The organism is Streptomyces sp. NBC_00090 (assembly GCF_045160815.1).
GTDB lineage: Bacteria > Actinomycetota > Actinomycetes > Streptomycetales > Streptomycetaceae > Streptomyces.
On the sequence record NZ_CP108224.1, the window covers coordinates 7,361,735 to 7,417,666 of the forward strand.

The window sequence follows — 55,932 nt, forward strand, 5'->3', positions numbered from 1 at the left end:
GTACGGGCTCCACGTCGAGCACGACGAGCGCTACGAACTCAGCGCCGAGTACTGGTCGATCGTCAAACGGCTCACGGCGGGGGAGGTCTTCGACCACAAGGGCCGCTTCTACGACCTCAAGGACGCGGGCGCCTCCTTCCGGGAACTGAGGCCCGTCCAGGAACCGCACGTCCCGCTGTGGTTCGGCGGCTCCTCGGCGCCCGGCATCGAGATGGCCGCCGAGCACGTCGACGTCTACCTCACCTGGGGCGAGCCGCCGCACCTCCTGAAGGAGAAGCTCGACCACGTACGGGCACGGGCCGCGGCCCACGGCCGTACCCTCCGGATCGGGCTTCGGCTGCACCTCATCGTCCGCGACACCGAGGACGAGGCCTGGGCGGCGGCCGACCGGCTGCTCGACGTGACCAGCCAGGCGACGTACGCGCGGCAGCTCGGCGAGCGGGCGGGTGAGGACGGCGTCGGGTGGCAGCGCCAGTTCCGCCAGCACGGCGGCAGGGTCCCCGCGAGGGCGCGCGAACTGGAGGCGTACCCGAACCTCTGGCCCGGCATGAGCCTGTTCCGGCCGGGCCCGGGCACCGCGGTCGTCGGTTCCGCGGCCCAGGTCGTGGAGCGGCTCCAGGAGTACCGGGAGCTGGGCGTGGACACGTTCATCCTGTCCGGGAACCCGCTCCTGGAGGAGGCGTACCGGGTGGCGGAGACGGTTCTCCCGGCGCTGGGTATCCGCCATTGATCGAACGTTGATGGCGTGTTTACGTCGGAGAGGCAACGTGTCCGTCATGCAGACGGATACCGACGTGCTGACCGCTCCCGACTTCTCCTGGCGTGAGAACGCCCTGTGTGCCCAGGCGGGCCCGGAGTTCTTCTTCCCGGCCCCCGGCTCGTCGACGCGCGAGGCCAAGCAGCTGTGCGGGGCGTGCGAGGGGCGCGTGGCGTGCCTGGAGTACGCGCTGACCCACGACGAACGGTTCGGGGTGTGGGGCGGGCTCTCCGAGAAGGAGCGCGGGCGGCTCAAGCGGCAGCAGGGCCGCGGCTGAGCCGCACGGGCTCCCGGGGACCGGAACCGCGCCCAGGCCCGGAGAGTCCCAGGACCCCGGGCCCCGAGAGCCCCGGGCGTCCAGAGCCCCAGGCGCCCAGAGCCGCGGGACCCCGGAGCCCCAGGCCGCGATTGGTCAGGGCCCGGGCCCTCTGTGGTGCGGCGGCGGGTGGCTCGGAGTGGTGCGGCGGCGGGTGGCTCAGCCGGCCGCGCGGGCCGCCATGCGGGCCTTGCGGGCCGCGAGCTTCTCGTCGAACTTGCTGGCCTCGCTGTCCAGGCCGCTCATGTAGAGGCCCAGCTCGTCCTGGGCGCGCAGGCCCTCCGGCCCGAGGCCCTCGATCTGGAGGACCTTGAGGAAGCGCAGGACCGGCTGGAGGACGTCGTCGTGGTGGATGCGCATGTTGTAGATCTCGCCGATCGCCATCTGCGCCGCCGCCCGCTCGAAGCCCGGCATGCCGTGTCCGGGCATCCGGAAGTTCACGACCACGTCCCGCACGGCCATCATGGTCAGGTCGGGGGCGAGCTCGAAGGCCGCGCCCAGCAGGTTCCGGTAGAAGACCATGTGCAGGTTCTCGTCGGTGGCGATGCGGGCGAGCATCCGGTCGCAGACCGGGTCGCCGGACTGGTGGCCGGTGTTCCGGTGCGAGATGCGGGTGGCGAGCTCCTGGAAGGCGACGTACGCCACGGAGTGCAGCATCGAGTGCCGGTTGTCGGACTCGAAGCCCTCGCTCATGTGCGACATCCGGAACTGCTCCAGCTTGTCCGGGTCGACGGCGCGCGAGGCGAGGAGGTAGTCGCGCATCACGATGCCGTGCCGGCCCTCCTCGGCGGTCCAGCGGTGCACCCAGGTGCCCCAGGCGCCGTCGCGGCCGAAGAGGCTGGCGATCTCGTGGTGGTAGCTAGGGAGGTTGTCCTCGGTGAGCAGGTTCACCACGAGGGCGATCTTGCCGATGTCGGTGACCTTGGACTGCGCCGGGTCCCAGGCCTCGCCGTCCTCGAAGAACCCGGGGAAGTTCCGGCCGTCGGACCAGGGCACGTACTCGTGCGGCATCCAGTCCTTGGTGACCTTCAGGTGCCGGTTGAGCTCCTGCTCCACTACCTCTTCCAGCGCGTAGAGCAGGCGCGCGTCGGTCCACTCCGCCGAGCTGCCGAGGTGGGGAGAGGTGAGCGTCACGGGAACTCCTGGGGACGGGAGAGAAGGGCATACGGGCTTACCTACGTATTCGTAGGTTACGAGACCGTAGGTTAAGGCTCCGTAAGGCGTCGGCCAAGCCCGTCCGGGCGATGTCCGGTTACGTTCCGTTATGTACGCTGCTCCTGTGGGGTGCTGGAGACGCAGGTCACTGTCCTGGTCGCTCGATGGCGGGCGACCGGTCGGCTACTCAGAGCAGATGGTCGGCGGCGCCGGCCTTGACCGCGGAGATCAGTGCGCGGAGCGCCTCCACCGAGTCGCTCACGTACTCACCGGGGGTGAGGGTCGAGCCGATGTAGGCGCGGCCGGGGTCGTCGAGGCCGAACCGGAAGCAGTTGGCGCCTTCGCTGCAGAAGGCCTCGTTCCAGTCGATCTCGGCTCCGGCTCCGGCTCCGGCGTCGGTCCGGTTGGCCGCGAGGGTGGTCTCGGTCGTGACGTTCATGGCGGGGCGGTCCTTCACGGATCCTGGGCGATGGTGCGTATGAACGCGCGTGATTCGTTCGTGGACAGGGCGAGCCGCCGCAGCCGCAGCATGTGGCTGCTGGCCGCGGCGGTCGACGCGCACGGCGGTGACGGGGGCCTCGCCCCCGTCCTGACGCCGGGCGGCGGCACCAAATCCTGGGCGTTACTCCACCGTTAGTACCCTGTCGTCACTTCCCTAGCGCTTCGAGGTCACTCCCCGGACCTCCTCCGCCGTCGTCGGCCGCAGCTCACCGTCGAGCAGCAGCCAGCGCGTGATGCCGATCGACTCCAGGAACGCCACGTCGTGACTGGCCACGATCAGCGCCCCCTCGTACGCGTCGAGGGCCGCCGTCAGCTTCCGGACCGACCCCATGTCCAGGTTGTTCGTCGGCTCGTCCAGCATCAGCAACTGCGGAGCCGGTTCCGCGAGGAGCAACGCCGCGAGCGTCGCCCGGAACCGCTCCCCACCCGAGAGAGTGCCCACGGGCTGATCCGCCCGCGCTCCCCGGAAGAGGAACCTCGCCAGCCTGGCCCTGATCGCGTTCCCCGTCGCCGTGGGCGCGAAGCGGGCCACGTTCTCCACCACGCTCAGTCCGTCGTCGAGCACGTCGAGCCGCTGTGGCAGGAACCGGAGCGGCACCCGCGCCTCCGCCTCGCCCGACAGCGGCTCCAACTCTCCCGCGATCGTCCGGAGCAGCGTCGTCTTGCCCGCGCCGTTCCGGCCGACGAGCGCGATCCGCTCCGGCCCGCGCAGCGCGAACTCGCCGCCGACCCTGGCCCCGTAGCGCAGTTCGAGCTCGCGGAGGAAGAGGACCTCGCGCCCCGGCGGTACCGAGGTGCGGGGCAGCTCGACGCGGATCTCGTCGTCGTCGCGCACCGCCTCCACCGCGGCGTCGAGCCGCTCCCGGGCCTCGGAGAGCCGCTCGGTGTGCAGGGTGCGGTGCTTGCCGGCCGCCACCTGCGCGTCGCTCTTGCGGCCGTTCGCCACGATCTTCGGGACGACCTTGTTCTCGAAGCTCTTCTGTGCGTACCGCTTGCGCCGCGCCAACTTGACCTGTGCGTCGCTGAGTTCGCGCTTCTGGCGCTGCACGTCGGCCTCGGCGACGCGCACCATCCGCTCCGCCGCCTCCTGTTCGGCGGCGAGTGCGGTCTCGTACGCGGACCAGGATCCGCCGTACCAGGTGACCTCGCCCTCCCGCAGGTCGGCGATCTGGTCGACGAGCTCCAGGAGTTCACGGTCGTGGCTGACCACGACGAGGACCCCGGACCAGTTCTCCACCGCCTCGTACAGGCGGGCGCGGGCGTGCCGGTCCAGGTTGTTCGTCGGCTCGTCGAGGAGCAGGACGTCGGGCCGGGCGAGCAGCAGCGCCGCGAGGCGCAGCAGGACGGACTCGCCGCCCGAGACCTCGCCGACGGTCCGGTCGAGGCCGACACCGTCGAGTCCGAGCTGGTCGAGGGTGGCGCGGGCCCGCTCCTCGACGTCCCAGTCGTCGGCGAGAGCGGTGAAGTGCTCCTCGGCGGGGTCGCCGCCCTCGATGGCGTGCAGAGCGGCGCGCTTCGCCGCGATGCCGAGGATCTCGTCGACCCGCCGCGAGGTGTCCAGGACCAGGTTCTGCGGCAGGTATCCGAGCTCCCCGGTGACCCGGACCGTGCCGGCGGTCGGGGTCAGCTCGCCGGCGACGAGCTTCAGGAGGGTCGACTTGCCGGAGCCGTTGAGTCCGACGAGACCGGTGCGGCCGGGGCCGACCGCAAGCCGGAAGTCGTCGAGGACCTCGGTGCCGTCGGGCCAGGAGAAGGAGAGCGAGGAACAGGTGATGAAGGTGGGGTGATGCGCCATAGGGGCCTCCCGGATGCGCGAGCGCGAGCGTGACATGGGACGACGCGTGAGACACCGGGGCGCGGGCAGTGTGGAGAACGGCTCGTACGCCGAGGTCGAGAACGGCACACGCGGCACAGGGGGCACGCGCGGCACGGTGTCTCGCAACCTCAGACGAGCAACGTCCTTCTCCGATCGGGTGACGACAAGTTCAGACTCGACGGTACGGCCCGCGTCGGGAGGCGGCAAACGATTTACGGGGGCCGTTCGACACGAGGACCAGGGCGACCAGGACCAGGACCAGGACAAGGGCGAGGACCAGGACGAGGGCAAGGGCGAGGATCAGGATCAGGCACGGTCGCGGAGCAGCTCCGCCAGATCCTCGTCCCAGTCCAGGTACTGGTGCTCGCGCCCGGCCGGTACCAGGTGCTCCGAACGCTCCAGGAAGCGGCGCAGCTCCGAGGTCCGGACGTGGACCATCGCCACCCCTTCCGGGGCGTGGAACTCGACCACCGTACGGTCGTATCCGTACGGGCGCAGGCGGACGTCCCCGACCCCCGCCGGGCGCTCCACCCCCTGGACGAGCAGCTCGCGGGCGAAGGCCCAGGAGACCTCGACGCCCTCCAGGGTCGCCGGTGGCGGAAAGGCCATGCTCACGGCGTACGGGTCCTCGCGGTCGTACCGCAGGGTGGCGGGGACCGTCTCCATCCGGGGAGCGGACGCGACCAGTCGGGCCTGGACGGATTGTTCGATGACGGCGGACAAGGCCGGCTCCTCTCACACGGACTGCGGGTCCTGTGCGTCTCCCCGACACCAGGGCACCTCACACCAGGGAAGACGAGCGGAGCGGCCGGAACGTGCATTCGGGGACCACGTGAGCTGCGTCACCGACGATCGGCGGCGTCGTCGTCCGGCTCCGCGCAGGGGCCCGAGTGGTCGCAGTACGGCTGGTTCCCGGAGGCCCCGCAGCCGCACAGCATCACCCGTGTCTCGTGCCGCTCCCCGTGCGGGCCCGTCACGAGCAGGTCCCCGCGCAGTACGAGCTGGCCGGAGGGGGTGCGGCGCACGGTGGTGGGGGAGTCCGGAGGCTCGGCCGCGGCCTCCGGCGGGTGGTGGTGGTACTGGAGCGCCCCCGAGGGGCAGCGGCGGACCACCTCGGCGACCAGGCCGGGCTCGGCGGCGTCGGGCAGCACCCACGGGCTCCGGGAGAGGTCGAAGACCTCGGGCAGACCGTGCACGCACTCGGCCGCGTGCAGACAGCGCCGTGGCTCGAAAGTGACGGTGATGCCCTCACCCTCGTACTCCTTGAGCTTCGGCTTCTCCTCGGTCGGCGCATGCTCGCCCGTACGGTCGCTCATGCGACTCAGCCTAGGAACGCCCGGCGCGGGACGCACCCTGGACGGGAACCGCCCCGGGGCACTAGCTTCCGGCGCCATGACGTCCATGGGGAAGACGAGACGAATGATGTCGGTGGGGCTGATCGGGGCGGCGCTCGCGCTGAGCCTGGCGGCCCCGGCGCGTGCCGGGGAGACCCCCACGGCCGCGGCCGGCTGGCAGCTGACACCGACCGGCACCGACGCCCGCTTCCGCGGGCTCGCGGCGGTCGACCACAGGACCGCCTGGGCCGCGGGCTCCCGGGGCACGGTGCTGCGCACCACCGACGGCGGCCGGAGCTGGCGGAACGTATCACCGCCCGGTGCGGAGGAGCTGGAGTTCCGCGACGTGGAGGCCTTCGACGCCCGCCGGGCCGTCGTCCTCGCCATCGGGGAGGGCGAGGCCTCCCGCCTGCTGCGCACCGAGGACGGCGGCGCGACCTGGACGGAGTCCTTCCGGAACACCGATCCGCGCGCCTTCTACGACTGCGTCACCTTCTTCGACCGGCGGCACGGACTCGCCATGAGCGACCCCGTCGACGGGAAGTACCGCATCCTCTCCACCAGCGACGGAGGGCGCTCCTGGCAGGTGCTGCCGAGCGCCGGGATGCCGGACGCCCTGCCCGGCGAGGCCGGATTCGCGGCGAGCGGCCAGTGCCTCGTGTCGTCCGGGCCCCGGGACGTCTGGCTCGCGACGGGGGGCGGGGCCACGGCCCGCGTGCTCCACTCCGCCGACCGCGGGCTGACCTGGACCGCCACCGCCACACCCGTCCCCGCCGGGGACCCGGCGCGGGGAGTCTTCGGACTCGCCTTCCGCGACCGCCACCACGGCATCGCCGTCGGCGGCGACTACCGCAAGGACCAGCCGTCCCCGAGCGCGGGGGCGGTCACCGAGGACGGCGGCCGGACCTGGCGCCCCTCGGACACGCCCCCGCCCGCCTACCGCTCCGGCGTCGCCTGGCTCCCGCACAGCAGGACGGCCGCTCTCGCCGTCGGCCCGACCGGCACGGACCTGACGACCGACGGCGGCCGCACCTGGCGCACGGTCGACACCGGCTCGTACGACACGGTGGACTGCACGCCGGACGGCGCGTGCTGGGCCTCGGGGGAGAAGGGCCGCATCGCCCACCTCGGACGCCGCTGAGGCGCCGCCGGGAGGCCCGCCATACCGCGCGGGCATCCCTCAGGAGGGCAACTGCTCCCGGAACGAAGCGAGTTCCTCGGCCGTCTTGGTCGCGTAGAACTCCGTGATCCGGTACGCGCACACGCCCTCGACGCTGAACGGGTCGGCCGCCGCGATCGCCTCGATCTCCGCGCGGCCGACCCCGGCGGCCAGGATCACCCCGCCGTCCCGCGGGTTCTTCCGGCCGGAGGCGATGAACACCCCGGCGGCGTACTGCGCGTCCAGCCACTCGACGTGCGCGCCGAGGAGCGCGTCCGCGCGCTCGACGGGCGCGGTGTAGGTCAATTCCAGTACGAACATGATCGCCAGGCTACCGGGCGCGCTCCGGACGCCGCCGGGGCGTTCCAGCCCTCGGAACCCGGGTCGTAGGGTGACACGCACTATGACGATCATCGGGATTCCGGCGGGCTGGCCCGCCGACGAGGACGCCGCACGGGCCGTCCAGCAGGAGCTCCGCGGGCGCATCGTGCTCGACGAGGAGGGGCCGGCGGTCGGCGAGGGCCACGTCACGGGGCTCGACGTGGCCTACGACGACGAGCGCGATCTCGTCGCCGCCGCGGCCGTCGTCCTCGACGCCCGGACGCTCGACGTGGTCGAGGAGGCCACGGCCGTCGGCCGCGTCTCCTTCCCGTACGTCCCCGGACTCCTCGCCTTCCGGGAGATCCCGACCGTGCTCGCCGCGCTCGGCTCCCTGACCGCCGACCCCGGCCTCCTCGTCTGCGACGGCTACGGTCTCGCCCACCCCCGCCGCTTCGGGCTCGCGAGCCATCTCGGGGTGCTCACGGGGCGGCCGTCCATCGGCGTCGCCAAGAACCCCTTCACCTTCACCTACGAACAACCCGGCACGGAGCGCGGCGAGTTCAGCGCCCTGCTCGCCGACGGCGAGGAGGTGGGCCGGGCCCTGCGGACCCAGGCGAGGGTGAAACCCGTCTTCGTCTCCGTCGGCCACCGGGTCTCCCTCGACCGCGCCGCCGCCCACACCCTCCACCTCGCCCCGCGCTACCGCATCCCCGAGACCACCCGCCACGCCGACTCCCTCTGCCGCAGGGCGCTCAAGGAAGCACTCGGGAGTACCTGAGTACGCGTACGGATACCGCGTCACGTTCCCGCCCGGCAGAGTGGTGCCCATGACAACACCCCTTTCCGTTCCGCCGCGTTCCGCGGGTCGCGGCCTGACCCTGACCCTCGCCACCGCCGGACTCGTCGTCCTGGCCTGGGTCTGCGCCATGCTCTACGTCGTCGCCGCCTGGGTCCTCGCGTGATCGGGCGACTGCGGTGCCTCGTGCTCGACTGCCCCGACGCACGGGAACTGGCGCTGTTCTACCAGCGGTTGATCGGTGGCGAGGTCGAGAGCCCCGATCCCCGGTGGGCCGTCGGCGAGGGGTCCGCCGTCCTGCGCGGAGGCGGCGGCCCGGCCCTCGCCTTCCAGGACGTGGCCGACCACCGCCCGCCCGTCTGGGGCGCGCCCGAGCAGCAGTTCCACCTCGACGTACGCGTCGACGACCTGGCCGCCGCGCACGAAGCCGTGCTCGCGCTCGGGGCCACCCCGCTCGACGGAGGGGGCGCCGACCCGGCCTGGCGCGTCTACGCCGACCCGGCAGGCCACCCCTTCCGCCTCGTACGCCTCTGATCCGCCGGGCGGATCAGCCCCGGTGCGCCACCCGGAAGCGGATGCCCGCCGCCCGGAGCCGCTCGATCAGCGCGTCGCCCATCGCCACCGCCGTCGTCACCTGGCCGGCCGTCTTCGGCAGCGGGTCGAAGGCGAGACAGAGCGCCGACTCGGCGAGCATCCTGGCCGTCTCGTCGTACCCCGGGTCGCCGCCCGAGACCTCGGTGAAGACCCGGCGTCCACCGCCCTCGCCGACGAACCGCACCGAGAACCAGCTGCGGGCGCGCCGCTCCGCGGACGGGCCCTGCCCCGGCTGGTAACGCTCCATCAGCCAGCGTCGCACCGGGGGGATTTGGGCTGCGACCACGCCCGCGCCGACCGCCGCCACGCCACCGAGGGCCATCGGGAGCGTCTTCGCGGAGGCGTAGTGCCGGTAGCGGAAGTCCGGCCCGTACCGGTCGAGGGCGGCGGCCGAGCGGGCCACCACCTGCGGATCGAGCGTCGGCAGCGGCAGCGCCCAGGTGCCCGTCTCCCCGCTGAACCGGGGGCCGCCCAGCGGTGCGTGGGCCCGGCGCCCCACCAACCGCGGTGTATGCAGGCGCCGTTCGCGCGCGGCTCCCAGGACCTGTCGGCCCCGGCCGAGCGCGGTCAGCGCCGAGGCGAAGGTGCCGCCGGAGAAGGTGGCCCCGACCCGGACGAAACCGTCGACGCGGAGCGGTACGCCCTCCGGGAGCTGCCGTACGGTGAAGTACGCGCCCAGGTCGTGCGGGACGGAGTCGAAGCCGCAGGCGTGCACGATGCGGGCCCCGGTCTCGCGGGCACGCGCGTCGTGGCGCACGTACATCCGGTCCACGAACTCGGCCTCCCCGGTGAGGTCCACGTAGTCCGTACCGGCCTCCGCGCAGGCGGCGACCAGCCCCTCCCCGTACCAGACGTAGGGACCGACCGTCGTCGCCACCACCCGGGCGGACCCGGCGAGCGCGCGCAGCGAATCCGGGTCGCCGGCGTCGGCGACGAGCAGCGGCAGATCCGCGCAGTGGGGCCACCGGGCGGCGAGCCGTTCGCGCAGGGCCGTGAGCCCGGCCCGGTTGCGGCCCGCGAGCGCCCAGCGGCACTCCGCGGGGGCGTGCTCGGCCAGATACTCCGCGGTGAGCCCGCCCACGAACCCGGTGGCCCCGAAGAGAACGACGTCGTACGGCCGCACGCCGGCCCCGGCCCCCGCTTCGGCCTCGGGCCGCGTTTCGGCCTCGGACTGTGCGTGGGCCCCGGCGCCCGCTTCGGCCCCGGACCGCGCCCCGGCCTCGTACCGTCCATCGGCCCCCGACCGCGCTCCGTCGCCCTCCGGTCCCGCTCCGGCCCCGCGCCCCGCGCCCGCCCCTGTCTCCATCCAGCCCCTCATTTCGGCCGTACCGCGACTCCGCCGCGCGGTTGTCGTCGGCGGAGGATAGCGGAAGTCCGCGCCGCCGTGATTTCCAAGCGCTTGCTCGGCCGGGGGGCTTGTGCCGAGTGGAACACGTTCCTAGCATCTCCGGTGTTACATCATTGGTGTCACACACTCCTGGGGGCTCGATGAGCACGACGCACACCGCCCGGAACGGCCCCCTCTCCGGGGTGCGCGTGGTCGAGCTCGCCGGCATCGGCCCGGGCCCCTTCGCCACCATGCTCCTCGCCGACCTCGGCGCCGACGTCGTCCGCGTCGACCGCCCCGGCGGCCCCGGCCTCGGCATCGACCCGACCCGGGACCTCACCAACCGCAACAAGCGCTCCGTCCTCGTCGACCTCAAGGCCGAGGACGGCCCCGCCACCGTGCTCGACCTCGTCGCGCGCGCCGACATCCTGGTCGAGGGCTACCGGCCCGGCGTCGCCGAACGCCTCGGCGTCGGCCCCGAGCCCTGCCTCGCCCGCAACCCGCGGCTCGTCTACGGCCGGATGACCGGCTGGGGCCAGGACGGACCGCTCGCCGCGACCGCGGGACACGACATCGGCTACATCGCGATCACCGGCGCCCTCGGCATGATCGGCCCCGATCCGGACGGCCCGCCCACGGTCCCCGCCAACCTCGTCGGCGACTACGCGGGCGGCTCCCTCTACCTCGTCATCGGCGTCCTCGCCGCCCTCCAGCACGCGCGTGCGCACGGCGAGGGCCAGGTCGTCGACGCCGCCATCGTCGACGGCACCGCCCACCTCACGACCATGATCCACGGCATGCTGGCGGCCGGCGGCTGGCAGGACCGGAGGGGGGTCAACCTCCTCGACGGCGGCTGCCCCTTCTACGGCGTCTACGAGACCTCCGACGGCGGACACATGGCGGTCGGCGCCCTGGAAGAGCGGTTCTACGCGGAGTTCGTCCGCCTCCTCGGCATCGAGGAGGCCGCCCCCGCCCGCCACGCCCCCGCCCGCTGGCCCGAACTGCGCGAGGCCGTCGCCGAGCGCTTCCGGAGCCGTACGCGCGCGGAGTGGACCGCCGACTTCGACGGCAGCGACGCCTGCGTCGCCCCCGTCCTCTCGCTGCGCGAGGCCCCCGGCCACCCCCACCTGGCCGCCCGCGCCACCTTCACCGAGCACGCGGGCCTCACCCAGCCCGCGCCCGCACCCCGCTTCTCCGTCACCCCCGGCACCCTCCGCACGGGCCCCGCCCTGCCCGGTGCCGACACCGCCGCCGTCGCCCGCGACTGGGCCGTCCCCTCTCTGGGGGGTGCCCGGCGGATCAGGGCCGGGGGCGCGGCGTCTGGCACGGCACCTCGCGGAGTTGCCGAAACGCCCCAATAGTCCCCCGTAGCCCTTCGGGCACGGGAGGTACCCCCACCGCTATGAGGACGCTCCGGCGCCTTGCGATGTACCGCACCAGACGCCGCGCCCTCTCCGACCCTGATCCGCCGGACACCCCCCCAGACCCAGGAGACCGAAGCATGAAGCGCCAGCTCTACACCGCCGACCACGAGGCCTTCCGCGCGACCGTCCGGACCTTCCTGGCCAAGGAGGTGCTGCCCCACTACGAGCAGTGGGAGAAGGACGGCATCGTCGCCCGGGATGCCTGGCGCGCCGCCGGACGGCAGGGGCTGCTCGGGCTCGCCGTCGACGAGGAGTACGGAGGGGGTGGCAACCCCGACTTCCGCTACGGAGCCGTCCTGGCCGAGGAGTTCACCCGGGCCGGCGCCCCGGGCCTCGCCATCGGGCTGCACAACGACATCATCGGCCCGTACCTCACCTCGCTCGCCACCGAGGAGCAGAAGCGGCGGTGGCTGCCCGGCTTCTGCTCCGGCGAGCTCGTCACCGCCATCGCCATGACCGAACCCGGCGCGGGCTCCGACCTCCAGGGCATCCGCACCACCGCCGAGGACCACGGCGACCACTGGATCCTGAACGGCTCCAAGACCTTCATCTCCAACGGCATCCTCGCCGACCTCGTGGTCGTCGTCGCCCGGACCACCCCCGAGGGCGGCGCGCACGGCCTCTCCCTCCTCGTCGTCGAGCGCGGCGCCGAGGGCTTCGAACGCGGCCGCAACCTCGACAAGATCGGCCAGAAGTCCCAGGACACCGCCGAGCTCTTCTTCCGCGACGTGCGCGTCCCCAAGGAGAACCTGCTCGGCGAGCTCAACGGCGCCTTCCTGCACCTGATGACCAACCTCGCCCAGGAGCGCCTGGCCATCGCCGTCGCGGGCATCGCCGGGGCGGAGCACCTCCTGGAGATCACCACCCGGTACGTCAAGGAGCGCGAGGCCTTCGGCCGGCCGCTCGCCAAGCTCCAGCACATCCGCTTCGAGATCGCCGAGATGGCCACCGAGTGCGCCGTCACCCGGACCTTCGTCGACCGCTGCATCGCCGAGCACACCGATCCGGACGGAGCCGGTCTCGACGCCGTCCACGCCTCCATGGCCAAGTGGTGGGCGACCGAACTCCAGAAGCGGGTCGCCGACCGCTGCCTGCAACTGCACGGCGGATACGGCTACATGAGCGACTTCCCGGTCGCCCGCGCCTACACCGACGGCCGGATCCAGACCATCTACGGCGGCACCACCGAGATCATGAAGGAGATCATCGGCCGTTCCCTCCTCGGCTGACCTCCGTCCCGCAACGCCCCCGCACCGCCCTCACACCCTCATCGCGAAAGGCTTTCCGTGAGCACCGAAGCGTACGTGTACGACGCGATCCGCACCCCGCGCGGACGCGGCAAGGCCAACGGCTCCCTGCACGGCACCAAGCCCATCGACCTGGTCGTCGGCCTCATCCGGGAGATCCAGTCCCGCAACCCCGACCTCGACCCCGCCGCGATCGACGACATCGTCCTCGGCGTCGTCGGCCCGGTCGGCGACCAGGGCTCCGACATCGCCCGGATCGCCGCCATCGCCGCCGGACTCCCCGACACCGTCGCCGGCGTCCAGGAGAACCGCTTCTGCGCCTCCGGCCTCGAAGCGGTCAACATGGCCGCGATGAAGGTCCGCTCCGGCTGGGAGGACCTCGTCCTCGCCGGTGGCGTCGAGTCCATGTCCCGGGTGCCGATGGCCTCCGACGGCGGCGCCTGGTTCGCCGACCCGATGACCAACCTCGACACCAACTTCGTCCCTCAGGGCATCGGCGCCGACCTCATCGCCACCCTGGAGGGCTTCACCCGCCGCGACGTCGACGAGTACGCCGAGCTCTCCCAGGAGCGCGCCGCCGAGGCCTGGAAGGACGGGCGCTTCGCCCGCTCCGTCGTCCCCGTCCTGGACCGCAGCGGCCTCGTCGTCCTCGACCACGACGAGTACATGCGCCCCGGCACCACCGCCGACTCGCTGGCCCGCCTCAAGCCCTCGTTCGCCGACATCGGCGAGCTGGGCGGCTTCGACGCCGTGGCCCTGCAGAAGTACCACTGGGTCGAGGAGATCGACCACGTCCACCACGCGGGCAACTCCTCCGGCATCGTCGACGGCGCCTCCCTCGTCGCCATCGGATCGAAGGAGGTCGGCGAGCGGTACGGACTGACCCCGCGCGCCCGGATCGTCTCGGCCGCGGTCTCCGGCTCCGAGCCGACCATCATGCTCACCGGCCCCGCCCCGGCCACCCGCAAGGCCCTCGCCAAGGCCGGCCTGACCATCGACGACATCGACCTGATCGAGATCAACGAGGCCTTCGCCGCCGTCGTCCTCCGCTTCGTCAAGGACATGGGCATCTCCCTGGACAAGGTCAACGTCAACGGCGGCGCCATCGCCCTCGGCCACCCGCTCGGCGCCACCGGCGCGATGATCCTCGGCACCCTCGTCGACGAGCTGGAGCGCCAGGACAAGCGCTACGGCCTGGCCACCCTCTGCGTGGGCGGTGGCATGGGCATCGCCACCATCGTCGAGCGCGTCTGACCGTCCCGTCCTCACCCCTCTTACGGAACCTCTTACGGAGAGCACCCGATGACCGCACAGCCGACGAGCTCCACCATCCGCTGGGAGCAGGACGAGACCGGGATCGTCACCCTCGTACTCGACGACCCCGATCAGTCCGCCAACACCATGAACCAGGCCTTCCGGGCCTCGATCACCGCGATCGCCGACCGCGTGGAGGCCGAGAAGGACTCCATCCGGGGCATCATCTACACCTCCGCCAAGAAGACCTTCTTCGCCGGCGGCGACCTCAAGGACATGGTCAAGGCGGGCCCCGAGCACGCGCAGGGCATCTTCGACGGCGCCATCGAGATGAAGAACGCCCTGCGCCGCATCGAGAAGCTCGGCAAGCCGGTCGTCGCCGCGATCAACGGCGCCGCGCTCGGCGGCGGCTACGAGATCGCCCTCGCCTCCCACCACCGCGTCGCCCTCGACGCCCCCGGTTCCAAGATCGGCCTGCCCGAGGTCACCCTCGGCCTGCTGCCGGGCGGCGGCGGCGTCGCCCGCACCGTACGCCTCATGGGCATCACCGACGCCCTGCTCAAGGTCCTGCTCCAGGGCACCCAGTACACCCCCAAGCGTGCCCTCGAGAACGGCCTCGTCCACGAGGTGGCCCGTACAGCCGAGGAGATGATGGCCAAGGCCATCGCCTACATCGACGCGCACCCCGAGTCCCACCAGCCCTGGGACGTCCCGGGCCACCGGATCCCCGGCGGCACCCCGTCGAACCCGAAGTTCGCCGCCAACCTCCCGGCCTTCCCGGCCAACCTGCGCAAGCAGCTGAACGGCGCGCCCTACCCGGCGCCGCGCGCCATCATGGCCGCCGCCGTCGAGGGCTCCCAGGTCGACTTCGAGACGGCCCTGACCATCGAGAGCCGGTACTTCACCGAGCTGGTCGTCGGCCGGACCGCGAAGAACATGATCCAGGCGTTCTTCTTCGACCTCCAGGCCGTCAACTCCGGCGCCAGCCGCCCCAAGGGCGTCGCGCCCCGCCAGGTCCGCAAGGTCGCCGTCCTCGGCGCCGGCATGATGGGCGCCGGCATCGCGTACTCCTGCGCCCGCGCCGGGATCGAGGTCGTCCTCAAGGACGTCACCGCCGAGTCCGCCGCCAAGGGCAAGGCCTACAGCGAGAAGCTCTGCGCCAAGGCAGTCGCCCGGGGCCGTACGACGCAGGAGAAGGCCGACGCGCTCCTCGCCCGCATCACCCCCACCGCCGACCCGCAGGCCCTCGCCGGCTGCGACGCGGTCATCGAGGCGGTCTTCGAGGACACGTCCCTCAAGCACAAGGTCTTCCAGGAGATCCAGGGCGTCGTCGCCCCCGACGCGCTGCTCTGCTCCAACACCTCGACCCTGCCGATCTCCGTCCTCGCCGAGGGCGTCGAGCGCCGGGCCGACTTCATCGGCCTGCACTTCTTCTCGCCCGTCGACAAGATGCCGCTCGTCGAGATCATCAAGGGCGAGCAGACCGGCGACGAGGCCCTCGCCCGCGCCTTCGACCTGGTCCGGCAGATCAACAAGACCCCGATCGTCGTCAACGACTCGCGCGGCTTCTTCACCTCCCGGGTGATCGGCCACTTCATCAACGAGGGCGTCGCCATGATCGGCGAGGGCATCGAGCCCGCCTCCGTCGAGCAGGCCGCCGCCCAGGCCGGCTACCCGGCCAAGGTCCTCTCCCTCATGGACGAGCTGACCCTGACCCTGCCCCGCAAGATCCGCAACGAGACCCGGCGCGCGATCGAGGAGGCCGGCGGCGCATGGGCCACCCACCCGGGCGAGGCCGTGATCGACCGCATGGTCGACGAGTTCGGCCGCCCCGGACGGAGCGGCGGCGCGGGCTTCTACGAGTACGCGGAGGACGGCAGGCGCGGGAAGCTCTGGCCCGGGCTGCGCGAGCACTTCACCAAGCCCGGGTACGAGATCCCCTTCCGCGACATGCAGGAGCGGATGCTGTTCTCCGAGGCCCTGGACACCGTCCGGCTCCTGGAGGAGGGCGTCCTGACCTCGGTCGCCGACGCCAACATCGGCTCCATCATGGGCATCGGCTTCCCGGCCTGGACCGGCGGCGTGCTCCAGTACATCAACGGCTACGAGGGCGGTGTCGCCGGATTCGCGGCACGCGCGCGTGAGCTGGCCGCGACCTACGGCGAGCGGTTCGAGCCCCCGGCCCTCCTGGTGGCGAAGGCCGAACGCGGCGAGGTCTTCACCGACTCCTGAACGCGGCGCGCAGCTCCTCACGGAGCGAGCGCTGGAAGGCCGTGACCAGGGCCTGGACCACCATCGGCTGCATATGGGCCGAGAGCGACCGCATGGCGTTGAGGTGGTCCGGGTCCTCGGCGCTCTCCCGGTACGGGTTCCACACCTCGTCCCGGAAGAGCCGGGAGAGCTCCTGGGCGGCGGCGCGCGCGTGCTCCAGGAGGACGGTTCGGGAGGCGAGGATCGTCTCGTGCTCGATCGGCACGTCGAGGAGCTCGACCCCGAGCCGCAGCAGCGTCCCGTCGAGCCGGAAGAGGTCGGCGTCGCCGGTCCGGTCCAGCACCCCCATCGCGGCGAGCCGGGCCACGTCCTGCTCGGTCAGGGGCCGCCCGGCGCGCCGCTCCAGCTCGCGCAGGGTGATCTCCTCGGCGGACTCGGGCGCCCAGGAGGCGACCAGGGCCCGGTGGATGGCCAGGTCCTGCTCGCTGAGATCGGCCGGCAGCTGCTCCAGGTACCGCTCGATAGCGGCCAGCGTCATGCCCTGCCGCTGGAGCTCCTCGATCAGCGCGAGCCGCGCCAGATGCCCGGGCCCGTAGTGTCCGACCCGCCGGGCCCCGATGACGGGCGGCGGCAGCAGCCCCCGGGTCCCGTAGAACCGCACGGTCCGCACCGTGACCCCGGCCCGCGCGGCCAGCTCGTCGACCGTGTAGCTCGGCTCGTGCTCCTCGTCGCTCCCGACGCCCATCCGAGGTGCCTCGCTTCCCCTGCCGCCGACCCGCCTGTCCGGGTCACTTGGACAGTATTGCTGTCTCACCAGCTGTGTAAAAGACTGCGGCACTTGTCAGTGGCGGCCCGTAGCGTGATCGACATGAACGGGATCACGTACGTCCGGGGGGACGCGACCGCACCGCACGCCAAGGGCGTCAAGATCGTCGCGCACGTCTGCAACGATCTCGGGGGCTGGGGCAAGGGCTTCGTCCTGGCGGTCTCACGCCGCTGGAGCGAGCCGGAGGCGGCCTACCGGCAGTGGCACCGCGACCGCGCGCGAAACGACTTCGGCCTCGGCGCCGCGCAGTTCGTCCAGGTCGAGTCGTACGTCTGGGTGGCCAACCTGGTGGGCCAGCGGGGGATGCGCACCGGGCGGAGCAGCGGCGTACCCGTGCGGTACGAGGCGATCGACGCCGCGCTCGGGCTGCTGGCCGACCGGGCGACCGGGCTGGGGGCCTCGGTGCACATGCCGCGCATCGGATGCGGACTCGCGGGTGGCTCCTGGGCGCGGGTCGAGCCGCTGGTCGTCCGGCGGCTGGTGGACCGGGGGATACCGGTCACCGTGTACGACTTCGGCGGGTAAGGGGCGCGGGGAGCGGGCGGTGGTGGGGATGTGGGCTCGTGGGGGCTAGAGTCTGCGGCTGTTCGAATCGGGGGAACGGGAAACAGGGGAGTCAGATGTACACGCAACTCAGGGAGACGGCCGCGGAGTTGGCCGGGGTCCTGTGGCGGGAGCACACCGTCTACCGGGAACGGGGCGGCGGTGTGGTGATCCGGGGCGAGCACGTGGGCCGCTGGATAAGCCTCGGTCCGACCGGGGGCAAGGACCAGGCGCTGCTGCGCGCCGGGCGGCTGCTCGACGGGGGGACCACGGCCCCGGCCCGTACCGAGGTGGTCGTCGACCTGACGGCCGGGACGGCGGAGCTGGCGGCGGTCTGCCGCAGCCTGCTCGCCGACGTCGCGGCGGTCGCCGAGCCGGCCCCCGTCCCGTCGGGACGGTCCGGTCGGTCCGGTCGGGCGGGAGCGTCCGGGAGACAGGGAAAGCCGGGTCGGGCGGCGCGTGCCGCCCGACCCGGCCGGCCCCGTAAGGGGCGGCACACGAGCCTGGGTTCCTTCGTCGTGCTGCTCTGCGTCGCCGGTGTGCTCGGTGCCTGGCTCTACAGCCTCTTCGGCGGGTCCGGCTACTGAGCCGAGTCCGCCGCCGCTCCGGTCAGAAGCCGGTGACCGGGTAGTGGTCGCTGAGGTTGGTGTACGTGTACCGCGTGCCCCAGCTGGAGACCGTCCACGGGGCGCTCTGCTCCAGGACCACGTGGTTGGTCCAGCCGGCGGGGCGGGCGTTCCCGGCGCGGTGGAGGACGTAGTCGAGGTCCTCGCGCGGGTCGTCCGGGTAGCGCTCGGAGGCGATCGAGTTCAGCTCGGTGTCGAAGGAGTAGGGGTGGCCGGTGCGGGCGTCGGCCCCCACCAGGCCGGCGTCGGCGAGCATCGTGCCGTACTCGGGCGTGTGCGAGTCGACGTTCATGTCGCCCGCGACGATCACCTGCTCGTTCGCCGGGATGTTCTTGGCGTCGAGGAAGGCGTCCATCGCCTTGAACTGGCGGCTGCGCATCTGCGCCGCCTCGCCCGCCGAGCAGCCCGGGTCGGTGGACTGGGCGTGGGTGCCGACGACGTGGACCCGGCTGCCGTTGACGTCCAGGACGGTGTAGACGAAGCCCTTGTTCGAGTACCAGTCGGCGCCGCAGGCGTCCTTGTACACGTACTGCTCCTTGCGGACGATCGGCCACTTGCTGAAGATCGTCACCCCGCCGTCCTCGGGTGTGGTCGCCGAGTAGGCCCCGCCGGTGGCGTCCCAGCCGGTCTTGCTGCGGCCCATGACCGGGGTCTGGTGCGGGTACTGCGCGGCGGCGTTCGCCTTGAGCGCGTCGGAGGAGGAGTTGTCGAAGGCCTCCTGGATCACGACCACGTCCTGCCCCTGGAAGAAGGAGGCGGCGGGGATCGCCTTCGCCCGGTGGTCCTGTCCCCAGTTCGGGTAGAGCGTCTTGGAGAAGAGGAACGCGTTGTAGCTGAGCACCTTCAGGCGCGGGGTCTCGGTGGCGGACGCGGTCGTGGCGGTCGCGGCCGGTGCGGTGGCCGCCAGGGTGGCGGCGGCGAGCGCGAGGGAAAGTGCGGCGCCGGGGGCGCGGCGGAGCGCGGCGAAGGACACAGGAACTCCCATGGATACGTGGGGGGTTGGACTGGCGCCGCATATACAATCAGTCGTGGTTACCTTCCGGTAGCCTTTGGGTGCCGGGAATCTTGACGGGCGCGCACGAGCGCGCCAACTCTCTTCCCAGTGTCTGAATTGTCCTCATTTGAGCCAGGTAGAATGCGCGCATGACCCTCGCCAGTAACCCCACTGTCTTCGAAATGGACCTTGGTCCTCTCAACCCCGTCTGGGCCGAGCTCATCCTCGGGCTGGTGCTGTTCGCGCTCACCTTCCTCATCCTGGCCAAGGGGATCCTGCCCAAGATCCGGCGCACCCTCGACGAGCGTGAGGACGCCATCGACGGCGGCACCGAGCGCGCCGACGAGCTGCGCTCCGAGGCCACGCAGATCCGCGAGCAGTACGAGGCGGAGCTCGCCGAGGCCCGCCACGAGGCCGCGCGCATCCGCTCCCGGGCCACCGAGGAGGGCTCGGCCGCCATCGCCGCCGCCCGCGCCGAGGGCAACGCCGAGCGCGAGGCCATCATCGCCGCCGGCTCCGCGAAGATCGCCGCCGAGCGCGCCGCCGCCGAGCGCGAGCTCAACGCGGACGTCGAGGCCTGGGCCCACGCCCTCGCCAGCCGTATCGTCGGCGAGCCGGTCGGCGCCGACCGCGGCTGACCCACCGGACCCCACGAAGGGGCCGTCGCCCGGGCAGCGGAACGCCCGGGTGACGGCCCCTTCGCCATGGGTGCAGCCTGGACGTGTGAGGAGAACAGCCCCATGAGCCGCCCGCAGGAGACCCCGGACCGGGCCCCGGTCGACGACCCCGTACCGCCGCCCGTCGGCGGGGTGCTGTGGAGCGTCGCCGGCGACATCCGGGCGCTCCTCATGCTGCCCGCCGCCCTCGCCATGCAGGTCGCCCACCCCGCGATCGGCGCCGGGGTCGACGAGCACTCCGTCTTCCGCACCGACCCCTGGGGCCGCGGCGAACGCTCCCTGCGCTCGGTCCAGCTCTGGGTGTACGGCGGCGAGGAGGCCGCCGAGGAAGGCCGCCGCCTGCGGAAACTGCACCGCGACATCCGGGGCACCGACGCCCACGGCCGCACGTACCACGCCCTCACCCCCGCCTACTACTCCTGGGTCCACGCGACCGGCTTCCCCGTCTACCGGTACGGGCTCGGCCTCCTCGCCCGCCCCCTCACCGAGGCCCAGGAACGGCAGCTGTACGCCGAGTGGCTCCAGGTCGGACACGTCCTCGGCATCCACGACCGGGACATGCCGCAGACGGTGGAGGCCTTCTGGCCGTACTACCGGAAGGTCCTCGCCGAGGAGCTGGAGGCCACCGTCGTGGTCCGGGAGCTGCTCGACCCCGACCTGCCGGTGCCCGCCCCGGACCGGGGGCCGCCGCCCCTGCGGCTCGCGCTCCGCCTCCTCTGGCCCGTCCTGCGCCGCCCGTTCCTGCGGCTGCGGGCCTTCCTCACCGTGGGTCTGATGCCGCCGGACGCCCGGGAGGCCATCGGCCTGGAGTGGACGGAGGAGCAGGAGCGGGCGCTGCGCCGGTTCGCCCGGGTCGTCCGGGCCGTGGTCCCCGTCCTCCCCGAGCGGCTGCGCTATCTGCCCCTGGCCCGGAAGGCGCGCGAGGCCGCCCGCCGCGCGAAGCGCTGACGGACGGCCTCTGACGCGGGCCCGTGATGCGGGCCCCGGACGTGGGTCCGGGTGTGTACCCCGGACGCGCGCCCCGGGTGTGTACCCCCGGGGCGCCGGCCCGGCCCGACTCAGTGCTTGTCGTGGCCCTGGTGCTCGTCGTGGTCGTGGACCGTGTTCGTCGCCGCGATCTTCTTCCACGACTTCGGCTGCACGGGCCGGGGAGCGGCCGACGGGGCGGCCGACCGTGCGGCCGGACCCGCTGCCGGCGCCGCCGCGGGGGCGGAGAGACCGGCCGCGGCCGCCGTCGGCGCGGACGGCTTCGACGGCTGGTACAGCCAGGTGTCGAAGAGCCCGGCCAGCGGCTTGCCGGAGACGCGCTCCGCGTACCGCACGAAGTCGGCGACGCGCGCGTTGCCGTAGGCGAACTCCTGCGGCCAGCCCTTCAGGATCGCGAAGAAGTCCTCGTCGCCGATCTCGTTGCGCAGCGCCTGCAGCGCCAGCGCGCCCCGGTCGTAGACGGCGATGTGGAACTGGTTCTCCGCGCCCGGGTCACCCGGCTTGACCGTCCAGAACGGGTCCTCGGCCGTCCGCGTGGCGTAGACGTAGTCCGCCAGCTCCTGCGCCGTGCCCTCGCCCTCCTTCTCCGACCACAGCCACTGGCTGTAGCGGGCGAAGCCCTCGTTGACCCAGATGTCCTTCCAGTCCTGTACGGAGACGCTGTCGCCGTACCACTGGTGAGCCAGCTCGTGGACGACCACCGACACGTTCGCGCCGTTGGCGAACTGCCGGGGGCTGTAGAACGGGCGGGTCTGCGTCTCCAGGGCGTAACCGCTGGTCACGTTCGGCACGTACCCGCCGAGGGAGTTGAAGGGGTACGGCCCGAAGACCGACTCCAGCCACTCCGCGACCTCGGTCGTGCGCTCGATCGAGGCGCGCGCCGCGCCCGCGTTGTCGCCGAGGTCCTTGCTGTACGCGTTGAGGACCGGCAGCCCGTTCGCCGTCCTGTCCGTCGTGATGTCGAACCTGCCGACGGCGAGCGTGGCCAGGTAGGTCGCCTGCGGCTTGTTGGAGCGCCAGTTGAAGCGGGTCCAGCCGAGCCGCGAGGACTGCGACTGGAGCACGCCGTTGCTGATGGCCTGGGTGCCGTCCGGCACGGAGACGGAGACGTCGAAGGTGGCCTTGTCCAGCGGGTGGTCGTTGGACGGGAACCACCAGATGGCCGAATCCGGCTCCTGCGCGGCGACACCGCCGTCCGGGGTGCGGGCCCAGGCCGACCAGCCGTCGACCTTGAACTCGGAGGGCTTGCCCGCGTAGCGGACGACGACCGAGATCGCCTTGTTCTTCTCCAGGGGCGCGGCCGGGGTGACCTCCAGCTCGTGGTCGCCCGAGGTGGTGAACTTCGCGAGGCGGCCGTTGACGCGGACCTCGCTGACCTTCAGACCGAGGTCGAGGTTGAACCGGGACAGGTTCTGCTTCGTCGTGGCGAGGATCGTCGCCGTGCCTTCGAGCAGGTCGGTCTCCGGCTGGTACTTCAGGCGCAGGTCGTAATGGGAGACGTCGTAGCCGCCGTTGCCGCTGGCGGGGTAGTAGGAGTCGCCGATACCCGGGGCCCCAGGGACGAAATCGGCCGCCGATGCCGGGATCGCCAGCAGCAGGGAGGCCGCGAGGGCGCTCGGAACGATGATTCTGCGGTGCACAGGTGCTCCCCAAGTCATAAGAAACGTAAGACGCGCGGGTGGTCGTCGGTCCTTATTCCGGACCCTATTCAGCCTCCCGACGCACCGTCACGTCCAGAGGACCCCCTGTCACACGATCGCCATTCGGCCGACATGAACCGTCCGTCACCCGAATCCCTCCGGCACTCTTTTGCGCGGGAGTTGACCGGGGTACGTTCCGGCCCATGCCGATGCGAAAGCGGAGAACCCGCGGAGCCCGACTGCCGTACGGAACCCTCGTGGCCGCGGCCACGGCCGCCCTGCTCGCGACCCTGGTCACCCCGGCCGGCGCGCAGCCCGAGCCTTCCGCGACCGCCGTGCCCTCCGGGGCGGCAGCGGCCGCCGCCGAATCCGCGGCCTCCGTGCGCGAGTCACGGCCCGTCCACTCGTACGCCGACGCCGTCCGCGAGTCCGTCTGGGTCGACACCGGACTCGACGGCGACGGGGACGGACGCGGCGACCGGGTCGCCGTCGACATCGTCCGTCCCCGGGAGCCCGCCGCGGCCGGCCGGAAGATCCCGGTCATCATGGACGCCAGCCCGTACTACGCCTGCTGCGGACGCGGCAACGAGGGCCAGAAGAAGACCTACGACGCCGACGGGAACCCCGTCCAGTTCCCGCTCTTCTACGACAACTACTTCGTCCCGCGTGGCTACGCCTTCGTCGCCGTCGACCTCGCCGGCACCAACCGCTCCGACGGCTGCGACGACGTCGGCGGCCGCTCCGACGTCCGGTCCGCCAAGGCCGTCGTCGACTGGCTGAACGGCCGCGCCCACGGCTACACCACCCGCACCGGCACAGGCCGGGCCGCCGCCACCGGCTGGAGCACCGGCAACGTCGGCATGATCGGCAAGAGCTGGGACGGCACCATCGCCAACGGCGTGGCCGCCACCGGCGTCGAAGGGCTGAAAACGATCGTTCCGATCGGAGCCATCTCCTCCTGGTACGACTACTTCCACTCCCAGGGCGCCCCGCTCTACAACGCCAACCCGAGCTGGCTCTCCGACTACGTGAACAGCCCCGACGCGCGGGCCCGCTGCGGAGCCGTCCAGGACCGGATCACCGAGGCCACCCCCTACAGCGGCGACTGGACCCCCGCCTGGAGCGAGCGCGACCATGTGCGGGACGCCTCCAAGGTGAAGGCCAGCGTCTTCGTCGTCCACGGACAGCAGGACCTGAACGTCCGCGCCAACCAGTTCGGCCAGTGGTGGGACGCGCTCGGCGCCCGGGGCGTCGAGCGGAAGATCTGGCTCTCCCAGACCGGCCACGTCGATCCCTTCGACTTCCGGCGCGCCGACTGGGTCCGCACCCTCCACCGCTGGTTCGACCACTACCTCCTCGGTTACGACAACGGCATCGACCGCGAGCCGGTCGCCGACATCGAGCGCGCCCCGGACCGCTGGACCACCGACCGGCACTGGCCGCCGCGCGTCACCGGGACCACCACCCTGCGACCCGCCCCGGGCGCCGCACCCGGCGTCGGCACCCTCGGCCGGAGCCCGGCGGCACCCGGCAGCACCGAGACCTTCACCGACGACCCGAGCCTCGGAGAGACCGACTGGGCGGCCCGGATCGACGGCACGACCCCCGAGAAGGCCGGGTTCGTCACCCGTCCGCTCTCCCGTGAGCTGCGGATCTCCGGCTCCTCCAAGGTGACGGTCACCGCCACCCCGACGACCGCCACCGCGCACCTCTCCGCCGTCCTCGTCGACCTCGGCCCGGACACGATCCGCGACTACGCGGCGGCGGGGGAGGGCATCACCACGCTGACCGACCGCACCTGCTGGGGCGCCAGCGCCCCCGGCGACAGCGCCTGCTTCAAGGAGACCCGGGCCCGCACGGCGGACGTCGGCTTCACGGTCGTCAGCCGCGGCTGGGCCGACCTCGGCACCTGGGCGGACCCCCGTCAGGAGCGGCCGCTGACCCCCGGCAGGGCGTACACCATGACGATCCGGCTCGCCGCCACCGACCACGTCGTGCCCGCGGGCCACCGCCTCGCCCTGATCGTCGGCGGTACCGACAGGGACCTGCTCGACCCTCCGTCGACGACACCGACCCTGACGCTCGACCTCGCCCGTACCTGGGCGAAGCTGCCGCTGGTCGGCGGTGCGGACGCCTTCGCCCGGGCGACGACGGGACCGGCCCCCTCGGTGCTCGCACCGCCCACCGCCGCACCGTGGCTGAGCGGCTCCGTACCGCCGGCCGGGGTCACCGGACCGCGACTCCCCGGCACCGGAGCGGCCCGATGAGATTCCTTACCGCACACCGCAGTTCGCGCCGCGTGCTCGCCCTCGCGGCGGGCGCCGCCGCCCTCACCCTGCCGCTCGTCACCGTCCCCGCCAAGGCGGCGGACAGCGCGTCCCGGCCCCCGCTCCCGCACACCGGCTTCGAGACGAGCCACGGGGCCCGGTGGACCACGGAGGCCGAGGAACGGGACTTCCTCGCGGCCGTCGACCGGGGGAGCGACCGGGTGTCGGTCCGCACGATCGGCACCACGGCGCAGGGCAGGCCGCTGCGGCTCGCCACCCTCGGCACGGGCCGCACCGGCACCACCGTCCTCCTCGTCTGCAGCCAGCACGGCGACGAACCCGCGGGCCGCGAGGCCTGCCTGAGCGTGCTGCGCGACCTCTCCCAGGCGCAGGACGCGGAGACCCGGCGCTTCCTCGCCCGTACCACCCTCCTCGTCGTCCCCACCGCCAACCCCGACGGCCGGGAGGCCGACACCCGGGGCAACGGCGACGGCATCGACGTCAACCGCGACCACATCGCCCTGCGCACCGCCGAGGCGCGGGCCGTGGCCGCCGTGATCCGCGACCGGCGCCCCGAACTCGTCTACGACCTGCACGAGTACGGAGCCACTCCGCGGTACTACGAGAAGGAGCTGCTCGCCCTCTGGCCCCGCAGCCTCGACGCCGACCCGCACGTCCACGACGAGTCCCGGACGCTCTCGGAGTCCTACGTCCGGCCCGCCGCCGGGCTCGCCGGATACAGCACCGGCATCTACGGCATCTGGACCGACCCGCTCACCGGCAAGCCGGTCAAGCAGGTCGCGGGCGACGGCCAGGAGCGGATCCTGCGCAACACGGCCGGCATCAAACACTCCGCCGGCCTGCTCGTCGAGACCCGGGTGGACGCGCTCGACGAGGCGGAGAAGAACGACCCGGCCCGCAATCACCGGCGGCGCGTCGCCACCCAACGGGTCGCTCTGGAAGGTGCGTTCGCCTATGTCGACGAGCGGCGCGGGCCGCTCACGGCGGCCACGGCGGCCGCCCGGCACACCGGATTCGCCGACCGGGGGCCGGTCTTCCTCGGCGGCGCCGACAACGACCCGCCGGAGCCGGAGGAGATCCTCGCCGACCCGCCGTGCGGCTACCGCCTGGACGCCGCGCAGTACGCCGAGGCGGGCGACGAACTCGCCCTGCACGGAGTCACCGTCCGGCCGGACGGTGCCGGGGTGTTCGTGCCGCTGCGGCAGTCGCAGCGCGCGCTCGTCCCCCTGCTCCTCGACGCGCGGGCCACCTATCACCTCGTCAGTGGGAGTCCTGTGAAGGAATGTTGACGGTCGGGTGCCGGGTACGGCCAATGGCGTGAAACCGACTTCCGGGCAGGTAAAGTTACCGACCGGTACTGACCATGCCTCGAACCGGCTCACAAGGCCGGGAAGTTGGAGAACCACCATGCACCACGCGACGTCCCTGCGCCGCACCCTGACGGCCGTGCTCGCCACGACGCTGCTCGCCGGAGGCGTGCTGCTCGGGCAGACGGCCACCGCCGAGCCCGCGTCCGCGGCCACGATCAGCTGCAACATCAACAAGCTGCGGACCGACGCCCGCAAGGAGCGCGACCGGGCGAACCAGCTCAAGCGCCTCGGCGCCACGACGGAGGCCCGCAAGGCCATCGCCCGCGCCGACGCCCTGGAGCGCCGCGCCAAGCAGTGCGCCGACGCGGAGAACAACAGCCGCCCGCCGCTCTGGCAGTAGCGGGTCACGCGGGGCGGGTACGGTCCGGGGGGTCGTACCCGCCCCGCGCCTTTTCCGGGGCGGGTCGCATCCGCCCCGGGACGGCCGCGAGGCCGGCCGTACGCCGGCTCCGCCGCCCGCTCGGCCCTACGGGGCTTCACCGCCCGCTCAGCCGTACGCCGGCCCCGTCGCCCCCTCGGCCCTACGCCGGGGCTCCGCCGCCCGCTCAGCCGAACGCCAACTCCGCCGCCCGCTCCGCGCAGCCCCAGGCCACCGTCACCCCCGCGCCCCCGTGCCCGTAGTGGTGCACCAACCGGCCTCCGCCCGGCAGCGGCACCGCCTCGATCCGCACGCCACCCATTCGCGCGGGCCGCAGCCCCACCCGGTGCCCGAGGACCCGCGCCCCCGCGATCTCCGGCCGGACCCGCGCGCACCGCGCGACGATCGCCGCCGCCGTCGCCGGATCGGGGTCGAGCCCCTCCGCGCCCTCCTCGGTCGTACCGCCGAGCACCAGCCGCCCCGGCTGCGGGAAGAAGTACGTCGCCTCGCCCGCCCCGGCGTCCGGAGACGTGAACCACTCCTCGACGCCCGGGTTCTCCACGAGCACCAACTGCCCCCGCACCGGCCGCAGTCCGGCGTCCGGCACGAGCTCCCGCGCACCGAACCCCGCGCAGTCGACGACCACCCGCGCCCGCGCCGCCGCCTCCTCGAACCCGGTGACCGTACGCCGCTCGAAGACCCCGCCCGCGGCCTCGAACCGGCCCCGCAGCCACGTCAGATGGACCGGCATGTCGATGAGCGGCAGCCGGGCCGCGAGACCCGTGCCGTACGGCCCCGGCACCTCCTCCGGAGCCAGCCGGCGCAGCCCCGGCACCTCCTTCGCCCACGCGCCGAGACCGTCCAGGACCGTGTCCGCGTGGACCCCGGCCACCCACCGCACCCCCGTGCGCTCCGGATCGGCCGCCAGCTCCCCGTAGACCCGGAGCGAGGCGAGCGCCCACGCGCCGACCTCCGCCGCGGGCTCGATCCGGTAGGGCCACCACAGGGCACCCGCCACCGCCGAGGTCGTCGCCGTCACGTCGTCCCGTGACCAGATCCGCACCCGGAGTCCACGCTCGGCGAGGGTCACCGCCGTCGTCAGCCCGATGACCCCGCCGCCCACCACGATCACGTCGCTGTCCATGGCCGGGACCGTACCGGGACCGGGACATTTCCGGGACTCCACAGCCATGGAACGGGCCCCGGACCGGGGAAATACTTCCTTCATGCCGCCCGCGTACACGACCTTCGATCTCACCGGCCCTCACCGCGACACCCCCGATCTCGTGGTCGACGGCAGGCCCCTGCTCCACCGGCTCGACGAGGTCGAGGGTGTCGACGCCGTCTCGCCGCTGGCCTCGGACCTCCCGCCCGTCGTCCGCGCCGAGCACGTCCACGCGCTGCTCCTCGACGCCGAGCCCCCGCACGCCGCCGGACGCCGCCGCACCGTGTACTCCTGCCCCGAGTGCGTGGACCCCGGCTGCGGCAGCGTCACCGCCTTCGTCGAACGCGACGGCGAGGACGTCGTCTGGCGCGACTTCGCCTGGCAGACCACCGGACCCGGACCCACCGGACCCGGACCCGCCGGACCCGGACCCGGCCGACCCGTACCCGGCGGCCCGGGCGACCCCGTAGACCTGGAGCGCGACGGCTACCCGGGCGTCGGCCCGTACCGCTTCCACGGCGACACCTACCGGGCCGTCCTCCTCCGTCTCCTCGACGACCCGGCGGCCGGGCCCCCGCACGTACGGCTCGCGGCGACCACCGCCGCCTGACCGGGCGGACCCGCTCCCGCCGGGGTGAGGGCGTGCCGGTCGGCGCGCCCCCGCCGTCGCCTAGGATTCGTACCCTCATGACTGCAACCCTCGTCGCCAAGGACCTCGCCGCCGGCCACGGCGAACGCACCCTCTTCGCCGGGCTCGACCTCGTCGTCGCCCCCGGTGACGTCATCGGCCTCGTCGGCGTCAACGGCGCCGGAAAGTCCACGCTGCTGCGGCTGCTCGCCGGGCTCGACGCCCCGGAGGAGGGCGAGCTGCGGCTCTCCCCGCCCACCGCCGGCGTCGGCCACCTCCCGCAGGAGCCCGAGCGGCGCGCCGGGGAGACCGTGCGCGAGTTCCTCGCCCGCCGCACCGGCGTCTCCGCCGCCCAGACCGCCATGGACGAGGCCACCCAGGGCCTCGTCGACGGGACGCCCGGCGCCGACGACGCGTACGCGACGACGCTGGAGCGCTGGCTGAACCTCGGCGGCGCCGACCTCGACGAGCGCGCCGAGGAGGTCGCCGACTCCCTCGGGCTCACCGTCGGACTCGACCAGCCGATGACCTCGCTCTCCGGCGGCCAGGCCGCCCGCGCCGGCCTCGCCTCGCTCCTCCTCTCCCGCTACGACGTCTTCCTGCTCGACGAGCCCACCAACGACCTGGACCTCGACGGTCTGGAGCGCCTGGAGACCTTCGTGAAGGGGTTGCGCGCCGGGACGGTCGTCATCAGCCACGACCGCGAGTTCCTCACCCGCACCGTCACCAAGGTCCTCGAGCTGGACCTCGCCCAGCAGCAGATCACCCTGTACGGCGGCGGTTACGACGCGTACCTCGACGAGCGCGACACCGCCCGGCGCCACGCGCGCGAGGACTTCGAGGAGTACGCCGGCAAGAGGGCCGCCCTCGAAGCGCGCGGCCACATGCAGCGGTCCTGGATGGACAAGGGCGTCAAGAACGCCCGCCGCAAGGCCACCGACGGCGACAAGCTCGGCCGCAACGCCCGCAGCGAGGCCAGCGAGAAGCAGGCCGCCAAGGCACGGCAGACCCAGCGCATGATCGAGCGCCTCGACGTCGTCGAGGAGCCCCGCAAGGAGTGGGAGCTGCGCATGGAGATCGCCGCCGCCCCGCGCTCCGGCTCGGTGGTGGCGACCCTGCGCGAGGCCGAGGTGCGCCGCGGCGACTTCGCCTTCGGACCCGTCACGCTCCAGATCGACTGGGCCGACCGGGTCGCCGTCACCGGCGCCAACGGCGCCGGGAAGTCGACGCTGCTCGCCGCCCTGCTGGGCCGGCTCCCGCTGGACTCCGGCGACACGGTCGTCGGCTCGGGCGTCGTCGTCGGCGAGGTCGACCAGGCGCGCAAGCTCTTCCACGGCACCGAGAAGCTCCTGGAGGCGTTCTGCGCGGCCGTGCCCGACACGGAGCCCGCCGAGGTCCGCACCCTGCTCGCCAAGTTCGGGCTGAAGGCCGAGCACGTCCTGCGGCCCGCCACCACGCTCTCCCCGGGCGAGCGGACGCGCGCCGCGCTCGCGCTCCTCCAGGGCCGGGGGGTGAACCTGCTCGTCCTCGACGAGCCGACCAACCACCTGGACCTGCCGGCCATCGAGCAGCTGGAGTCCGCCCTCGACTCGTACACCGGCACCCTGCTCCTGGTCACCCACGACCGGCGCATGCTCGACGCCGTCCGCACCACCCGCCGCATCGAGGTCGCCGACGGCAAGGTCACCGAGCTCTGATGGCGGCCTCATGACGATCTCCTTCGGCTGGGGGCCCGTCGAGGCACGGGCCCTCGCCCCGGCGGCCGCCTGCGTCGTCGTGGTCGACGTGCTCTCGTTCACCACGTCCGTCGGCGTCGCGGTCGAGGCCGGCGCGGCCGTCCACCCGTACCGGTGGCGGGACGCGACAGCCGCCGCGTACGCGGAGCGCGTCGGGGCCACCCTCGCCGTCGGCCGCGGCGAGGCGACCCCCGACCACCCGTGGACGCTCTCCCCGGCGGCCCTGCGCGCCGCCCCGGTGCCGTCGCGGCTGGTCCTGCCGTCCCCGAACGGCTCCACGATCGCGGCGGAGGCCGGCGGGGCGACCGTCGTCGCCGCCTCCCTGCGCAACCGCACGGCCGTCGCCCGCTGGCTCACGGACCGGGGGTACGGCTCCGAGGACCGTCCGCTCGCCGTCATCGCCTCCGGCGAGCGGTGGCCCGACGGCTCGCTGCGCCCCGCCCTCGAAGACCTGCTGGGCGCGGGAGCGGTGCTCTCCGCCCTCGCGGGTACGGGCACGCCGACCCCCGAGGCGGCCGCGGCGGCGACGCTGTGGGCGGCGACGGAGGACCCGGTCGCCGCCTTGCACGGCTGCGACTCGGGCCGTGAACTGTACGAGTACGGCTTTCCGCAGGACGTGGCCGTGGCCGCCGAGATCGACAGCTCGACGACCGTCCCCGTCCTCGTGGACGGCGCATTCCAGGAGGCAGGACCATGACCGACCTACTGACCCGGCTGACCGAGATGCTGGACGATCTGGACGCGGACGTCGACGAGACGATCGACCTCGCCGACGAGATCGCGGCCTCGGGCGACGCCGGTCTCCTGCCCCGCCTCCAGGCGGAACTGGACCGCGCCCTCACGGAACGGAACGCCTACGCCCGTGAGCTCCTCGGCGGCGTCCTCGCCGCCCTCGGCGGCCCGGAGGCCCTCCCGGACCTGATCCGGGCCTCGGCCGTCGACCTCGGCGACGACCAGGACGGCCTGGCCGCCGAGATCGTCGAGCTGGTCCAGTCGGACCCGAAGACGGCCGACCGGGTCCTGCGGCCCCTCACGGACGACGACGACCTGACGGTCGCCAACCGCGCGGACTGGGCGCTGCGCTTCCTGCCGTAGCCGCCCCCGCACGCGAGAGGCCACAGCCCGCCGGGCTGTGGCCTCTCTCGTACGGCAGCGGGGGCGGGGCCCAGGAGGCGGTACGGCCTACGTACCGCCTCCTGGGCCCTCGCGCACGCCTACTTGCGCTTGCCGCCGCCCTCACCCAGGAGACCGGCCTTGCGGAGGGCGTCCGCCATCGCGCTGTTGCCCGGCGCGGGGGCCGACGAGCGGTCCCTGCCGCCCCCGCCCCGCTCGTCCCTTCCGCCCCGCTCGTTCCGGCGGCCCCCGCCACTTCCAGCGCCGCCACCGCCAGTGCCGCCACCGGCGGCCCTGCCGCCCTGGCGCTGCTGCGGCGGACGGCCGCCCCGGTCGGTCCGCTCCCCGCGCTCCCCGCGCTCACCTCGGTCGCCCCGCCTGGGCGCGCCGCCGGACGCGTCCGCGCCCGCCTCGTCGTCCAGCCGCAGCGTCAGCGAGATCCGCTTGCGCGGGATGTCCACCTCCATGACCTTCACCTTGACCACGTCGCCGGGCTTCACGACGTCGCGCGGGTCCTTCACGAAGGTCTTCGACATCGCCGACACGTGCACCAGCCCGTCCTGGTGCACGCCGATGTCCACGAACGCGCCGAAGGCGGCCACGTTCGTGACGACCCCCTCCAGCACCATCCCGGACGTCAGGTCGCCGATCTTCTCGACGCCCTCCTTGAAGGTGGCCGTCTTGAACGCCGGGCGCGGGTCGCGGCCCGGCTTCTCCAGCTCGCGCAGGATGTCCGTCACCGTCGGCAGACCGAAGGTCTCGTCGACGAAGTCGTCCGCCCGCAGCGAGCGCAGCGTGCCCGTGTCGCCGATGAGCGAGGCGACCTGGCCGCCCGTCGTCTTCGCCATCCGGCGCACCACGGGGTACGCCTCCGGGTGGACCGCCGAGGAGTCGAGCGGGTCGTCGCCGCCCCGGATGCGCAGGAAGCCCGCACACTGCTCGTACGCCTTCGGGCCCAGCCTGGCCACGTCCTTGAGCGCCCTGCGGGAGCGGAAGGGGCCGTTGGCGTCGCGGTGCGCGACGATGTTCTCGGCGAGACCGGAGCTGATGCCGGAGACCCGCGAAAGCAGCGGCGTGGAGGCGGTGTTGACGTCGACGCCGACACCGTTCACACAGTCCTCGACCACCGCGTCCAGCGAGCGGGAGAGCTTCACCTCGGCCAGGTCGTGCTGGTACTGACCGACACCGATCGACTTCGGGTCGATCTTCACCAGCTCGGCGAGCGGGTCCTGGAGCCGCCGGGCGATCGAGACGGCGCCGCGCAACGACACGTCGAGCTCGGGGAGTTCCTGCGAGGCGAAGGCCGAGGCCGAGTAGACCGAGGCGCCGGCCTCCGAGACCATCACCTTGGTCAGGTTCAACTCCGGGTGCTTGGCCAGGAGTTCGGCCGCCAGCTTGTCGGTCTCGCGGGAGGCCGTGCCGTTGCCGATCGCGACCAGCTCGACCGCGTGCTGCTTCGCGAGACGCGCCAGCCTGTCGAGCGCCTGGTCCCACTTGTTGGCCGGGACGTGCGGGTAGATCGTGTCGGTGGCCACGACCTTGCCGGTCGCGTCGACGACGGCGACCTTCACGCCGGTACGGAAACCGGGGTCGAGGCCGAGCGTCGCCCGCGTACCGGCCGGCGCGGCGAGCAGCAGATCGCGCAGGTTGGCCGCGAAGACCCGGACCGCCTCGTCCTCGGCGGCCGTCCGCAGCCGCAGCCGCAGATCGATCCCGAGGTGGACCAGGATGCGGGTCCGCCAGGCCCAGCGGACCGTGTCCTGGAGCCACTTGTCGCCGGGGCGCCCGCGGTCGGCCACGTCGAAGCGGTGCGCGACGATCCCCTCGTACGAGGACGGGCCGGGGGTCTCGGACGGCTCCTCGGGTTCCAGGTCCAGGCTGAGCACGTCCTCCTTCTCGCCGCGCAGCATGGCGAGCACCCGGTGCGAGGGCAGCGCGGTGAACGGCTCGGAGAAGTCGAAGTAGTCGGCGAACTTCGCCCCCGCCTCCTCCTGCCCGTCCCGCACCTTCGCGGAGAGCCGGCCGCGGCCCCACATGCGCTCGCGCAGCTCGCCGATGAGGTCGGCGTCCTCCGAGAACTTCTCGGTGAGGATGGCCCGCGCGCCCTCCAGGGCGGCGGCGGCGTCCGCGACGCCCTTGTCCGCGTCCACGAAGGCCGCGGCGGCGGCCGTCGGCTCCACCGAGGGGTCGCTCAGCAGCCCCTCCGCCAGCGGCGCCAGACCGGCCTCGCGGGCGATCTGGGCCTTCGTCCTGCGCTTCGGCTTGAAGGGCAGGTAGATGTCCTCAAGACGCGCCTTGGTGTCGGCGGCCCGGATCCGGGCCTCGAGGTCCGGCGTCAGCTTGCCCTGCTCGCGTACCGAGTCGAGGATCGCCGACCGGCGGTCCTCCAGCTCGCGCAGATAGCGCAGCCGCTCCTCGAGGGTGCGCAGCTGCGCGTCGTCGAGCATCTCGGTCGCTTCCTTGCGGTAGCGCGCGATGAACGGCACGGTCGAACCGCCGTCGAGCAGTTCGACGGCCGCCTTCACCTGTCGCTCGCGTACGCCGAGCTCCTCGGCGATCCTTGCTTCGATGGACGTCGTCACGGTGTCCCGACTCGCCTTCTCGTGCCTCAAGCTTGCGAGTGCATTGTGCCGGGTCGGTCACCCGGATGCGGTAACCGACCCGTCCCGCGCGCGTCCCCCGCTCCCGTCAGCCCTTGCCGGTGAGGTCCGCGGGGAAGGCGCCGGCGACCGCCGCGGTGACGAGGAAGCCGCGCCCCAGCTCGGTGAGCCGCTCGACGCCCGCCGCGCCGAGGTGCTCGTACGGGGCGGAGTCCAGCCGGTCGGTGTGCCGCTCCAGCTCGTCGCGGAGGGCCGTACCCGCCTCCGTGAGCTCGCCCTCGGCGTCGAGGAGCCCGCGGCCGCGCAGCCGCTCCGCAGCCGCCTCCCAGTCGGCGCGCCGCCAGCCGCGCGAGCCGAGGACCCAGCGCGGGGCCATGCCCTTGCCGGTGGCGGTGTGGGAGACGAGCGCCTCGACGGGGTCGAGCCCGACGGAGAGCAGGGCCGCCAGGTGGCCGTCACCCCGGTGCTCGCGCAGCAGGGTCGCGGCGTACCAGTAGGCGAGGTGCGGTTCCTCGGGCACCGGCAGGTCCGCGTTGGCCGAGTAGAGCGGCCGGGCGTGCCGGGTGCAGGCCTCCGTGGCGCGCAGGGCGAGGACCGCCGCCTCGGCCATCTCCGGGGAGGAGACGGCGTCCTCGCCGAGGAGCCTGCGCAGGGTCGCGTCGGCGGTGCGCAGCCGTGCGGCCAGGACGTCGGCGGGGGAGGCGGTCTCCCAGACGGCGGGGAGGTGCCGGGCGAGCAGCTCGTGGTTGTAGTTGTAGAAGGTCGCGGCGACCGTGCCCGCGCCCACCGCGCCGAGCGCGGCGCTCCGCGCGGCGAGCCGCATCGCGCTCTGGTCGGTGAAGCCGAGAGCGGTGAACTCGCGGTCCAGGTCGGGCGAGAAGTAGAGCGTGGAGTGCATCGGGTTGAGGGCGTTGTGGCAGCGGCGTCCCGCGCGCGGCGGCAGAGCAGTCGTCATGAAGCGAAGGTTACCGACTGGTCGGTACGACGGGAACAGCCGGACGGGGCGAGAGGCCACGTCCGATGGCAGAAAAGGTGGGATGTGCGTCGTTGCGGACATCGCCGGGCCCGCCAAGGATGGAGGCATGACGCAGCGACCCGTACTCGTCGTCCTCTTCGACGGCGTGCAGAGCCTCGACGTCACCGGCCCCTTCGAGGTGTTCGCCGGTGCCGCCCGCGCCGCCGGGGACCCGTCCGCATACGCCATCCGCACCGCCTCCCTGGACGGCGGACCGGTCCGTACGCACAGCGGGCTGCGTCTGCTCCCCGACACCACCCTCGCCGGGGCCGTCGCCGACGGCGCCCCCCACACCCTCGTCGTTCCCGGCGGCGAGGGCACCCGGAGCCCCGATCCGGCGCTGATCGAGTGGCTGCGTACGCACGCCCCGCGCGCCGGGCGGCTGGTCTCCGTCTGCACCGGGGCGCTGCTCCTCGCCGAGGCCGGGCTCCTCGACGGACACCGGGCGACGACCCACTGGACCGCCTGCGACCACCTGGCCCGCTGCTACCCCGAGGTCGACGTCGACCCGGACCCCATCTTCGTACGGGACGGACGGCTCTCCACCTCCGCCGGCGTCACCGCCGGCATCGACCTGGCGCTCGCCCTCGTCGAGGAGGACCTCGGCCGGGGCGTCGCCCTCACCGTCGCCCGCCACCTGGTCGTCTTCCTGCGCCGCCCCGGCAACCAGGCCCAGTTCAGCGCCCAGCTCTCCGCCCAGACCGCGCACCGGGAGCCGCTGCGCGACCTCCAGCAGTGGATCACCGAGCACCCCTCCGGCGACCTCTCCGTCGAGGCGCTCGCCGCCCGCGCCCGGCTCTCGCCCCGCCACTTCGCCCGCGCCTTCCACGCCGAGACGGGCACCACCCCCGGCCGCTACGTCGACCGGGTCCGGCTCGAACACGCCCGGCGCCTCCTGGAGGAGACCACGCGCGGTGTCGAGGAGGTCTCCCGCGACTCCGGCTACGGCACCCCCGAGGCGATGCGCCGCGCCTTCGTCAAGGCGCTGGGCACCGCCCCGGCGGAGTACCGCCGCCGCTTCCACGTACCCACCGTCACCTGACTGCGCACCCACCGCCCTCGGCACCGCGCCCACCGGCACCGAATCCGTGCCCACCGCCATCGAAAGGGACCACCATGCAGATCGCCGTCCTGCTCTACGAACGCTTCACCACGCTCGACGCCGTCGGGCCGTACGAGCTCCTGGCCCGCCTCCCCGGGGCCGAGACCGTCTTCGTGGCCAAGGAGACCGGCCCGGTCCGCAACGACCAGGGCAGCCTCGCCCTCGTCGCCGACCGGACGCTCGCCGAGGTCCCGGCCCCGGACATCGTCCTCGTCCCCGGCGGCCCCGACGCGCGGTCGGCCATGCACGACCCGGAGATCCTCGACTGGCTCCGTACCGCCGACGCCACCAGCACCTGGACCACCTCCGTCTGCACCGGCTCGCTGGTCCTCGCCGCCGCGGGACTGCTCAAGGACCGCCGGGCGACGACCCACTGGCTCGCCTTCGACGAGCTGCGGGCCCTGGGCGTCGAACCCACCGGCGAGCGGGTCGTCTTCGACGGCAAGTACGTCACCGCCGCCGGGGTCTCCTCCGGCATCGACATGGCGCTGCACCTGCTGGGCCGGATCGCGGGCGACGAGACCGCCCAGACGATCCAGCTGCTCACGGAGTACGACCCGCAGCCGCCGTACGACGCGGGCTCCCCGGAGAAGGCCCCGGCCGCGATCGTCGCGCACTGGCGCGGCGGCGGGCCGGCCGCCGTCCAGGAGGGCTGAGGCTCAGACCCCGTAGGTGAAGAGGGGCGCGCGGCGCTCCAGGAAGGCGGCGACCCCCTCCGCGGTGTCGCCGCTGCCGCGTGCCTGCTCCGCCCAGTGCGCGTCCCGGTCCACGCGCCCGTCTGCGAACTCCTTCGCCGCCGCCTGGGTCAGCAGCGAGCGAGAGACGAGGACCCGGCCGAACTCGGCCACCCGCTTGTCCAGTTCGCCCGCCGGATGGAGCTCGTCCACGAACCCGGTCCGCAGCGCCCGCTCCGAGTCCATCAACTCACCGGAGAACAGCAGGTACTTGGCGGTCGACGGGCCCACGAGCGCGGTCAGCCTGCGGGTCGACGAGGACGGGTAGACGATGCCGAGCTTCGAGGGTGTGATCCCGAAGCGGGCACCCTCCTCGGCGAAGCGCAGATCGCAGGCGGCGGCGAGCTGGCTGCCGCCCCCGACGCAGAAGCCCCGGACGGCGGCGAGCGTCGGCTTCGGGAAGGCCGCGAGCGCCTCCTCGGCCCGCACCGCGAGGCTCTGCTGCTCGTCACCGGGCTCCCGAAGCGTCGAGATGTCCGCCCCGGCGCAGAAGGTGTCGCCCTCGCCCGTGAGGACCAGGGCCCGCACCGCGCGGTCGGCGGCCAGCCGGTCGAGCACCGCGGGCAGCGCGCGCCACATGCCGGCGCTCATCGCGTTGCGCTTGGCGGGGTTGGCGATGACGACGGTGGCGACCCCGTCCGTGACGCTGTCCTTCAGCTGCGGCTCCATGGGCCGGATGCTATCCGTCCTACCCGAACGTACGATCAGGAAGGGGCGCTCCGAGGAGGCCCCTGCTGCTCTTCGACGGCCTCGGTCCGATCGCGATCGGCGTGGGCGGCCGGCGGATCGTCGGTATGGTGACGCCGCCGCTCCCCGTGTCGAGCGGGCCGCCGGAGCCGTCGCCGAAACTCCCGTCGGAGCCCTCGGATCCGGAGCCTTCGGAAAGCGCGCGGGATCAGTCGAACAACTGACATTGGCATACCCACCCGATCAGAAGGTGGCCGATAAGTGTCGACTTCTGGTCAGTAGGCCGGTCTGCCCACGCGCATTGCCAAGACTCGATCCGTGGCGAGAATCGAGCACGAGGGTGGGAACCGGACCGTGGACACCCACGGAGGTGTGCCCACCCGGTCACCGTCCTACGAAGGAGTCTGGCGCTTCACCGCACCCGCGGTCGACGTCTCCGTCCCGCAGGCCCGGCACGCCGTACGCGACCTGTTGGTCCGCCAGGGAGTCCCCGTCCACCAAGAGATCATGGACGGGGTCCTGCTGATCGTCTCCGAGCTGGTCACCAACGCCGTGCGGCACGCGGCGCTGCTCTCGCCGGAGATAGCGGTGGAGGTGGCGATCGGCCCCGAGTGGGTCCGGGTGTCCGTCGAGGACAATCACCCGTACCGCCCCAAGGCGCTGGAGGCGGACTACGGGCAGACCGGAGGTCGCGGGCTGCTCCTGGTGAAGGAGATCGCCCAGGAGTCCGGCGGCACCTGCGACGTCGAGCACACGGCGAGCGGCGGCAAGATCATCTGGGCGGCGCTGCCCCTGGCCCCGATGGCACCGGGGCCGGGGGGAGTACCCCAGGAGGCGACGGTCACCAGCCCCCGGACGGACCCGTCAGTTCCCTGACGGCCGGCCGCGCCGCGTCGAGCACCGTCATGAACCAGGCGGAGAACGGCGCGGCGGCGTGCCGCTCGGCCAGCTCGTCGGCGGTCACGAAGGCGGTGTCCTCGATCTCCTCCGGGTCCGGCCGCGGCTCGGCCTGCACCAGGCCGACGAAGAGGTGGTTGAACTCCTGCTCCACCAGGCCCGACGCCGGGTCCGGGTGGTTGTAGCGGACGGTGCCCGCCTCGGCGAGCAGCGTGGGCGAGACGCCGAGCTCCTCGAAGGTGCGCCGGGCCGCCGCCGCGAACGGCGCCTCGCCCGGGTAGGGGTGGCCGCAGCAGGTGTTCGACCAGACGCCGGGGGAGTGGTACTTGCCGAGCGCCCGGCGCTGGAGCAGCAGCCGGCCCGACTCGTCGAAGAGGAAGACGGAGAAGGCGCGGTGCAGTTGTCCCGGCGCCTGGTGGGCGGCGAGCTTCTCCGCCGTGCCGATGGTCGTTCCGTCCTCGTCGACCAGTTCGAGCATGATCGGCGCCGGGGCTCCGGACGGCTGGACGCCGTTCGACATGATCTCCGGCGAGATCTGAGCCACTGTGGCTGGTGTGGTCGGCATACCCGTCCTTCGCTTCGGTCCTCGGCCCGGTGGGGCCACCCCAGTCTGCCGCACAAAGGCGGCTTGTCCGCACTTCATCGGCCGGACAACGCCGCTCCCGCCGCACCGGAGTACCCCGGTGCGGCAGGAACGGGTGGAGCTCAGAAGACCGTCATACCCCGAAAGCCGCCGGATAGACGAGCGTGCCCGGGGGGACGGGCTCGGAACCGTCCAGAACGAGCGCCATCATGGCCTCGTCCGGAGCCTCGAAACCTGGCTTGATTCCATACTCGGACGCCCGTACGAATCCGAACCTGGGGTAGTACTCCGGATGGCCCAGGACGAGGACGAACGGCTCTCCCCGGAGCCGGGCCGCGTCGAGCACCGCCCGCACGACGGCCTGTCCGGCCCCCGTCCGCTGGTACTCCGGGGCGACCGAGACCGGCGCGAGCGCCGCCGCGGGGGCGCCGCCCACCCGGCAGCGGGTGATCAGCGCGTGCGCCGCGATCGTGCCGTCCGGGGCCTCCGCCACGTACGACAGACCGGGCAGCCAGGCGTCGGCGTCCAGCCGGAGGTTGTCGACCAGATCGGCCTCCACCTCCGACGGGGTGTCCACCGACCCGAAGGCCGTCGACACGACCCGCCGCACCGCCGAGGCGTCCTCCGCGGTCTCCTGGCGGACGCGCCAGCGCGGATCGGCCGGCCGCATGACGAAACCGGCGTAGCCGTAGTCACCGCCGTGCTCGCGCCGCAGGGTGATCTCGGTGCGCGCCCCGGCCACGGCCTCGGCCATGCCCGGCACGGTGATGTCGGCCGCATCCGCGTGCGCGGCGAGCGGAACGTAGTACTCGTCCCAGTCGCTCTCCGGCTGCGGGACGGTGCCCAGGACGTGGTAGCCGGCCTCGACCGCCGCCGCCGCGTTCCCTGCGACGGTACGGAGCGAGTAGTGGTCCTCCCAGAAGACGCGGGCCGCGGGGCCCGGCTCCTCGGTGGTCCACACGCACTCGGTGAGCACGAGCGTGCCGCCGGGCGCGAGCAGCCTGCGCCACTCGGCCAGGGCCCGGTCGAAACCGAGCACGAAGACCGAGCTCTCGGCCCAGACCAGGTCGAAGGAGCCGTCGGGGAACGGCAGTGCGCCCATGTCGGCGCGGAGGGTGTGGACCGAACCGTCGAGCCCGCGCGCCGCGGCGGTCTCCCGCAGCTCGGCGAGGAACGGCTCGTGGGTGTCGACGGCGGTCACCTCGGCGCCCGCCTCGGCGGCCAGGAGCAGCGCGGAACGACCCGGGCCGCAGCCCAGGTCGAGCACGCGCGGACGCTCCGGAAGCCTCCCCGCGAGCGCGAGGAGCCGACGGGTGGTGGTGTCGGAGCCCGGACCCTGCCGCGGAAGGCCGTGGTGCAGGGCGAAGAAGGAGTCGTACAGAGCGTTGTCGGACAACGTGGGAAACCCTTGTGTGAGAGGGCCCCGGCCGACGACGTGACGTACCGGTGGGAAGACCGGGATCAGGTCAGCCGGTGACCCGGGAGCTGAAGCTGGACCGGGCGCTGCCGCACTGGGCAGCCTCCATCGCGACGGTCATCAACCTCAGCTCCTCTCCACACGTGTACGTAATCGAGAGGCTAACAGGCCCCGCATCCCAGAGACAGAGCTCTTTCGGAGGCGGAGCTCTTCTGAGGGCCGGAGCTCTCAGAGGCAGAGCTTCGCCTCGTGCTGCGCGTGCCCTTCCGGCTCCAGCTGGAAGGTGCAGTGCTCCACGTCGAAGTGGGAGCCCAGGCAGCCCTGGAGGTCGTGGAGCATCTTCTCGTGCCCGACCGAGTCCAGCGCGCCCTGGTCCACCACCACGTGGGCGGAGAGCACCGGCATCCCCGAGGTGATCGTCCAGGCGTGCAGGTCGTGGACGTCCTCGACGCCCGGCAGGGCCAGGATGTGGGCCCGCACCTCCGCCATGTCGACGCCCTTCGGGGCCGCCTCCAGGAGCACGTCCAGCGTCTCGCGCAGCAGCTTGACCGTCCGGGGCACGATCATCAGGCCGATCACGATCGAGGCGATCGGGTCGGCGTACTGCCAGCCCGTGGCGAGGATGATGACGGCCGCGACGATCACCGTCACCGAGCCGAGGGCGTCCGCCAGCACCTCCAGATACGCCCCGCGCACATTGAGACTGTCCTTCTGACCCCGTGCGAGCAGGGAGAGGGAGATCATGTTGGCCACCAGGCCGACCACCGCGAAGGCGATCGTGAGACCGCCCTTGGTCTCGGCCGGCTCCAGGAACCGCTGGATCGCCTCGTACAGCACGTACCCGCCGACGCCGAGCAGCAGCAGACAGTTGGCGAGCGCCGCCAGGATCTCGGCCCGGGCGAAACCGAAGGTGCGGTTCATGGTGGGCGGCCGGTTGGCGAAGTGGATCGCGAGCAGCGCCATCACGAGGCCGACGGCGTCGGTCGCCATGTGGGCCGCGTCGGCGATCAGGGCCAGTGAGTCGGCGACCACACCGCCGATGATCTCGATCACCATCACGGAGAGCGTGATGCCGAGCGAGATCCGCAGCCGGTTCCGGTACGCGGCCCCCGCGGTGCCCGTGGGCGGCGGCCCTCCGTGGCTGTGCCCGTGGTCGTGTCCAGCCCCCATGAGATGGCCTCCCGATCAAGTCGTTCCGTCTGCCCCAGGTGGCAAGTGAACTACGGGTGGGGGGTATGTGCAACACGGTACTGAACACCGTTGTCATATGCTCTGACCTGCGGAGATGCGGTCGGGACCGGCCATGGCGGGAAGTGGCCACCAGGCACCCTCGCGGCGGGAGCCGGCCGGGGTTTGTGGGGCGGGTCACCGATCGCCGATGATGATCTCCGCGGGAGGCGGCGCACCCGTGAGGCCACAGGTGGGCCCGGGGGAGTCCGGCCCGCCAAGCCTCGGTGAACTCGCGCTCCGTTCATCCGATAGCCTCAGCCGACGTGCCGCCGCCCGGTGCCGGGCCGCACCGCCGCGCCCGGGGTCGCCATGGCCCCGCCGGCCCCTCCGTCAGCTCCAAGGAGTGAGTTCGTCTGTCGACCGCCATCCTCACCGGCCCGCCGGCACCCGGATCCTCGCTCGACGGTGATCTGCGGTCGCTCGGCTTCGACGTCCGGATCGCCTCCGGCGCCGAGGAGACCGGCGCCCTGCTGGCATCCGTCCCGGCGGCCGAGCGCGTCGCGCTCGTCGACCCCCGGTTCGTCGGCCACCTGCACGCGCTGCGCCTCGCCCTCACCGACCCCCGGTTCCCGGCCGCGGCCGCACCCGGCGCGCTCACCGCGCAGAGCGGGGCCCGCCCCGCACTCGCCCGCGCCCTGACCGCCGCCACCGTGCCCGCGGGGGCCACCGGCACCGAGGCCGGCACCGACGCACTCGCCGACGACCTCACCGGCACGCTCGCCGACGCCCTCGACGCCGACGGCGTCGCCGTGCACCGGCCCCAGCTCGGCACCCTCGTCGCCACCGTGCCCACCGACGCCGAGGCCCGCCGCGAGGCGCGCGCCGCCGTCGACGCCGTCGACGACGAGGCCGTACGCCTCCGCTCGGCCGTCAAGGCGCACGACGGCTTCTTCACCACCTTCTTCATCAGCCCGTACTCGCGCTACATCGCCCGCTGGTGCGCGCGCCGCGGACTGACCCCCAACCAGGTCACCACCGCCTCGCTGCTCACCGCGCTGATCGCGGCCGGCTGCGCGGCCACCGGGGAGCGCGGCGGCTACATCGCCGCGGGCGTCCTCCTCCTCGTCTCCTTCGTCCTCGACTGCACCGACGGGCAGCTCGCCCGGTACGCGCTGAAGTACTCGACGATGGGCGCCTGGCTCGACGCGACCTTCGACCGCGCCAAGGAGTACGCCTTCTACGCGGGCCTCGCCCTCGGCGCCGCCCGCAACGGCGACGACGTATGGGCCCTCGCGCTCGGCGCCATGGTCCTCATGACCTGCCGGCACGTCGTGGACTTCTCGTTCAACGAGGCCAACCACGACGCCACGGCCAACACCAGCCCCACCGCGGCCCTCTCCGACCGGCTCGACAGCCTCGGCTGGACCGTCTGGGCCCGCCGGATGATCATCCTGCCGATCGGCGAGCGCTGGGCGATGATCGCCGTCCTCACTGCCGTCACCAACCCCCGGATCGTCTTCTGGGCGCTGATCATCGGCTGCGCCTTCGGCGCCTGCTACACCACCGCGGGCCGCGTCCTGCGCTCCCTCACCCGCAAGGCGAAGCGCACCGACCGGGCCGCCCAGGCGCTCGCCGACCTCGCGGACTCCGGCCCGCTCGCCGGCCTCGTCGCCCGCGCCCTCGCCCGTACCGGCCTGCGCGCCCCCGGCGTCGTGCTCGCCGCGATCGGGACCGCCGCGCTGCTCGCCACGGTCCTGGCCCGGCCCTTCGGCGACCGGCAGATCGTGATCGTCGCGGTCCTCTACGCGGTGCTCGCCGGCGCGGCCGTCGCGCGCCCCCTCAAGGGCGCCCTCGACTGGCTCGTCCCCCCGCTCTTCCGCGCCGCCGAGTACACGACCGTCCTCGTGCTCGCCGCCCGCTCCGACTCGGCGCACGCCCTCCCGGCGGCGTTCGGCCTGGTCGCGGCGGTCGCCTACCATCACTACGACACGGTGTACCGCATTCGCGGCGGCACCGGCGCGCCGCCCGCGTGGCTGGTGCGCGTCACCGGCGGACACGAGGGGCGCACGCTCCTGGTGGCCGTCCTCGCCGCCCTGCTGGCGGACCGCGGTGACGACTTCACCCTGGCACTGACCGCCCTCGCGGTCGCCGTCGCGCTCGTGGTGCTCGTGGAGTCCATCCGCTTCTGGGTCTCCTCCGGAGCACCCGCCGTTCACGACGAAGGAGAAACAGCATGATCGGTCTCGTACTGGCAGCCGGTGCCGGACGGCGTCTGCGCCCCTACACCGACACCCTTCCGAAGGCCCTCGTGCCTGTCGACGGCGAGACCACCGTTCTCGACCTCACGCTGAAGAACTTCGCGGAGATCGGCCTCACCGAGGTCGCGATCGTCGTCGGCTACCGCAAGGAGGCCGTCTACGACCGCAAGGAGGAGCTGGAGGCGAAGTACGGCCTCAAGCTCACCCTCGTCGACAACGACAAGGCCGAGGAGTGGAACAACGCCTACTCCCTGTGGTGCGCGCGTGAGGTCCTCAAGCGCGGTGTGATCCTCGCCAACGGCGACACGGTCCACCCGGTCTCCGTCGAGAAGACCCTCCTCGCCGCCCGCGGCGACGGCCAGAAGATCATCCTCGCCCTCGACACGGTGAAGCACCTCGCCGACGAGGAGATGAAGGTCATCACCGCCGAGGGCAAGGGCGTCCAGCGCATCACGAAGCTGATGGACCCGGCCACCGCCACCGGCGAGTACATCGGCGTCACGCTGATCGAGCCCGAGGCCGCCGAGGAGCTCGCCGACGCCCTGAAGGCCACCTTCGAGCGCGACCCCGACCTCTACTACGAGGACGGCTACCAGGAGCTGGTCAACCGCGGCTTCACCGTCGACGTGGCCCCCATCGGCGACGTCAAGTGGGTCGAGATCGACAACCACGACGACCTCGCGAAGGGCCGTGAGATCGCGTGCCAGTACTGACCCGGCTGATCCCCTCGCCGGTCGTCGTCGACATCCGCCGAGGAGCGCTGGACGACCTGTCCGCGCTCCTCGCGGACCGGCGGATCTCCAGCAACGGCAAGATCGCCGTCGCCATCAGCGGCGGCTCGGGCCTGAAGCTGCGTGACCAGTTCGCGCCCGAGCTGCCGGGCGCGGACTGGTACCCGGTCTCCGGCGGCACGATCGACGAGGCCGTGAAGCTCGCCGACGCCATGCGCGGCAAGCGGTACGACGCCGTGATCGCCCTCGGCGGCGGCAAGATCATCGACGTGACCAAGTACGCGGCGGCCCGGGTCGGGCTGCCGCTGGTGGCCATCGCCACCAACCTGTCGCACGACGGGATCTGCTCCCCGATCTCCACGCTGGACAACGACAACGGCCGCGGCTCCTACGGTGTGCCGACCCCGATCGCCCTCGTCATCGACCTGGACGTGATCAGGGAGGCGCCGGTCCGCTTCGTCCGCTCCGGCATCGGCGACGCGATCTCCAACCTCTCCGCCATCGCGGACTGGGAGCTCTCCCACCGCGAGACCGGGGAGCCCGTCGACGGGCTCGCGGCCGCCATGGCCCGCAGCGCCGGCGAGGCCGTGCTCCGCCACCCCGGCGGCGTGGGCGACGACGACTTCCTCGTCACCCTCTCCGAGGGCCTGGTCATGTCCGGCATCGCCATGTCGATCAGCGGTGACAGCCGCCCGTCCTCGGGTGCCTGCCACGAGATCAGCCACGCCTTCGACCTGCTCTTCCCGACCCGTGCCGCCAGCCACGGCGAGCAGTGCGGTCTCGGCGCGGCCTTCGCCATGCACCTGCGCGGTGCCCGGGACGGCTCCGGGCTGATGGTCGAGACCCTGCGCCGGCACGGGCTGCCCGTCCTGCCGGAGGAGATGGGCTTCACCGTGGACGAGTTCGTCCAGGCGGTGTCCTTCGCCCCGCAGACCCGGCCGGGCCGCTTCACCATCCTCGAACACCTCGACCTGTCCGACGAAGAGATCAGGGACGCGTACGCCGACTATGCAAAAGCCATCGGTAGCTGAGCTCCGCCCGGTCGTCCACCCCCCGGGTGTGAAGGACCGGCGGAGCGGTGAGCACTGGGGCGGGCGCCTCTACATGCGAGAGATCTCGCTGCGGATCACCCGGCGCCTGGTGACGACCCGGGTCACGCCCAACCAGCTGACCTACCTGATGACCGTCTTCGGCGTGCTCGCCGCCCCGGCCCTCCTGGTGCCGGGCATCGCGGGCGCCGTCCTCGGCGTGGTGATGGTCCAGCTCTACCTGCTGCTCGACTGCGTCGACGGCGAGGTGGCCCGCTGGAAGCAGCAGTTCTCGCTCAGCGGCGTCTACCTGGACCGGGTCGGCGCGTATCTGTGCGACGCGGCGGTCCTCGTCGGCTTCGGCCTGCGCGCCGCCGACCTGTGGGGCTCGGGCCGGATCGACTGGCTGTGGGCCTTCCTCGGCACCCTCGCCGCGCTCGGCGCCATCCTGATCAAGGCCGAGACCGACCTCGTCGGCGTCGCCCGGCACCAGGGCGGGCTGCCGCCGGTCAAGGAGGCCGCCTCCGAGCCGCGCTCCTCCGGCATGGCGCTGGCCCGCAGGGCCGCCGGCGCGCTCAAGTTCCACCGGCTGGTCCTCGGGATCGAGGCCTCCTTCCTGATCCTGGTCCTCGCGATCGCGGACCAGGTCCGGGGCGACCTCTTCTTCACCCGGCTCGGTGTCGCCGTCCTCGCCGGCATCGCCCTGCTCCAGACCGTGCTGCACCTGGTGTCGATCATGGTCTCCAGCAGGCTGAAGTGAGGCCGGCAGTGAGTACGCCGCTCAGGGTGGGCGCCGTCGTCATCACGATGGGCAACCGCCCCGACGACCTGCGCGCGCTGATCGACTCGGTCGCCAAGCAGGAGGGCGAGCCGGTCGAGGTCGTCGTCGTCGGCCAGGGCACCCCGGTCACCGGGGTGCCCGACTGGGTCAGGACCGTCGACCTGCCGGAGAACGTCGGCATCCCCGCCGGCCGCAACGTCGGCATCGAGGCCTTCGGCCCCGGCGGCACCGACGTCGACGTCCTGCTCTTCCTGGACGACGACGGGCTGCTCGCCCACGCGGACACCGCCGAACTCGTCCGCCAGGCCTTCACGGCCGACCCCCGGCTCGGCATCATCAGCTTCCGCATCGCCGATCCGGAGACCGGGGCCACCCAGCGCCGGCACGTGCCGCGGCTGCGCGCCGCCGACCCGATGCGCTCCTCGCGGGTGACCACCTTCCTCGGCGGCGCCAACGCCGTCCGCACCAAGGTCTTCGCCGAAGTCGGCGGTCTGCCGGGCGAGTTCTTCTACGCCCACGAGGAGACCGATCTCGCCTGGCGCGCGCTCGACGCCGACTGGATGATCGACTACCGTTCCGACATGGTGCTGTTGCATCCCACCACCGCACCTTCCCGCCACGCCTCGTACCACTTCAACGTGGCCCGCAACCGAGTGTGGCTGGCACGTCGCAATCTGCCCGCGCCCCTGGTGCCGGTGTATCTCGGCGTCTGGCTCCTGCTCACCCTGGCACGTCGGCCCTCGCCCTCCGCGCTCAAGGCGTGGTTCGGCGGATTCCGCGAGGGGTGGGCCACTCCCTGCGGACCGCGCCGCCCCATGAGGTGGCGTACGGTGTGGCGGCTGACCCGGTTGGGTCGCCCCCCGGTCGTCTGACATCGTGGTACCGACGTGCCGCGCATCTTGAACACGAAAGTTTCGACTGTGAGTGACACACACCAGGGCGGGGCGGTCGCGACGAGCGCGCCCCCGTCCGTCGACGAGGGCCTGTCCTCGGCCGAGCTGGCCGCGAAGTACGGCCTCTCGGTCAGCGGGGCCCGGCCCGGGCTGTTCGAGTACGTCCGTGAGCTGTGGAGCCGGCGCCACTTCATCCTGGCCTTCTCCTCGGCCAAGCTGACCGCCCAGTACAGCCAGGCCAAGCTGGGCCAGGTGTGGCAGGTGGCGACCCCGCTGCTCAACGCCCTGGTCTACTACCTGATCTTCGGGCTGATCCTGGGTGCCGGACAGGGGATGACCAAGGAGGTCTACATCCCCTTCCTGGTCACCGGCATCTTCGTGTTCACCTTCACCCAGAGCTCCGTCATGGCGGGCGTCCGGGCGATCTCGGGCAACCTCGGACTCGTCCGGGCCCTGCACTTCCCCCGCGCCACCCTCCCGATCTCCTTCTCGCTCCAGCAGCTCCAGCAGCTGCTGTTCTCGATGATCGTGCTCGTGGCGGTGGCGATCGCCTTCGGCAGCTACCCCTCGCTCCGCTGGCTGCTGGTGATCCCGGCGCTGTTCCTGCAGTTCGTGTTCAACGTGGGCCTCGCCATGATCGTGGCCAGGATGGGCTCCAAGACGCCCGACCTCGCCCAGCTCATGCCCTTCGTCATGCGGACCTGGATGTACGCGTCCGGCGTGATGTTCTCGATCCCGGTGATGCTGGCCGACAAGCCGGCCTGGATCGCCGACATCCTCATGTACAACCCGGCGGCCGTCTACATGGACCTGATCCGCTTCGCCCTCATCGAGGGGTACGGCGCGCAGAACCTGCCGGACCACGTCTGGATCACCGCCCTCGCCTGGGCCCTGGTCTTCGGCATCGGCGGCTTCGTCTACTTCTGGAAGGCCGAAGAGAGGTACGGCCGTGGCTGACACGAACCAGGGCAACGTCCCCACCGTCATCTGCGACGAGGTCCACATCGTCTACCGGGTCAACGCCGGTGGCGGGGGCAAGGGCAGCGCCACCGCGGCGCTCAGCCGGATCGTCGGCCGCGGCAAGGCCGAGGTCTCCCGGGGCGTCCGCAAGGTCCACGCCGTCCGCGGCGTCACCTTCACCGCCTACCGGGGCGAGGCCATCGGCCTCATCGGCTCCAACGGCTCCGGCAAGTCCACGCTGCTGCGCGCCATCGCCGGTCTGCTCCCCACCGAGAGCGGCAAGGTCTTCACCGACGGCCAGCCCTCGCTCCTGGGCGTCAACGCGGCCCTCATGAACGACCTGACGGGCGAGCGCAACGTGATCCTCGGCGGCCTCGCCATGGGCATGAGCCGCGAGGAGGTGCGCTCGCGCTACGAGGGCATCGTCGACTTCTCCGGCATCAACGAGAAGGGCGACTTCATCAGCCTGCCCATGCGCACGTACTCCTCCGGCATGGGCGCCCGGCTCCGCTTCGCCATCGCGGCCGCCAAGAACCACGACGTCCTCCTCATCGACGAGGCGCTCGCGACGGGTGACCGCAAGTTCCAGATCCGCTCCGAGGAGCGCATCCGCGAGCTGCGCAAGGAGGCCGGCACGGTCTTCCTGGTCAGCCACAGCAACAAGTCCATCCGGGACACCTGCGACCGGGTGCTCTGGCTGGAGAAGGGTCAGCTCCTGATGGACGGCCCCACCGACGAGGTCCTCAAGGCGTACGAGCGGGAGACCGCCCGCTGACCCTGCTCCGTCGCCGAGCCGCTGTGCGAGAGCCCCTGCCGATGTCACCCGGTAGGGGCTCCTCCGTTTTCCGCGCGTCGCGTCACCACCTGGAATGTTCCTGCGGTTAACTTCGGGCAGGATGAGTCCATGGCAGCGATCTCGGGGGGAAAGACCTACCACCACGGCGATCTGCGCAACGCGCTGATCTGCGCGGCCGTCGACCTCGCCACCGTCGGCGGACCCGAACGGGTCGTCCTGCGCGAGGCGGCCCGCAGGGTGGGCGTCTCACCCACCGCCGCCTACCGGCACTTCGACGGCCGCGGCGAACTGCTCCGTACCGTCAAGGTCCACGCCCAGCAGCTGCTCGCCGAGGCCATGGAGCGGGCGGCCGGCCGTGAGCCCGGCGCCGACGACCCCGCCCTCGCGGCCGAGCGCAGGCTCGTCGCCCTCTGCCGGGGATACGTCGGCTTCGCCGTGGACCAGCCCGGCCTGTATCGGTCCGCGTTCTGCGTCCCCCGCCCGACCGAGCCCGAGGAGCCGGTCTCGGGGCGGCAGGCCGCCGAGCCCGAACTCCGCGCCTTCACCCTGCTCAGGGAGGCCCTCGAGGCCCTGGCCCGGGCGGGCGGACCCCTTCCCGGCGTCCGTCCCGCCGCCGGCGCCGCCGCGTGGTCGGCCGTGCACGGACTGTCACTTCTCCTGCTCGACGGCCCTCTTCGGCGCCTTCCCGTGCAGCGCAGGAACGACGTCGTCGAGTCCACCCTCGCCATGGTGGTCTCCGGCACGCGTGTTCTCTGACCCTTTCCGGATCCCGAACTCCCGTCCGGTGTACGAGGGTTGACGACGCGTGCGGAGGAAGTCCCGGCTCCCCGCCACCCCGGAATGGCGACGGCCGTCGTACAACGTAAGCTGGACCGGTCTGTTTCGAGGCAAGTAGGGCGATACCCCGCGGCCATCGGGTCGCCGGGTGACGGCCCGGCGGGCAGGGGTAGGCGGCGTGTCCGAAATAGGATGGATTGGATCGGCAGTGTAGAACGGGAGTCGTGACGGCCATGACGCAGAATCTCCAGCTCCACGAGGGTGTCGCCGTCCCCTCGTCGGGCAGCGCCCAGTGACGGGTCCCCGGCAGGTGCGCCCCGACGCCTCCTCGCGCACCACACTCGGCAAGGCCGCGGACGAGAACTTCCCCGTGGCCCCCTTCTTCCTGCCCCGGGCCTGGCGCGACGACCTCATGGCCGTCTACGGCTACGCCCGCCTCGTCGACGACATCGGCGACGGCGACCTGGCACCCGGCGGGGCCGACGCCCGGCACCTCGGCCTCACCCCCGAGGAGGCGGAGGACCGTCTCGCCCTCCTCGACGCCTTCGAGAGCGACCTCCGGCGCGTCTTCGACGGCACCCCGCACCACCCCCTGCTCGCCGCGCTCCAGCCGACCGTCCGGCGGTGCCGCCTCACCCCCGAACCCTTCCTCGGGCTGATCGCGGCCAACCGCCAGGACCAGTCGGTGCGCCGCTACGAGACGTACGACGACCTCCTCGCGTACTGCGAGCTCTCCGCCAACCCGGTCGGCCGCCTCGTCCTCGCCATCACCGGCACCGACACCCCCGAGCGGATCCGGCGCTCCGACGAGATCTGCACCGCCCTGCAGATCGTCGAGCACCTCCAGGACGTCGCCGAGGACCTCGGCAACGACCGGATCTACCTGCCGGCCGAGGACCTCAAGCGCTTCCACGTCACGGAGGGCGACCTCGCCCGGCCCACCGCGGGCGCCTCCGTGCGCGCCCTGATCGCCTTCGAGGCCGAGCGGGCCCGCGGGCTGCTGCACGCGGGCATCCCGCTCGTCGGCAGCGTCCACGGCCGGCTCCGCCTCCTCCTCGCCGGCTTCACCGCCGGGGGCCTCGCGGCGCTCGACGCGATCACCGCCGCCGGATTCGACGTCCTGCCCGGCCCGCCGGGCCCCACCAAGCCGAGCCTGATGCGCCAGGCTGGAGCGGTTCTGCTCCAGGCGCGGAGAGAGGGGTGAGCGCGACCGTGGAGGGACAGCTCCAGCCGTCCGCACCGGTACAGGCCGCCTACAGCTACTGCGAGGCGGTCACCGGGCAGCAGGCCCGCAACTTCGCCTACGGGATCCGGCTGCTGCCGACCGAGAAGCGCCAGGCGATGTCCGCGCTGTACGCCTTCTCGCGGCGCGTCGACGACATCGGCGACGGCACGCTCGCGCCCGAGGCCAAGTACGAGCGCCTCGAAGCCACCCGCGCCCTGCTCGACCGGGTCCGCAAGGGCGTGGTCGACGAGGACGACACCGACCCCGTCGCCGTCGCCCTCGCCGACTCGGCCCGCCGCTTCCCGATCCCGCTCGAAGGCCTCGACGAGCTCATCGACGGCGTCCTCATGGACGTGCGCGGCGCCACCTACGAGAGCTGGGACGACCTCAAGGTCTACTGCCGCTGCGTCGCCGGCGCGATCGGCCGGATCTCCCTCGGCGTCTTCGGCACCCAGCCCGGCGCCCAGGGCGCCGACCGCGCCCCCGAGTACGCCGACACCCTGGGCCTCGCGCTCCAACTCACCAACATCCTCAGGGACGTACGCGAGGACGCCGGGAACGGGCGCGTCTACCTGCCCGCCGACGACCTCGCCAAGTTCGGCTGCGGAGACGGCTTCGGGAGCGAGACCCCGCCCCCCGGCGCCGACTTCGCCGGGCTCGTCCACTTCGAAGTCCGGCGGGCCCGCGCCCTGTTCGCCGAGGGCTACCGGCTGCTCCCGATGCTCGACCGGCGCAGCGGCGCGTGCGTCGCCGCCATGGCCGGCATCTACCGGCGGCTCCTCGACCGCATCGAACGCGACCCCGAGGCCGTGCTCCGCGGCCGTGTCTCGCTGCCGGGCCGGGAGAAGGCGTACGTCGCGGTGCGCGGCCTCTCCGGCCTCGACACCCGCCACATCGCCCGACGGACGGTCAGGAGGCGTACCTGATGCGCCCGTACGCCGCAGTCCGCCGAGCAACCCCGGGCGCTGCCCCGGCGTCCCTGCCCGCGGTGTCCCCGACTCGCGCGACGCCGACTTCCCCGACCCGAACGGAGGCCGCGTGACGACCGACGGAACCGAGCGGAGCTCCCGGCAGCCCCACGCCGTCGTCGTCGGCGGCGGGCTCGCCGGGATCACGGCCGCGCTCCAGCTCGCCGACGCCGGCGTCCGCGTCACCCTGCTCGAAGGGCGGCCCCGGCTCGGCGGTCTCGCCTTCTCCTTCCGCCGCGGCGAGCTGACCGTCGACAACGGCCAGCACGTCTACCTGCGCTGCTGCACCGCCTACCGCTGGTTCCTCGACCGGATCGACGGCGCCCCGCTCGCCCCGCTCCAGGACCGCCTCGACGTGCCCGTCCTCGACGTCGGGCACCCGCGCGGCCCCCGGCTCGGCCGGATCCGCCGCGACAGCCTCCCCGTACCGCTGCACCTCGCGCGCAGCCTCGCCACGTACCCGCACCTCTCCCTCGCCGAGCGGGCCTCCGTCGGCCGGGCCGCGCTCGCCCTGAAGAAGCTCGACCCCGCCGACCCGGCGCTCGACGGCATCGACTTCGCCACCTGGCTCGGCCGCCACGGCCAGTCCCCGCGGACCGTCGAGGCCCTCTGGGACCTGGTCGGCATCCCCACCCTCAACGCCCCCGCCCCGCAGGCCTCCATGGGCCTCGCCGCGATGGTCTTCAAGACCGGGCTCCTCTCCGAGCCCGGCGCCGCCGACATCGGCTGGGCCCACGTCCCGCTCGGCGAACTCCACGACACGCTCGCCGGAAAGGCCCTCGACGCGCTCGGCGTCCGCATCGAGCTGCGCACCAAGGCCGAGCGGATCTCCCGTACCGACGACGGGCGTTGGACCGTCGAGGTGCCGGGGGAGACGCTCGACGCCGACGCCGTCGTCCTCGCCGTACCGCAGCACGAGACCCACGCCCTGCTGCCCGAGGGCGCCCTCGACGATCCCGACCGACTCCTCGACATCGCCACCGCCCCCATCCTCAACCTCCACGTCGTCTACGACCGCAAGGTGCTCAAGCGGCCCTTCTTCACCGCGCTCGGCTCCCCGGTGCAGTGGGTCTTCGACCGCACCGACTCCTCGGGACTCAAGGGCGGCGGCCAGTACCTCGCCGTCTCCCAGTCCGCCGCCCAGGACGAGATCGACGAGCCCGTCGCCGTGCTGCGCGAGCGCTACCTCCCGGAACTGGAGCGGCTGCTGCCCGCCGCCCGCGGCGCCGGGGTCCGCGACTTCTTCGTCACCAGGGAGCGGACGGCCACGTTCGCCCCCACCCCGGGCGTCGGCCGGCTCCGCCCCGGCGCCCGCACCCGGGTCCCCGGCCTCTACCTGGCCGGATCCTGGACCGCCACCGGCTGGCCCGCGACCATGGAGGGTGCCGTCCGCAGCGGTTTCAGCGCAGCGGGCGCGGCGCTCTCCACCCTCGGCCGCCGTCATGACCATCCGCTGCAGGAGGCGGCATGACTGTGAGTACCGGAACAAGAGGAGAGACCGTGCCGACTGCGCCGCCGGGTAATCCGGCCGTCGACACCGCGGACGTGTCCGCACTGCTGGAGCGGGGACGGACCCTGTCCACCCCCGTACTGCGGGCGGCCGTCGACCGCCTCGCACCGCCCATGGACACCGTGGCCGCCTACCACTTCGGCTGGATCGACGCCCACGGCAACCCCGCCGACGGCGACGGCGGCAAGGCGATCCGCCCCGCGCTCGCCCTGCTGTCGGCCGAGGCGGCCGGCGCCGCGCCCGAGGTCGGCGTCCCCGGCGCGGTCGCCGTGGAGCTCGTCCACAACTTCTCGCTGCTCCACGACGACCTGATGGACGGCGACGAGCAGCGCCGGCACCGCGACACCGTGTGGAAGGTGCACGGCCCCGCGCAGGCCATCCTCGTCGGCGACGCCCTCTTCGCCCTCGCCAACGAGCTGCTGCTCGAGATCGGCACCGTCGAGGCCGGGCGGGCCACCCGCCGGCTCACCACGGCCACCCGCAAGCTCATCGACGGGCAGGCCCAGGACATCTCCTACGAGCACCGCGAGCGGGTCACCGTCGAGGAGTGCCTGGAGATGGAGGGCAACAAGACGGGAGCCCTGCTCGCCTGCGCCGTCTCCATCGGCGCCGTCCTCGGCGGGGCCGACGACCGCACCGCCGACAAGCTGGAGGAGTACGGCTACCACCTCGGCCTCGCCTTCCAGGCCGTCGACGACCTCCTCGGCATCTGGGGCGACCCGGAGGCCACCGGCAAGCAGACCTGGAGCGACCTGCGCCAGCGCAAGAAGTCCCTCCCGGTCGTCGCCGCCCTCGCCGCCGGCGGAGCCGCCTCCGAGCAGCTCGCCGAACTGCTCGCCGCGGACGCCAAGTCCAACGACTTCGACTCGTTCTCCGAGGAGGAGTTCGCGACCCGCGCCGCCCTCATCGAGGAGGCCGGGGGCCGCGAGTGGACCTCCCAGGAGGCCCGCCGCCAGCACGCCGTCGCGATCGAGGCCCTGCACGAGGTGGACATGCCCGCCCGCGTGCGGGAGCAGCTCACCGCTCTGGCCGATTTCGTGGTCGTACGGAAGAGATGATCACCATCACCCTGATATGAGTTCGCGGTCGCCGGCCGGTGCCATCCGGCGCCGGCCGACGGCAGACCCGCAGGAGCAGAAGGAACCGACTGCACAAAGGGGAAGCCATGACAGCGACGACCGACGGAAGCGCCGGGGCCGTGGGCCCCCGGGCAGCCGCGGCCAGCACGACGCACGACACCATCGCGCCGGAGCGGTCCACCACGCCGGAGCAGCTCGACGAGAGCGCCGCGCGGGCCGCGGAACGCGCCGTCGAGCACCTGCTCGCCCGCCAGGACCCGGAGGGCTGGTGGAAGGGCGACCTGGAGACCAACGTCACCATGGACGCCGAGGACCTTCTCCTCCGCCAGTTCCTGGGCATCCTCGACGCCGACACCCTCCGCGCCGCGGCCCTCCACATCCGCCGCGAGCAGCGCGAGGACGGCGCCTGGGCCACCTTCTACGGCGGACCCGGCGAACTCTCCGCCACCGTCGAGGCCTATGTGGCCCTGCGGCTCGCCGGAGACCCGCCCGAGGCCCCGCACATGGCCCGCGCCTCCGCCTGGGTGCGCGCGGGGGGCGGCATCGCCGGCGCCCGGGTCTTCACCCGGATCTGGCTGGCCCTCTTCGGCTGGTGGCGCTGGGAGGACCTGCCCGAACTGCCGCCCGAACTGCTCTTCCTGCCGAAGTGGTTCCCGCTCAACATCTACGACTTCGGCTGCTGGGCCCGGCAGACGATCGTGCCGCTCACCGTGGTCTCCGCGAAGCGCCCGGTCCGCCCCGCGCCCTTCCCGCTCGACGAGCTCCACACCGACCCGGCCCGGCCCAACCCGCCCCGGCCGCTCGCCCCGGCCACCGGCTGGGACGGCATTTTCCAGCGCCTCGACAAGGCGCTGCGCGTCTACCACCGGGTGGCCCCGCGCGCCCTGCGCGGCACCGCCATGAACGTGGCCGCCCGCTGGATCGTCGAACGGCAGGAGAACGACGGCTGCTGGGGCGGCATCCAGCCGCCCGCCGTCTACTCGGTCATCGCCCTCCACCTCCTCGGCTACGACCTCGAGCACCCGGTCATGCGCGCCGGCCTGGAGTCGCTCGACCGGTTCGCCGTCTGGCGCGAGGACGGTCCCCCTGGGCCTGACGGCCAGGGAGGTGCCCCCACCCGAATGATCGAGGCCTGCCAGTCGCCGGTCTGGGACACCTGCCTCGCCACCATCGCGCTCGCCGACGCGGGGCTCCGTCCCGACCACCCGGCCCTGGTGAAGGCCGTCGACTGGATGCTCGACGAGGAGATCACCAAGAAGGGGGACTGGGCGGTGCGCCGCCCCGGACTCCCGCCGGGCGGCTGGGCGTTCGAGTTCCACAACGACAACTACCCCGACATCGACGACACCGCCGAGGTGCTCCTCGCCCTGCGCCGGGTCAGCCACCCCGACCCCGAGCGGGTGGAGGCGGCCATCGTCAGGGGCGCCCGCTGGACGCTCGGCATGCAGTCGCGCAACGGCGCCTGGGGGGCCTTCGACGCCGACAACACCAGCGTGTTCCCCAACAAGCTGCCGTTCTGCGACTTCGGCGAGGTGATCGACCCGCCGTCCGCCGATGT

55 protein-coding genes and 1 pseudogene (2 of these 56 only partly in view) are annotated in these 55,932 nt (G+C 72.8%); 39 read left to right on the forward strand and 17 right to left on the reverse strand.

All coding sequences use genetic code 11. The annotated features are described in order from the left end of the window. On the forward strand, nt 1–730 hold the 3' portion of the coding sequence (locus OG361_RS32810) for an LLM class flavin-dependent oxidoreductase (protein ID WP_405859320.1). Its footprint begins 461 nt before the window's first position; the window shows 730 of its 1,191 coding nt (coding positions 462–1,191); the start codon falls outside the window, past its left edge; it ends in the stop codon at nt 728–730. Nucleotides 731–776: 46 nt separating this feature from the next. Then, nucleotides 777–1,034, forward strand: a complete 258-nt coding sequence (locus OG361_RS32815) for a WhiB family transcriptional regulator (protein ID WP_384569474.1) — start codon at nt 777–779, stop codon at nt 1,032–1,034. Nucleotides 1,035–1,232: 198 nt separating this feature from the next. On the opposite strand, the gene OG361_RS32820 is transcribed toward OG361_RS32815, so the two are convergent. Then, a complete protein-coding gene (locus tag OG361_RS32820) occupies nt 1,233–2,207 on the reverse strand; it encodes an acyl-ACP desaturase (RefSeq protein ID WP_405859322.1) in 975 nt (324 codons plus the stop codon). 208 nt (nt 2,208–2,415) lie between these two features. After that, on the reverse strand, nt 2,416–2,667 hold the full coding sequence (locus OG361_RS32825) for a hypothetical protein (protein ID WP_405859324.1): 252 nt from the start codon (nt 2,665–2,667) through the stop codon (nt 2,416–2,418). A 39-nt stretch (nt 2,668–2,706) separates the two neighbouring features. Here OG361_RS32825 and OG361_RS32830 point away from each other — a divergent pair, with 39 nt between their 5' ends. Beyond that, nucleotides 2,707–2,865 (forward strand): hypothetical protein, encoded by a 159-nt coding sequence (locus OG361_RS32830; RefSeq protein WP_405859326.1) that lies wholly within the window; start codon nt 2,707–2,709, stop codon nt 2,863–2,865. 18 nt (nt 2,866–2,883) lie between these two features. On the opposite strand, the gene OG361_RS32835 is transcribed toward OG361_RS32830, so the two are convergent. From OG361_RS32835 to OG361_RS32845, 3 genes are all read right to left on the reverse strand, one after another. After that, the gene (locus OG361_RS32835) at nt 2,884–4,524 is read right to left on the reverse strand and encodes an ABC-F family ATP-binding cassette domain-containing protein (RefSeq protein WP_405859328.1); all 1,641 of its coding nucleotides are present in this window, start codon (nt 4,522–4,524) and stop codon (nt 2,884–2,886) included. 327 nt (nt 4,525–4,851) lie between these two features. After that, nucleotides 4,852–5,268, reverse strand: a complete 417-nt coding sequence (locus tag OG361_RS32840; RefSeq protein WP_405859330.1) for an SsgA family sporulation/cell division regulator — start codon at nt 5,266–5,268, stop codon at nt 4,852–4,854. A 119-nt stretch (nt 5,269–5,387) separates the two neighbouring features. Next, nucleotides 5,388–5,861, reverse strand: a complete 474-nt coding sequence (locus OG361_RS32845) for a (4Fe-4S)-binding protein (RefSeq protein ID WP_405859332.1) — start codon at nt 5,859–5,861, stop codon at nt 5,388–5,390. A gap of 76 nt (nt 5,862–5,937) precedes the next feature. Between OG361_RS32845 and OG361_RS32850 the strand changes: the two genes are divergently transcribed. Continuing rightward, nucleotides 5,938–7,020 carry a WD40/YVTN/BNR-like repeat-containing protein gene (locus OG361_RS32850; protein WP_405859333.1) on the forward strand — a complete coding sequence of 361 codons (1,083 nt, stop codon included), beginning with the start codon at nt 5,938–5,940 and terminating at the stop codon, nt 7,018–7,020. Between the two features lie 39 nt (nt 7,021–7,059). Here OG361_RS32850 and OG361_RS32855 read toward each other — a convergent pair whose 3' ends face one another. Beyond that, complete coding sequence (locus OG361_RS32855) at nt 7,060–7,359, reverse strand: YciI family protein (RefSeq protein WP_384569456.1); 300 nt, start codon at nt 7,357–7,359, stop codon at nt 7,060–7,062. Nucleotides 7,360–7,441: 82 nt separating this feature from the next. Between OG361_RS32855 and OG361_RS32860 the strand changes: the two genes are divergently transcribed. From OG361_RS32860 to OG361_RS32870, 3 genes are read left to right on the forward strand one after another with little or no spacing between them, the layout of a single operon-like run. Further along, nucleotides 7,442–8,137, forward strand: coding sequence for an endonuclease V (locus OG361_RS32860; protein ID WP_405859335.1), 696 nt, complete (start codon nt 7,442–7,444; stop codon nt 8,135–8,137). Nucleotides 8,138–8,186: 49 nt separating this feature from the next. Further along, nucleotides 8,187–8,321, forward strand: a complete 135-nt coding sequence (gene mmpA / locus OG361_RS32865; protein WP_405859337.1) for a morphogenic membrane protein MmpA — start codon at nt 8,187–8,189, stop codon at nt 8,319–8,321. Next, nucleotides 8,318–8,689, forward strand: a complete 372-nt coding sequence (locus OG361_RS32870) for a VOC family protein (protein WP_405859339.1) — start codon at nt 8,318–8,320, stop codon at nt 8,687–8,689. The genes mmpA and OG361_RS32870 overlap by 4 nt, the downstream gene beginning before the upstream one ends. A gap of 13 nt (nt 8,690–8,702) precedes the next feature. Here the strand turns inward: OG361_RS32870 and OG361_RS32875 are convergent, their stop codons facing one another. Next, entirely contained in the window at nt 8,703–10,055 is a 1,353-nt protein-coding gene (locus tag OG361_RS32875) for a saccharopine dehydrogenase family protein (protein WP_405859341.1), read from the reverse strand. A 182-nt stretch (nt 10,056–10,237) separates the two neighbouring features. Between OG361_RS32875 and OG361_RS32880 the strand changes: the two genes are divergently transcribed. The 4 genes from OG361_RS32880 (at nt 10,238) to OG361_RS32895 (ending at nt 16,233) form a co-directional block, all read left to right on the forward strand. Beyond that, a complete protein-coding gene (locus OG361_RS32880; protein WP_405859343.1) occupies nt 10,238–11,437 on the forward strand; it encodes a CaiB/BaiF CoA transferase family protein in 1,200 nt (399 codons plus the stop codon). A gap of 140 nt (nt 11,438–11,577) precedes the next feature. After that, nucleotides 11,578–12,729 carry an acyl-CoA dehydrogenase family protein gene (locus OG361_RS32885; protein WP_405859345.1) on the forward strand — a complete coding sequence of 384 codons (1,152 nt, stop codon included), beginning with the start codon at nt 11,578–11,580 and terminating at the stop codon, nt 12,727–12,729. 57 nt (nt 12,730–12,786) lie between these two features. Next, a complete protein-coding gene (locus tag OG361_RS32890; RefSeq protein WP_405859347.1) occupies nt 12,787–14,001 on the forward strand; it encodes an acetyl-CoA C-acetyltransferase in 1,215 nt (404 codons plus the stop codon). 48 nt (nt 14,002–14,049) lie between these two features. Beyond that, the gene (locus OG361_RS32895) at nt 14,050–16,233 is read left to right on the forward strand and encodes a 3-hydroxyacyl-CoA dehydrogenase NAD-binding domain-containing protein (protein ID WP_405859349.1); all 2,184 of its coding nucleotides are present in this window, start codon (nt 14,050–14,052) and stop codon (nt 16,231–16,233) included. Here OG361_RS32895 and OG361_RS32900 read toward each other — a convergent pair. Beyond that, nucleotides 16,220–16,957 (reverse strand): MerR family transcriptional regulator, encoded by a 738-nt coding sequence (locus OG361_RS32900; protein ID WP_405859351.1) that lies wholly within the window; start codon nt 16,955–16,957, stop codon nt 16,220–16,222. The genes OG361_RS32895 and OG361_RS32900 overlap by 14 nt on opposite strands. Before the next feature lie 123 nt (nt 16,958–17,080). On the opposite strand from OG361_RS32900, the gene OG361_RS32905 reads away from it, so the two are divergent. Beyond that, on the forward strand, nt 17,081–17,563 hold the full coding sequence (locus OG361_RS32905; RefSeq protein ID WP_405859353.1) for a macro domain-containing protein: 483 nt from the start codon (nt 17,081–17,083) through the stop codon (nt 17,561–17,563). Between the two features lie 95 nt (nt 17,564–17,658). Then, a complete protein-coding gene (locus OG361_RS32910) occupies nt 17,659–18,168 on the forward strand; it encodes a hypothetical protein (RefSeq protein WP_384569423.1) in 510 nt (169 codons plus the stop codon). 22 nt (nt 18,169–18,190) lie between these two features. Here the strand turns inward: OG361_RS32910 and sph are convergent, their stop codons facing one another. Then, on the reverse strand, nt 18,191–19,192 hold the full coding sequence (gene sph, locus OG361_RS32915; protein WP_405859355.1) for a sphingomyelin phosphodiesterase: 1,002 nt from the start codon (nt 19,190–19,192) through the stop codon (nt 18,191–18,193). A 158-nt stretch (nt 19,193–19,350) separates the two neighbouring features. Between sph and OG361_RS32920 the strand changes: the two genes are divergently transcribed. Together OG361_RS32920 and OG361_RS32925 are read left to right on the forward strand one after the other, a co-directional pair. Then, nucleotides 19,351–19,839, forward strand: a complete 489-nt coding sequence (locus tag OG361_RS32920) for a hypothetical protein (protein ID WP_405859357.1) — start codon at nt 19,351–19,353, stop codon at nt 19,837–19,839. 102 nt (nt 19,840–19,941) lie between these two features. After that, complete coding sequence (locus OG361_RS32925; protein ID WP_405859359.1) at nt 19,942–20,826, forward strand: oxygenase MpaB family protein; 885 nt, start codon at nt 19,942–19,944, stop codon at nt 20,824–20,826. A 110-nt stretch (nt 20,827–20,936) separates the two neighbouring features. On the opposite strand, the gene OG361_RS32930 is transcribed toward OG361_RS32925, so the two are convergent. Beyond that, nucleotides 20,937–22,505 carry a M1 family metallopeptidase gene (locus OG361_RS32930; RefSeq protein ID WP_405859361.1) on the reverse strand — a complete coding sequence of 523 codons (1,569 nt, stop codon included), beginning with the start codon at nt 22,503–22,505 and terminating at the stop codon, nt 20,937–20,939. Between the two features lie 203 nt (nt 22,506–22,708). Between OG361_RS32930 and OG361_RS32935 the strand changes: the two genes are divergently transcribed. From OG361_RS32935 to OG361_RS32945, 3 genes are all read left to right on the forward strand, one after another. Continuing rightward, a complete protein-coding gene (locus OG361_RS32935; protein ID WP_405859363.1) occupies nt 22,709–24,772 on the forward strand; it encodes a Xaa-Pro dipeptidyl-peptidase in 2,064 nt (687 codons plus the stop codon). Then, nucleotides 24,769–26,082: a M14 family metallocarboxypeptidase gene (locus OG361_RS32940; protein ID WP_405859365.1), complete on the forward strand. Its 1,314-nt coding sequence runs from the start codon at nt 24,769–24,771 to the stop codon at nt 26,080–26,082. Before OG361_RS32935 ends, OG361_RS32940 begins: the two co-directional genes overlap by 4 nt. A 118-nt stretch (nt 26,083–26,200) precedes the next feature. After that, a complete protein-coding gene (locus OG361_RS32945; RefSeq protein WP_405859367.1) occupies nt 26,201–26,503 on the forward strand; it encodes a hypothetical protein in 303 nt (100 codons plus the stop codon). A 205-nt stretch (nt 26,504–26,708) separates the two neighbouring features. On the opposite strand, the gene OG361_RS32950 is transcribed toward OG361_RS32945, so the two are convergent. Further along, entirely contained in the window at nt 26,709–27,665 is a 957-nt protein-coding gene (locus tag OG361_RS32950) for an FAD-dependent oxidoreductase (protein WP_405859369.1), read from the reverse strand. A gap of 82 nt (nt 27,666–27,747) precedes the next feature. Here OG361_RS32950 and OG361_RS32955 point away from each other — a divergent pair, with 82 nt between their 5' ends. The 4 genes from OG361_RS32955 to OG361_RS32970 all read left to right on the forward strand — a co-directional run bounded on the left by OG361_RS32955 (nt 27,748) and on the right by OG361_RS32970 (nt 31,145). Then, on the forward strand, nt 27,748–28,296 hold the full coding sequence (locus tag OG361_RS32955; protein ID WP_405859371.1) for a hypothetical protein: 549 nt from the start codon (nt 27,748–27,750) through the stop codon (nt 28,294–28,296). 77 nt (nt 28,297–28,373) lie between these two features. Beyond that, nucleotides 28,374–30,011, forward strand: coding sequence for an ABC-F family ATP-binding cassette domain-containing protein (locus tag OG361_RS32960; protein WP_405859373.1), 1,638 nt, complete (start codon nt 28,374–28,376; stop codon nt 30,009–30,011). A 10-nt stretch (nt 30,012–30,021) separates the two neighbouring features. After that, the gene (locus OG361_RS32965) at nt 30,022–30,747 is read left to right on the forward strand and encodes a 2-phosphosulfolactate phosphatase (protein ID WP_405859375.1); all 726 of its coding nucleotides are present in this window, start codon (nt 30,022–30,024) and stop codon (nt 30,745–30,747) included. Continuing rightward, nucleotides 30,744–31,145 (forward strand): hypothetical protein, encoded by a 402-nt coding sequence (locus tag OG361_RS32970; RefSeq protein WP_384569391.1) that lies wholly within the window; start codon nt 30,744–30,746, stop codon nt 31,143–31,145. The genes OG361_RS32965 and OG361_RS32970 overlap by 4 nt, the downstream gene beginning before the upstream one ends. 119 nt (nt 31,146–31,264) lie before the next feature. Here OG361_RS32970 and OG361_RS32975 read toward each other — a convergent pair whose 3' ends face one another. Beyond that, a complete protein-coding gene (locus tag OG361_RS32975; RefSeq protein ID WP_405859377.1) occupies nt 31,265–33,745 on the reverse strand; it encodes a Tex family protein in 2,481 nt (826 codons plus the stop codon). A gap of 106 nt (nt 33,746–33,851) precedes the next feature. Beyond that, nucleotides 33,852–34,718: an SCO6745 family protein gene (locus OG361_RS32980; protein WP_405859379.1), complete on the reverse strand. Its 867-nt coding sequence runs from the start codon at nt 34,716–34,718 to the stop codon at nt 33,852–33,854. Nucleotides 34,719–34,845: 127 nt separating this feature from the next. On the opposite strand from OG361_RS32980, the gene OG361_RS32985 reads away from it, so the two are divergent. After that, a complete protein-coding gene (locus tag OG361_RS32985) occupies nt 34,846–35,820 on the forward strand; it encodes a GlxA family transcriptional regulator (protein ID WP_405859381.1) in 975 nt (324 codons plus the stop codon). 74 nt (nt 35,821–35,894) lie between these two features. Beyond that, a complete protein-coding gene (locus OG361_RS32990; protein WP_405859383.1) occupies nt 35,895–36,536 on the forward strand; it encodes a DJ-1/PfpI family protein in 642 nt (213 codons plus the stop codon). Nucleotides 36,537–36,539: 3 nt separating this feature from the next. On the opposite strand, the gene OG361_RS32995 is transcribed toward OG361_RS32990, so the two are convergent. Continuing rightward, complete coding sequence (locus tag OG361_RS32995; protein ID WP_405859385.1) at nt 36,540–37,283, reverse strand: enoyl-CoA hydratase/isomerase family protein; 744 nt, start codon at nt 37,281–37,283, stop codon at nt 36,540–36,542. Nucleotides 37,284–37,348: 65 nt separating this feature from the next. Between OG361_RS32995 and OG361_RS33000 the strand changes: the two are divergent. After that, nucleotides 37,349–37,525 (forward strand): annotated as a pseudogene (locus OG361_RS33000) (HdeD family acid-resistance protein); the annotation flags it as partial. Between the two features lie 103 nt (nt 37,526–37,628). Then, nucleotides 37,629–38,177, forward strand: coding sequence for an ATP-binding protein (locus tag OG361_RS33005; protein WP_405862574.1), 549 nt, complete (start codon nt 37,629–37,631; stop codon nt 38,175–38,177). Here the strand turns inward: OG361_RS33005 and idi are convergent. The 3 genes from idi to OG361_RS33020 all read right to left on the reverse strand — a co-directional run bounded on the left by idi (nt 38,143) and on the right by OG361_RS33020 (nt 41,368). Beyond that, a complete protein-coding gene (idi, locus tag OG361_RS33010) occupies nt 38,143–38,763 on the reverse strand; it encodes an isopentenyl-diphosphate Delta-isomerase (protein ID WP_405859387.1) in 621 nt (206 codons plus the stop codon). The two genes, OG361_RS33005 and idi, sit on opposite strands and share 35 nt — an antisense overlap. Nucleotides 38,764–38,914: 151 nt before the next feature. Continuing rightward, on the reverse strand, nt 38,915–40,177 hold the full coding sequence (locus tag OG361_RS33015) for a GNAT family N-acetyltransferase (protein ID WP_405859389.1): 1,263 nt from the start codon (nt 40,175–40,177) through the stop codon (nt 38,915–38,917). 249 nt (nt 40,178–40,426) lie between these two features. Continuing rightward, nucleotides 40,427–41,368 (reverse strand): cation diffusion facilitator family transporter, encoded by a 942-nt coding sequence (locus tag OG361_RS33020; RefSeq protein WP_405859391.1) that lies wholly within the window; start codon nt 41,366–41,368, stop codon nt 40,427–40,429. Between the two features lie 413 nt (nt 41,369–41,781). Here OG361_RS33020 and OG361_RS33025 point away from each other — a divergent pair, with 413 nt between their 5' ends. From OG361_RS33025 to shc, 13 genes are all read left to right on the forward strand, one after another. Beyond that, nucleotides 41,782–43,605, forward strand: a complete 1,824-nt coding sequence (locus OG361_RS33025) for a DUF5941 domain-containing protein (protein ID WP_384569581.1) — start codon at nt 41,782–41,784, stop codon at nt 43,603–43,605. Further along, the gene (locus OG361_RS33030; protein WP_384569363.1) at nt 43,602–44,339 is read left to right on the forward strand and encodes a sugar phosphate nucleotidyltransferase; all 738 of its coding nucleotides are present in this window, start codon (nt 43,602–43,604) and stop codon (nt 44,337–44,339) included. The genes OG361_RS33025 and OG361_RS33030 overlap by 4 nt, the downstream gene beginning before the upstream one ends. Beyond that, the gene (locus tag OG361_RS33035; protein ID WP_405859393.1) at nt 44,327–45,388 is read left to right on the forward strand and encodes an iron-containing alcohol dehydrogenase family protein; all 1,062 of its coding nucleotides are present in this window, start codon (nt 44,327–44,329) and stop codon (nt 45,386–45,388) included. Before OG361_RS33030 ends, OG361_RS33035 begins: the two co-directional genes overlap by 13 nt. Then, nucleotides 45,366–46,145, forward strand: a complete 780-nt coding sequence (locus tag OG361_RS33040; protein WP_384569357.1) for a CDP-alcohol phosphatidyltransferase family protein — start codon at nt 45,366–45,368, stop codon at nt 46,143–46,145. Before OG361_RS33035 ends, OG361_RS33040 begins: the two co-directional genes overlap by 23 nt. 47 nt (nt 46,146–46,192) lie before the next feature. Beyond that, nucleotides 46,193–47,038, forward strand: coding sequence for a glycosyltransferase (locus OG361_RS33045; RefSeq protein WP_384569578.1), 846 nt, complete (start codon nt 46,193–46,195; stop codon nt 47,036–47,038). 48 nt (nt 47,039–47,086) lie between these two features. After that, entirely contained in the window at nt 47,087–48,016 is a 930-nt protein-coding gene (locus OG361_RS33050) for an ABC transporter permease (RefSeq protein ID WP_384569354.1), read from the forward strand. Continuing rightward, the gene (locus OG361_RS33055) at nt 48,009–48,794 is read left to right on the forward strand and encodes an ABC transporter ATP-binding protein (protein WP_384569351.1); all 786 of its coding nucleotides are present in this window, start codon (nt 48,009–48,011) and stop codon (nt 48,792–48,794) included. The genes OG361_RS33050 and OG361_RS33055 overlap by 8 nt, the downstream gene beginning before the upstream one ends. A gap of 129 nt (nt 48,795–48,923) precedes the next feature. Further along, a complete protein-coding gene (locus tag OG361_RS33060; RefSeq protein WP_405859396.1) occupies nt 48,924–49,571 on the forward strand; it encodes a TetR/AcrR family transcriptional regulator in 648 nt (215 codons plus the stop codon). A 313-nt stretch (nt 49,572–49,884) separates the two neighbouring features. Beyond that, nucleotides 49,885–50,796 carry a squalene synthase HpnC gene (gene hpnC, locus OG361_RS33065; RefSeq protein WP_405859398.1) on the forward strand — a complete coding sequence of 304 codons (912 nt, stop codon included), beginning with the start codon at nt 49,885–49,887 and terminating at the stop codon, nt 50,794–50,796. Beyond that, nucleotides 50,793–51,743 (forward strand): presqualene diphosphate synthase HpnD, encoded by a 951-nt coding sequence (gene hpnD / locus OG361_RS33070; protein WP_405859400.1) that lies wholly within the window; start codon nt 50,793–50,795, stop codon nt 51,741–51,743. The genes hpnC and hpnD overlap by 4 nt, the downstream gene beginning before the upstream one ends. Before the next feature lie 112 nt (nt 51,744–51,855). Then, on the forward strand, nt 51,856–53,256 hold the full coding sequence (gene hpnE / locus OG361_RS33075) for a hydroxysqualene dehydroxylase HpnE (protein ID WP_405859402.1): 1,401 nt from the start codon (nt 51,856–51,858) through the stop codon (nt 53,254–53,256). Continuing rightward, the gene (locus OG361_RS33080) at nt 53,253–54,353 is read left to right on the forward strand and encodes a polyprenyl synthetase family protein (protein WP_405859404.1); all 1,101 of its coding nucleotides are present in this window, start codon (nt 53,253–53,255) and stop codon (nt 54,351–54,353) included. Before hpnE ends, OG361_RS33080 begins: the two co-directional genes overlap by 4 nt. Nucleotides 54,354–54,460: 107 nt before the next feature. Further along, nucleotides 54,461–55,932, forward strand: the 5' portion of a protein-coding gene (gene shc, locus OG361_RS33085; RefSeq protein WP_405859406.1) for a squalene--hopene cyclase. The gene runs 589 nt beyond the window's last position; only the first 1,472 of its 2,061 coding nucleotides appear in the window; its start codon is at nt 54,461–54,463; its stop codon lies off the right edge, out of view.

Bases quoted from the DNA above. Each gene is read 5' to 3' on its own strand.
- OG361_RS32815 (WP_384569474.1), top strand. From the start codon at position 777: ATGCAGACGGATACCGACGTGCTGACCGCTCCCGACTTCTCCTGGCGT.
- OG361_RS32825 (WP_405859324.1), bottom strand. From the start codon at position 2,667: ATGAACGTCACGACCGAGACCACCCTCGCGGCCAACCGGACCGACGCC.
- OG361_RS32830 (WP_405859326.1), top strand. From the start codon at position 2,707: ATGAACGCGCGTGATTCGTTCGTGGACAGGGCGAGCCGCCGCAGCCGC.
- OG361_RS32835 (WP_405859328.1), bottom strand. From the start codon at position 4,524: ATGGCGCATCACCCCACCTTCATCACCTGTTCCTCGCTCTCCTTCTCC.
- OG361_RS32845 (WP_405859332.1), bottom strand. From the start codon at position 5,861: ATGAGCGACCGTACGGGCGAGCATGCGCCGACCGAGGAGAAGCCGAAG.
- OG361_RS32850 (WP_405859333.1), top strand. From the start codon at position 5,938: ATGACGTCCATGGGGAAGACGAGACGAATGATGTCGGTGGGGCTGATC.
- OG361_RS32855 (WP_384569456.1), bottom strand. From the start codon at position 7,359: ATGTTCGTACTGGAATTGACCTACACCGCGCCCGTCGAGCGCGCGGAC.
- OG361_RS32860 (WP_405859335.1), top strand. From the start codon at position 7,442: ATGACGATCATCGGGATTCCGGCGGGCTGGCCCGCCGACGAGGACGCC.
- mmpA (WP_405859337.1), top strand. From the start codon at position 8,187: ATGACAACACCCCTTTCCGTTCCGCCGCGTTCCGCGGGTCGCGGCCTG.
- OG361_RS32875 (WP_405859341.1), bottom strand. From the start codon at position 10,055: ATGGAGACAGGGGCGGGCGCGGGGCGCGGGGCCGGAGCGGGACCGGAG.
- OG361_RS32880 (WP_405859343.1), top strand. From the start codon at position 10,238: ATGAGCACGACGCACACCGCCCGGAACGGCCCCCTCTCCGGGGTGCGC.
- OG361_RS32885 (WP_405859345.1), top strand. From the start codon at position 11,578: ATGAAGCGCCAGCTCTACACCGCCGACCACGAGGCCTTCCGCGCGACC.
- OG361_RS32895 (WP_405859349.1), top strand. From the start codon at position 14,050: ATGACCGCACAGCCGACGAGCTCCACCATCCGCTGGGAGCAGGACGAG.
- OG361_RS32900 (WP_405859351.1), bottom strand. From the start codon at position 16,957: ATGGGCGTCGGGAGCGACGAGGAGCACGAGCCGAGCTACACGGTCGAC.
- OG361_RS32905 (WP_405859353.1), top strand. From the start codon at position 17,081: ATGAACGGGATCACGTACGTCCGGGGGGACGCGACCGCACCGCACGCC.
- OG361_RS32910 (WP_384569423.1), top strand. From the start codon at position 17,659: ATGTACACGCAACTCAGGGAGACGGCCGCGGAGTTGGCCGGGGTCCTG.
- sph (WP_405859355.1), bottom strand. From the start codon at position 19,192: ATGGGAGTTCCTGTGTCCTTCGCCGCGCTCCGCCGCGCCCCCGGCGCC.
- OG361_RS32920 (WP_405859357.1), top strand. From the start codon at position 19,351: ATGACCCTCGCCAGTAACCCCACTGTCTTCGAAATGGACCTTGGTCCT.
- OG361_RS32925 (WP_405859359.1), top strand. From the start codon at position 19,942: ATGAGCCGCCCGCAGGAGACCCCGGACCGGGCCCCGGTCGACGACCCC.
- OG361_RS32935 (WP_405859363.1), top strand. From the start codon at position 22,709: ATGCCGATGCGAAAGCGGAGAACCCGCGGAGCCCGACTGCCGTACGGA.
- OG361_RS32940 (WP_405859365.1), top strand. From the start codon at position 24,769: ATGAGATTCCTTACCGCACACCGCAGTTCGCGCCGCGTGCTCGCCCTC.
- OG361_RS32945 (WP_405859367.1), top strand. From the start codon at position 26,201: ATGCACCACGCGACGTCCCTGCGCCGCACCCTGACGGCCGTGCTCGCC.
- OG361_RS32950 (WP_405859369.1), bottom strand. From the start codon at position 27,665: ATGGACAGCGACGTGATCGTGGTGGGCGGCGGGGTCATCGGGCTGACG.
- OG361_RS32955 (WP_405859371.1), top strand. From the start codon at position 27,748: ATGCCGCCCGCGTACACGACCTTCGATCTCACCGGCCCTCACCGCGAC.
- OG361_RS32960 (WP_405859373.1), top strand. From the start codon at position 28,374: ATGACTGCAACCCTCGTCGCCAAGGACCTCGCCGCCGGCCACGGCGAA.
- OG361_RS32965 (WP_405859375.1), top strand. From the start codon at position 30,022: ATGACGATCTCCTTCGGCTGGGGGCCCGTCGAGGCACGGGCCCTCGCC.
- OG361_RS32970 (WP_384569391.1), top strand. From the start codon at position 30,744: ATGACCGACCTACTGACCCGGCTGACCGAGATGCTGGACGATCTGGAC.
- OG361_RS32980 (WP_405859379.1), bottom strand. From the start codon at position 34,718: ATGACGACTGCTCTGCCGCCGCGCGCGGGACGCCGCTGCCACAACGCC.
- OG361_RS32985 (WP_405859381.1), top strand. From the start codon at position 34,846: ATGACGCAGCGACCCGTACTCGTCGTCCTCTTCGACGGCGTGCAGAGC.
- OG361_RS32990 (WP_405859383.1), top strand. From the start codon at position 35,895: ATGCAGATCGCCGTCCTGCTCTACGAACGCTTCACCACGCTCGACGCC.
- OG361_RS32995 (WP_405859385.1), bottom strand. From the start codon at position 37,283: ATGGAGCCGCAGCTGAAGGACAGCGTCACGGACGGGGTCGCCACCGTC.
- idi (WP_405859387.1), bottom strand. From the start codon at position 38,763: ATGCCGACCACACCAGCCACAGTGGCTCAGATCTCGCCGGAGATCATG.
- OG361_RS33020 (WP_405859391.1), bottom strand. From the start codon at position 41,368: ATGGGGGCTGGACACGACCACGGGCACAGCCACGGAGGGCCGCCGCCC.
- OG361_RS33030 (WP_384569363.1), top strand. From the start codon at position 43,602: ATGATCGGTCTCGTACTGGCAGCCGGTGCCGGACGGCGTCTGCGCCCC.
- OG361_RS33040 (WP_384569357.1), top strand. From the start codon at position 45,366: ATGCAAAAGCCATCGGTAGCTGAGCTCCGCCCGGTCGTCCACCCCCCG.
- OG361_RS33045 (WP_384569578.1), top strand. From the start codon at position 46,193: ATGGGCAACCGCCCCGACGACCTGCGCGCGCTGATCGACTCGGTCGCC.
- OG361_RS33060 (WP_405859396.1), top strand. From the start codon at position 48,924: ATGGCAGCGATCTCGGGGGGAAAGACCTACCACCACGGCGATCTGCGC.
- OG361_RS33080 (WP_405859404.1), top strand. From the start codon at position 53,253: ATGACTGTGAGTACCGGAACAAGAGGAGAGACCGTGCCGACTGCGCCG.